We start from the raw sequence: 57,671 nt of genomic DNA on the forward strand, positions 1-57,671 counted from the left end.
ACATTGTGGACAAAATTACCGTGGATCCTGAAGTCCTTGAAGGCGATAATGACGCCGAACATCGGCAAAAAACAGAACAGAACGTACCAGATGGCGGTCGGGAGCGCGAGCAGCGTCAGCTCGGTATCGTGCTTGCGCCAGCGCGTTCGCTTTCCCTTGCGGTCGACCCTTGCGTCCATGAACATCATTCCCTTCCTGTTGTAAAGGCGGAGGAGCAGGTTCTGATGGCTTGCCTTGTAACGGTTCGATTCTAAAGCGCTTTCATTTCCTGATAGTTGTAATTCTAAAAAAATCGCTGGACGCTTCCTAGACCAAAAACAACAGACCATAGTCAAAAAACGTTAGGTTCGTACTGCTTATTTTGCGAAAAACGCTCCCCTCGCCTATAAACCTTAAAAAAACGCCTGACGATATGAAGATTGGTTATAGTGAACGACGATCGGTCAATGTATAATATTGCCATCATCAACATTAGATGGCGCCGATACCGACACTTGTCGAATCGAATCCCATCCTAGATTCGTCCGGCGCGACGGCTTTTGCGAAAGGTGTGGAGCGTTCCTTGCAGCCAACAGAAGCAAGCATTGTAAGCGTTTCCGGTCTAAAACGCGCCTTCAACAGCGGTCAGGGGACCGTCGAGGTATTGAAGGGAATCGATCTCGCGGTCCCGGCCGGCAAGCTTGTCGTGCTCAAAGGCCGTTCGGGCTCGGGCAAGACGACGCTGATCAACCTGCTGGGCGCGCTCGACCGGCCGACCGAGGGCAAGATCGAATTCGCCGGCCGGGATGTCACGGGGATGAGCGACGGCGAGCGGGACGCGCTGCGGCGCCAAGAGATCGGACTCATTTTCCAATCGTTCGCGTTGTTCCCGCTCATGTCCGCCTACGAGAACGTAGAGTTCGTGCTCCGGATTAGCGCGAGCGCCAAGGAGAACCGGAAGGAAGCGGCGATCCAGGCGCTCGAACAGGTAGGCTTGAAGCCGAGAATGCATCACCGGCCCTTCGAGCTCTCCGGCGGGGAGCAGCAGCGTACGGCGATCGCGAGGGCGATCGCGCACAAGCCGCGATTGCTGCTGGCGGACGAGCCGACGGCCGAGCTGGATTCGAAGACCGGCCTCCATATCATCAAGCTGTTCAGGGATCTCGTCGAGCAGCACGGCCTGTCGATCGTGATGACGACGCACGACCCGGCCATCATGGAGATCGTCGACCACATTTACGAACTGGAGGATGGTCAAATTGTCTCACAGGTATAGACGAATGGCCGCAGCGGGCATGGCCTTGGTGCTCGGCGGCGCGCTGGCGGGCTGCTCGCTGCTCCCCCGCGAAGAGGAGGCGCTCGCCCCGCCGCTGGTCAAGCCGGCCGCCGAGAACTACCAAACGGTCAAAGCGGTCAAGGGACCGATCGAAAACGCGCTTCAACTGGGCGGAACGTTCGAATCCCTCATCTCCGACGTCGCCCAATTTACCGGTACGGGCGGACGCATCTCCAAAATCGACGTCACGTCCGGGCAAATGGTCAAAAAGGGCGACCTGCTCGCCGAGCTCGTGCTGGACGACCTCGATCTGCGCGTGAAGGAGCAGGAAATCGCGCTCTTGCGGGCAAAAGCGGAACTGAAGTCCGCCGACAAGCAATACGGGGACAAAAAGGACGAGGACGGCCAGTCCGCGCTTCGCGTGGCGACGCTGCAGCGGGATATCGAGCAGATGAAGTACGACCGCCTGCGCGAGCAATACGAGAACAAGCTTCTTTATTCGAAGATCGACGGCCAGGTCGTCTTCGTGGAGGATCTGCAGCCCGGCGATTACGTAGACGCCTACCAGACCATCGTGAGGGTCGCGAATTTGACGAAAATGCAGCTCGTGACGACGGGCGCCACCGCCGAGCAAGCCGGCAAAGCCGAGATCGGCCTCAAAGCCGAAGTCACTTATAACGGCGCGGACAACAAAGAGATCAAGTTCGAAGCGAAGGTGTCGCAAACGCCCGGGAACGCGCCGCAGACGCAGAACAAGCAGCTGGCCGAGAAATACGCGACGACCTTGTATTTCAGCGTCCCCCAACTGCCCGAAGGCGTCGAGCTCGGTCAAAGCGTCAACATCCGAATCATCCTTCAGCACAAAGACGGCGTCGTCAAGATTCCCCGCAGCGGGCTTCGCGCCAGCATGGGCCGGAACTACGTGCGCGTGCTGCAAGACGGCAAGCTTCGGGAGGTCGACGTCGAACCCGGCATCTCCGCTCCGACGGAAGTCGAGATCGTCACCGGTCTGTCCGAAGGCGACAGCGTCGTATTGCAGTAGAAATCGGGCACCGGGAGGATCGCACCATGGCTTTGTTGGTCATGATATTGCGCAAGATGGCACAGAACATATGGCTGGTGATCAGCCTTTTCCTCGGCATTCTCATCTCCGTGGCGCTGGTCAGCAGCATGCCGATTTACAAGGAAGCGACGCTCTCGCGGATGTTGGTCAAGGACCTGCAGACTGCGCAGCAGAAGTCCCGCGTCTATTCGGGATCCGTCTGGTCGCGCGTATCGTTCGACGCGCAGACGACCGCGCAGCGCGGCCAGATCATATCGGATCTCGACGCTTTCGTTAAAAAGGAAGGCGCCCCCGCGTTCGGCCTGCCGATCGTCGATATCGTCAGGGAGTCGAATACGGAAAGATTTAATGTCTTCCGCCAGGGATTGCCCGAAAAAGAGCGAAAAAACGCAGCCAGAAGCGGCCGGTTTACGAGCCTGGAAGGGCTGCAGCAGCATATTCGCCTGAAGGACGGCGTCCTGCCCTCGACGGAGGCGAAGGATGGAATCTACGAAGCGCTCGTAACCGAAGCGGCGCTGAACAATTTTAGAACCGTGCTCGGCGTCGTGCTCGAGGTCGACGACGCCAAGCTGAACCGCAAAATCCTGATCAAGCCCGTCGGCATCATCGAGCCGCTGCGCGAGGACGATCCGTACTATCGCGATCCTTCGTTCGAATCGCTCTCCCAGTCCTTCATCGTCGACGAGCGGCTGTTCGATCGCGAATTCGTGAAGGCGGGCGTCGTCCCGGTGTTTACGGCCGGTTGGTATATCGTGCTCGACTACGCCAAGCTGGAGGTGTCGGGCATCGGCCGGTTCGAAGCGGCCGCCAAGCAGATTCAGGCGACGGCGAACGGCAGGGTCGCGCTATTCCGCAACGAATTCAGCTTCCCCGCGGAGAAGACGATCGAGCGTTACCAGGAACGCGCGAAGCAGGTTCAGAAGCTCGTGTGGTCGCTTAATATGCCGGTCTTGATCATGCTCGGTTTCTATATGTTCATGGTGTCGAATCTGATCGCCGGACGGCAGAAAAACGAGATCGCGGTGCTCCGCAGCCGAGGCGCGTCCCGCTTACAGATCCTGCTCTCCTTCGCCGTCGAAAGCCTGCTGCTGAGCGGGCTGGCACTCGCCGCGGGACCGCCGATCGGCCTGCTCCTCACGAAGGTCCTCGGCGCCTCCAGCGGATTCCTTTCCTTCGTGCAGCGCGCCGGCCTGCCGGTCCGCTTGACGGCAGAAGCCTACCGGTACGGCGCGTGCGCGGCCGCCGTCTCCTTCCTCATGCTGATGGCGTCCGTCGGGCTGGCGACGCGAGCGAATATCGTGGGCCACAAGCAGCAGTTGGCCCGCCAAGGCAAGACGCCGCTCTGGCACAAGCTGTACCTGGACTTGATCGCGCTTGCGCTCGCCCTATACGGACTATATACCTTCCGTTCGAGGCTGCAGGACATTCAGCGTCTCGGGCTGGGCACGGACGATCTGCGCATCGATCCGCTCCAATTCATCGTGCCGGCCTTGTTCATCCTCGGCGGGGGTCTCCTGCTGCTCAGGCTGTATCCGTATCTGTTGAGACTCATCTACGCGGCCGGCCGCAAGTGGTGGAGTCCTTCCGTCTACTACACGCTCATCCAGGTCGGCCGCTCGAACAGCCAATATCAATTCCTGATGGTATTCCTTATCCTGACGATCGCCACGGGCTTGTTCGGCGCGAGCGCCGCCCGTACGATCAATGAGAATACGGCCGATCGCATTCGCTATTCGGCCGGATCGGACATCGTCGTGACGGCCGAGTGGCCGAACGACAAGCCCCCGCCCCCTGCGCCAGGGGCCCCGGCTTCCGAGCAAGCGCCGGCGACGGGGTCCCGCGTCATCCACTATGTGGAGCCGTCCTTCGATCCCTACACGAAGCTGCCCGGCGTGGAGCAAGCGGCCAAAGTGTTCCGGAAATCGGTCGGCTTCAGCGCGGCCGGCGACGGCGAGACGGCGAGCAGTTCTGGCAAGGCGACGCTGATCGGCGTCGACACCGACGACTTCGGCCGCGCGGCCTGGTTCAAGAACAGCCTGCTCCCGCATCCGTTTTACGAATATCTGAATCTGATCGCCGGCGACTCCAAGGCGGTGCTCGTCTCGGCCTCGCTCGCCCGGCAGATGAAGGTGAAGCCTGGCGATACGATATGGATCGGATGGGACAACGTCCAGCAGCGGCCGTTTACCGTTTACGGCACGATCGATTACTTCCCGACGTTCAACCCGCTCCCGCCGACCGGAACCGTCACCGCCGGCGACGCGGACGCGCAGGCGAACGCGCCGATGCTCATCGTCGGCCATTTGTCCCGCATCCAGTTCCAGCTCGGGCTCGAGCCTTACGAGGTGTGGCTGAAGATGAAGCCCGGCTTTAAGTCCGCCGAATTGTATCAAGCGCTGGAGGACAGCCCGATCGCGATCACCTCCGTGCGCAACGCGCAGACGGACCTCATCGAAGCGAAAAACGATCCGTTCCTGCTCGCGCTTAACGGCATCCTGACGCTGGGCTTCATTTTATCGATCCTCGTCAGCTTCGTCGGCTTCATGCTGTACTGGGTGCTGTCGCTCCGCAGCCGCGCGCTTCAGAACGGGGTCATGCGCGCGCTCGGCCTGTCCGTCCGGCAGATGGCCGGCATGCTCGCCGTGGAGCAGCTGCTGACGTCGGGCGTCGCCGTCGTGATCGGCGTCGTCGTCGGCAATCTGACGGCGCGTCTCTACGTGCCTCATTTCCAGATTGCGTTCAACCCTAGCACGCTGGTCCCGCCCTTCGAAGTCATCTTCGCGCGCTTGGATTATATCAGGCTCTATTCGACGGTGTTCTTCATGCTGGCGGTCGGGCTCGGCATACTCGGATTCATGCTCACGCGCATCCGCATTCATCAAGCGCTGAAGCTGGGGGAGGATTAATCGATGATTCAATGCGACGGCCTGGTGAAAATCTACAAAGCGTCGAATCTCGAGGTATTCGCCCTTCAAGGGCTGGACCTGGCGGTCGAAAGCGGAGAGCTGATGGCGATCATCGGCAACAGCGGCAGCGGCAAGTCCACCCTTCTCAATATGCTGGGCGGGCTGGATCGCCCCACGGCAGGCTCGCTCACGGTCGACGGAAAAGACATGCTAAAAATGAAAGAGTCGGAGCTCGTCCGTTATAAACGCGAAAGCGTAGGGTTCGTCTGGCAGAACAACGCCCGCAACCTCATCCCGTATCTGACGGCGCTGGAAAACGTAGAGCTCCCGATCCTGCTGTCCGGCCGGCGCAAGCGGCTGCGCGCGCTGGAGCTGCTGGAGGCGGTCGGGCTCGGCCACCGGGCGCATAACAAGCTGCATCAGCTGTCCGGCGGCGAGCAGCAGCGCGTCGCCATCGCCATCGCGCTCGCCAACCAGCCCCGATTGCTGCTGGCCGACGAGCCGACCGGATCGGTCGACTCCCGCATGGCCGAGCAGATCCTCGATCTGTTCCGCGACCTCAACCGGCAGCTGAACCTGACCATCGTCATCGTCACGCACGACCCGCTGCTCGCGAAGAAGGTCGACCGCGTCGTCGCGATCCGGGACGGCAAGATCAGCTCGGAGATGCTGCGGCGCAAGTCGTACGACGAGGAACTGAGAGAGCTCGAGGCAGGCCACGCGCAGGAAGAGTCGCATGTCGAGTACGCGATCCTGGACAAGGCGGGACGGCTGCAGGTGCCCTCGGACTATCTGCAGGCGATCGGCATTAAAGACACCAATAAGGTTAAGCTGGAGCTTAGCGACGGGCAAATCATTTTAACCCCGCCGGAGAAGGGCGCCTGATCGATGTTCATGACAAGCGGAGCGGCCTCGCCCAGTCAAAGACTGGCGGGACCGCTCCGTTTATTGATTTTATGTTTTTGCAGCCGGCAGTGCGGGGGATGCCTGCTTCTTTTTCCCCGCTAAGTACACGCCGCAAAGAATAACGATCAGCCCCGCGAGCGTATTCCAGCCGACGTGCTCGCCGAGCAGCGTATACGCCCAGACCAGCGCCGTGCAGGGCACGAGGTAAGTGACCATCGTGGCGAATTCGGCGCTCGCCGCCAGAATGATGTAGTAGAACAGGATATAGCCGACGCCCGAGCCGAAGACGCCGAGTCCCAGCAGCATCAGCAGGTTCGTGCCGTCCGCGAGCGGCTCGATCGGGAAAGGCTCGGCGACGAGCGCCATGACGCCGCTCGCGACCGTGCTGCATAACAGCGTGCCGAAGGTCAGCTGGTACATAGAATAGCCGGTCAGCACACGTTTGGACAGCTGCGAGCCCAGCCCGTAGCACAGCGCGGCGGCCATCATGAGCAGCAGGCCGGTTGCGTCGATCGACGAGACGGCGGACGGCGTGATGCCGAGCAGCAGCGCAACGCCCGCGAAGGCGATCGCGATGCCCAGCCACTGGTAACGGTTCGAGGACGCGCGAAACGCAGCCACGCCGATCATGATCGTCCAGAGCGGCGTCGTCGCGTTCAGGATCGAAGCGACGCTGCTGTCGAGCCGCGTCTCGCTGCGCGCGATGAGGAACCAGGGCAGGGCGGTGTTCACGATCGCGACGAAGGCCATCGCGGGCCAACGGATGCCGCGGAGTCCGAACGGCTTGCGCATTGCGAGCATGATCGCCGTCACCGCGACAAGACCGAATGCCGACCGCAGGAAGGAGACGCCCCACGCTCCGAAGTCGTCCACCACCATTTTAATAAAGTAGAACGAGCCGCCCCAAATGAGACTGAGTACGATAAGCGCGACATAGACGATCTTGGGCATAAGGCCGGTTTACCTCCACCATTCCGCAGTCGCCCCGGTCTTCGTGCCGTCGATCTCGACGGTCTCCCCGATGCGCGGCGAGATGATCCGCACGCCTTTGCGGGCCGCTTCGGCGGACGCCCTGCGGATCGGATCGTTCCAGTCGTGCAGCGCCAGCGTGAACGCGCCCCAGTGAATCGGCAGCAGCGTTCCTCCATTTACGTCGATATGGGCCTGGACGGTTTCCTCCGGCGACATATGAATGGCCGCCCAGCGCGGGTCGTACTGTCCGCATTCCATGAGCGCGAGATCGAACGGACCGAATCGCTCGCCGATCTCCGCGAAGTGCGGACCGTAGCCGCTGTCGCCGCTGAAATACACCTTTTGCCCCCCGCCTTCGATCGCCCAGGAGCACCACAGGGTCGCGTCCCGCCCGGTCAGCCCTCTGCCCGAGAAATGCCGGGCCGGCAAGCACGACAGCCGCAGCCCTTCCCATTCGAACGTCTCGTGCCAGTCATGCTCCTCGATGCGGCTCTCGTCGACGCCCCACCTGCGTAAATGCGCGCCTACGCCTAGCGGCACGAAGAAGCGGCCGACCTTGGCATGCAGCCGGCGTATGGTGCCGTAGTCGAGGTGGTCATAGTGGTCGTGCGAAAAGACGACCGCGTCGATCGGCGGCAGCTCCTCGATCTCGAAGGGCATCGTATCGGCGTAGCGCTTGCCGCCGAAGCGGGGGAACGGCGAAGGGGCGTGGCCCAGCATCGGATCAAGGAGAATCGTGCGGCCGCCGATCTCGAGCAGCGACGCGGAATGCCCGAACCAGGTGACGCGGAGCGGCCCGGGACGGCCGATCGCGGCCGTATCGAGCTTCACGACGGGGAGACGGCCGGGCGCGGGCCGCGCGTCCGGCCGCCCCTTCGCGAAGTCGCGCAGCATGGACAGCTTGTCCGCCGTCGAAGTCGCCATCGAAGTCGGCAGCGGGTAGCGGAACTTGCCGTCTCTGAATTGCGGAGAATTGTGAAGGCGATGTCCGCGATCCCGGTAAGCCTGCGCGCCGAAGACCGGATCCAAGGCGAGCACGGCGTAGACGGCCGCTGCCAGCAGCAGTACGACGGCGAGCAGGACGATGAGCGTTATCATATGAAAATAGACCTTCTCTCTGGCTGTTGGCCGAACGATTGGCCCGAGGGCCGGTACTCCGATGATATCATCACCGGCCCCCGTCCGCCACGGACCGGCTATTCGGCCGCCGCAGGCACGGGCGCCATCCAGCCATGCGCATCCGGCAGCTCGCCGCGTTGAATCCCCGACAGCGTCTCGTACAGCCGCTTCGACAGCTCGCCGGGCTCCCCGTCGCCGACGGTCAACCGCTCCCCGCGCCAATGCAGGCTTCCGATCGGGGAGACGACCGCGGCGGTGCCCGTGCCGAACGCCTCGCGCAGCGTGCCGTCCCGCAAGCCCGCCGCCACCTCGCCGATCGCGATCGGACGCTCGCGGACAGATACCCCCCAGTCCCGGAGCAACCTTATGACCGAATCCCGGGTGACCCCGGCCAAGATGCTGCCGCCGAGCGGCGGCGTGACGACCTCGTCGCCGAAGCGGAAAAACGCGTTCATGCTCCCTACTTCCTCCACGTATTCTCGTTCGACGCCGTCCAGCCATAGCACCTGGGCGCAGCCCATCCGCGCAGCCGCCTCCTGCGCCTTGAGCCCCGCCGCATAGTTCCCCGCCGTCTTGGCGTCTCCCACGCCGCCGGCAACCGCGCGCACATGCTCCGTTTCCACGTAGATCGGGACCGGACGCACGCCCTCGGCGTAATAAGCCCCCACAGGCGAGCAGATGACGACGAATTGATAGGACCGGGAAGGCGCCACGCCGAGCTGCGTCTCGGTCGCGACGACGAACGGACGGATATAGAGCGAGGTACCGGGCGCTTCGGGAATCCAATCCGCATCCTGAGCCACCAGCCGCCGTAGCGCGCCCAGCACCCGCTCTTCGTCCAACGCCGGCACGCACATGCGCGCGCAGGAACGGTTCAGCCGGCGAATATGATCGAGCGGCCTGAACAGTCTCGCCCCGCCGTCCTTCCACTTGAACGCCTTCATGCCCTCGAACACCGTCTGTCCGTAATGGAGCACCTTCGACGCCGGGTCCAGCAGCAGCGGCCCGTAGGGCACGATCCGCGGCTCGCCCCAGCCGGTGCCTTCCTCGTAATCCATGAGCAGCATGCGATCGGTAAAATAACGTCCGAAGCCGAGCCCGCCCGGGCCCTCCAGCAGCTCGCGGACCTTGCGTGCGGCTGGCGAAGGGGCGGGCGGAGGCGAGTCTGCGTTCGCGTTCGCTGCGGGGATGACAGCGGCGTTCGCTGCGGGGGTGACAGCGGCGTTCGCTGCGGGGGTGACAGCGGCGTTCGCTGCGGGAGTAACGGCGGCGTTCGCGGCAGCGTTGTCCATCGTACTCGCGTCAAACGCCCCGCTTCCACGCTCTCCGTTCCGCGCCGGCTTCGGCCCCTTGCGCTTTTTTCTGACCGGCGGCCACTGGCTCTGCAGCCCCCGGATTCCGTTCAACGACATGCCGTCCTGCGTTCTCCGTTCCATCTGCGTTCCCTCCTGCAAAGTGTTGCTTGTAGAATAACGCGAACTGAAATATATTTAAAATATCTGATTTGTACGAATACCATACCTTTAAAGTATGACGCAGGCAGGTCGAGCGAGGTGCGGGAACGATGGATGTCAGGCAGCTGCGTTACTTTTTGGCGGTGGCCGAGGAAGGCCAGATCACGTCCGCGGCCAAAAAGCTTCACATGGAGCAGCCGCCGCTAAGCCGGCAGATGCGGCTGATCGAGGAGGAGCTCGGCGTCGCGCTCTTCGACCGCTCGGGCAAGCGGCTGCGGTTGACGCCTGCCGGCGAGCGTCTGCGCGAGCGCTCGGCCGGACTGCTCCGCCAGCTGGAGGAGACGGTGACCGAGGTGCGTGAGCTTGACGAGGGCGTGAGCGGGGTACTGTCGGTCGGCGCCGTCGTGTCCTGCACGTCGCTGCTGCCCGGCCCGCTCGGCCGATTCAGGGAGCGGTATCCGAACGTCAGCTTCAAGCTGAGCGAAGGCGACCACCATCTGCTCGGCGAGCGGTTGGACCGCCGCGAGATCGAGATCGCAGTCGCGCGGCTGCCGTTCGAAGCCCCCGGCGGAGCGGCGCGCTACGAGGTCCGGCCGCTCCCTTCGGACCCGATCGTCGCGCTGCTGCCGACGGGCGCATGGACAGCTGCGGACGGCGTGGCGCAGGCGCAAGGGGGACCGGCGCATGACGGACTGCAGCATGGCGATCCGGCGCATGGCGGATCGGGGCTTGACGGACCGGGGCATGGCGGATCGGTGCATGGCGGACCGGCGCATGACGGACCGGGGCATGGCGGACCTGGGTATGGCGAACCGGCGCATGACGGATCGGGGCGTGACGGACCGAGGCGTGACGGACCGGGGCATGGCGGACCTGCGATCAGCGCCGGCACGGAGCCGCTGTCCCTCGCCGAGCTCGCGGCTTATCCGCTCGTCTCGCTGAAGACGGACCGCACGGTCGTCATGCACGAGACGATCATGCGCGCCTTCGCGGACGCGGAGCTCCGCCCCCGGGTCCTGTGCGAATGCGCGAGCGTGGCGATCGCGCTCACGCTGGTCGCCCACGGCTTCGGCGCCGCGCTGCTGCCGAAGTCCGTCATGTCGACGTTTCCGCTGGCGGGCATCGAATGCCGCGGGATCCGCGACGCCGACCTGCTGTCCGAGGTGGGGCTCGTCTGGCTCAAGGACCGTTACCTCTCCCGCGCGGCGCGGCGCTTCATCGCCTTGTTCGACGCTTCCGATGGACAAAGCGGCGACGGGGGTCTATCATGAGAAGGAAATCGAATAGCCGAATGACGGCAAGGCGCCCCGACGCGAAGCGCGGACGGGCTTAATAGGGAAGCCGGTGCGAGTCCGGCGCGGTCCCGCCACTGTAATTGCGGAGCGAAGCGGCTTGTTGCCACTGTCCGAACGGACGGGAAGGCGCCGCGTCAGCGATGAGGCAAGAGCCAGGAGACCTGCCTTGAACGTCGGTTTCTCTTTCTTCGGGGGCTAAAGGAAGGGAAAGAAAAGGCGCCGCGGCGCGGCTTGAATTCGGCATGGCTTTTCTATGCGTCAGCCCTTGTTTGCAGCAGGGGCTTTTTTCGTTTTGTCCGCTTATCTGCGGCTGCAGCCGGCCTCTCTCTTGCGCAGCGTCTTCGTGCCGCTAACGGACACAGGAGCTCTTATTTTCTTTGTAAGCCGCGTTTTCGCATCTTTGCGGACCGTGAGTCCGTTATCGCACGATATCGCATCCGTTTACGCCGTCAGGCGCGCCGATAACGGATCTGTAGTCCGCTTATGCGTTCTAATCGCCCGTTCCCGGCCATATAGCGGATCTGTAGTCCGGTCGGCCATGCCGCCTGCCGCTATCTCCCCGTGCTTCAGCTATTCTATTGGAAACGAGGTCAGACCCATGCCGAACGGCCGATCGTTATTTCGCCGCACCTTATCCCCTTCGCTCAGAAAATATCGCGCATGGCCGCTGACGCTTCTATTGATCGTAGCGATGGTCCCCTGCCTGGCAGCGCCTGCCACGGCTGCGGAAACCGGCAACAACGGCGCATCGACGGGCACCGTCACGCTCTCCGTCATCGGGGATGCCAAGCGCGGCACGCTGCTCCCGGCGACGCAGATGAGTTTACAGGATGGAGACACGGCCTACTCCGCGCTCGAGCGGACGCTCTCGGGCAAGGTCATGTCCTCCGGATCCGGAGAAACGCTGTACGTGAGCAGCATCGACGGGCTGTCGGAGCTCGATCTCGGGCCGAAAAGCGGCTGGATGTACGAAGTGAACGGCGCTTATCCCCCCGGGAGCGCCAGCATATACCGGCTGAAGCCGGGCGATGCGGTCGTCTGGCGCTACACGCTCGATCTGGGCGCGGACGTCGGCGCGCCGGATCCGGGCGCCGGCGGGAATGCACCCGGCGGAGCAAGTGGCGGGACCGACGCAAGCGGGAATGGCAGTGCCGGCGATGGCGGGAATGCAGGCAACGGCGGCGGACACGGCGCGGGCGAGGGGGCGAGCGCGGCATATGACGCCGACATCGCGGCGCTCCGCAAGCTCCTGCTCGCCAAGCCGGCGGCCGAGCTGTCCGAGTGGGAAGCCTTCGCGCTCGGCCGCTCGGGCGGCGGCGTGCCGGACGCCTACTTGACGGAGCTGGCCGCGCAGGTGAAGGCGGCCGGCGGCGCGTATCGCAAGGCGACGGACCTGGAGCGCATCGTCCTCGCCGTGCGGGCGGCCGGCGCCGATCCCCGCGCGTTCGCGGGATACGATCTCGTGGCGGCGGTGTACAACCATGACAAGCTGACGCTCCAAGGCGCCAACGGACCGATTTTCGCGCTGCTCGCGCTCGACAGCGGCGGATACGTCGTCCCGGCTAGCGCCATATGGACGCGCGCCAAGCTCGTCGATTGGCTGCTCGCGCTGCAGAACGCCGACGGCAGCTTCCCGCTGGCCGCAGGCGAAGCCGGCAACGCGGACATCACCGCGATGGCGCTGGCAGCGCTCGCGCCTTACGCGAATGCCGCCGAAGACGCGGACGCCGGGGCTGGCGCTGCGGGAACTGGCGGCGCTAGCTCTGCCGCGGCAGCATCGGCGGCCATCGACCGCGCAGTCGCGTATGTCTCCGCCGTCCAGCTGCCGAACGGCGGCTTCAAGCTCGAGCGCGACGAGAACAGCGAGACCGCTGCGCAGGTCGTCATCGGCTTGACCGCCGCCGGTCGCGATCCCGCCGGCGCCGCCTTCGTCAAGACCGGCGGAAGCCTGCTCGACGCGCTGATCGCGTATCGGACGGCCGATGGCCGCTTCGCGCACACGCCAGGCGGCGCAGCCGATCCGATCGCGACGGAGCAAGCCATGCTGGCGCTGATCGCGTACGACCGCTTTGCTACCGGAGCTCCCGGGCTGTACCGGATCGCCGCCGAGCGGTTCGCGGACGAACGGCAGATCGCAGGCTGGGCCTCGGAGGCCGTGCATCAAGCTTATGCGGCCAAGCTGCTCTCCGGCACGAGCGCCTTCCCGCTCCGCTTCGAACCGAAGCGCGCCATCACGCGCGCCGAGTTCGCCGCCCTGCTCGTCAGGCTGGCCGGCGATCGGCTGAACGCCGTTCCATCCCCCGGCGCTGCCGCCGAAGTTGCGTTCGCCGACGTCCAGCCGTCCGCCTGGTACTACGCGGCCGTCATGCGAGCCGCCCGGGCCGACATCGTGAACGGCGTATCGGCCACGTCCTTCAAGCCCGGCGATCCGATCACGCGCGAGCAGATGGCCGTCATGATCGGCCGCGCCTTCGGCCTCTCCGAATCCCAGAGCGGCACCGCTTGGCGGGATGCCTCCAGCATCCGCGCGGCAGCCCTGCCTTACGTGAACGCGGTTGCGGACAAGGGTATCCTGCTCGGCGCCGCGGGCGCCTTCGAGCCGTCGGGCACCGTGACACGGGAGATGGCCGCCGTGACCGCCGTCCGACTGAAGCATTTAGATTTGGTCTCATAAAATAGACTAGCAAGCGCAGACGCAAGGAGGGAAATGAAGTGAAGCATATACGCAAGGGAAGGCTGGCCGCGTTGTTCGTCCTGTTGGCCGCGCTGCTCGTGACAGCCGCCGGCTGCGGCGGATCCGGCGCGGACCGCGAGGCGGCACCAGGCCAAGCGAGCCTCTCTGCCCCGGCATCGTCCGCGGGACAGACGCAGCCGGGGGACGCCGCAGCCTCGGCAAGCGCGCAATCAAGCCAGCAAGCGAGCGCAACGGCGACGGCGCCGAGCGGCGAACCCAAAGGCGCGAGCGCAACGGCTAAGCCTGGCACGGCGTCCAACGACGGCGCCGCCAAGCCGTCCGGCGGCAAAGTGCCGACGGCGACCGCCGATGCCGGCTCGGCTCCGACCAAGCCGGAGGCGTCGGCCACCGGCGAAACGCCAACCTCGACGCCTACCGCGACGTCAAGCGCGACGCCAGCCGCTACGCCAGCGACGCCGAGCGCAACCGCCGGCGGCAAGCCCTCCGCCCCTCCGCAGTCCGGCCAAGCGACGCCTAGTCCCTCCCCTGCGGCGACGCAGGCGCCGCAAAAAGCCGAGATCACGCTGTCGATCGTCGGCGACAGCGATACGGGCACGATCCTGTCGCCTGCCGCGGTCGAACTCAAGTCCGGCGACAGCGTGCTCGACGTGCTGAAGCGCGCGACCCGCAGCCGCAAGATGCAGATGGAGTATCAGGGCAGCGGCGCAGCCGTTTATGTAGAAGGCATCGATAATTTATACGAATTCGACAAGGGCGCGAAAAGCGGCTGGCTGTTCCGCGTGAACGGGGATTTTCCGGGCAAGAGCGCGGGCGCCTATAAGCTGAAGGCCGGCGACGTCGTGGAATGGCTTTACACGCTCGACATGGGCAAGGACGTCGGAAAAGGCGGGGACGGCGAGGAGAGCGGGTCGTGAGCGCAAGCGGCTTCGGCGGGCTTCATCCGCTCGTTTGCTTCACCTACTACGCCGGCGCGATCCTGCTGGGCCTCATGCTGGCGCATCCCGTCTATCAACTGGCGTCGCTCGCCCTGCTGACGGCGCTGCTGCTCCTGCAGCGGCAGGGCCGGACGCTGGCGCGCTCGCTCCCCTACTACTTGCTCGTCGGCGGGCTGTTCGCGATCGTCAACCCGCTGCTGTCCCACCGCGGACGACATATTATTTTTTATCTGATGGATCAACCGATCACGCTCGAGGCCGTCCTCTACGGCGCCATGATGATGATGACCATCCTCGCCGTGCTGCTGATGTTCGTCTCCTACCGCGTCGTGATGACGACGGACAAGTTCATGTATTTGTTCTCCGCCGTCCTGCCCCAGACCGCCCTGCATACGTGGATGACGCTGCGGTTTATCCCGCTGTTCGCCCGCAGGTTCAAGCAGATCGAGCTCATCCAGCGCTCGCGCGGCATCGACATGCGCACCGGCGGGCCGATCCGCAGACTGAAGAACGGCGCGCTGCTGCTTCGCATCCTCATGACCTGGTCGCTCGAGGACGCGATGCGGACCGGCGATTCGATGAAGGCGCGCGGCTATGGCACGGCGAAGCGGACCGCCTATTATCCGTACCGGATGGACCGGCGGGACCGGGCGACGCTCGCGATGCTCGGCTTGCTCCTGCTGCTCTCGCTCGCGGGCTGGCGGGAAGGGTGGGGGCTGCTCACGCTGTTCCCGCGCATGGAGCCGATCCGGCTCGGGAGCTTCGAGTGGATTCACTTCGCCGTCACCGCGCTGTTCGTAGGCATGCCGATCGTATTCGAAACGAGGGAGAGATACCGATGGAGATCGTCGCGGCGCAGCGCCTGACCTTCCGCTATCCGGACGCGGCGCAGCCTGCGCTCACGGAAGTGGACTTGTCCGTGCGCAAAGGCGAGTTCGTCGTGCTGTGCGGCGCTTCCGGCTCGGGCAAAACGACGCTGCTCCGCCACTTCAAGCGCGAGCTCGCGCCCGTCGGCGAACGGTCGGGCAGCGTGCGGTACGACGGCGGTCCGCTCGGGGAGCTGCCGGACGGACGCGCGGCCGAGGAGATCGGCTTCGTCTTTCAGCATCCCGAGAGCCAGATCGTGATGGACACCGTCTGGCACGAGCTGGCGTTCGCGATGGAAAACCGGGGCTATCCGCAGGTCGTCATGCGCCAGCGACTGGCCGAGCTGTCCAGCTTCTTCGGGCTGGAGCCGCTCCTGCAGCGCTCCGTGCACGAGCTGTCCGGCGGACAGACCCAGCTCGTGAACCTGGCTTCCGTGCTCTTGCTCCAGCCGCGGCTGCTCCTGCTCGACGAGCCGACGTCCCAGCTCGATCCCGTCGCCGCCCGCGAATTCGTGCATCTGCTGCGCCGGCTGAACGAAGAGTTCGGCGTGACGGTCATCGCGAGCGAGCATCGGCTGGACGACATTTTACCGCTCGCGGATCGTCTCGTCGTCATGGCGGACGGCCGCGTCCGGTACGACGGCACGCCCGGCGAAGTCTGCAGGCGGATCTGGGCGACCGGAGACGCGCGCGAGCGGCTGTACGTGCCGTCCGTCGCCAGGCTGCTGGCCGCGCTTGACGTTGCGGACGCGACCGGGCCGTCCGGATCGGCGGCCGCCCCGGACGCGCCGCTGCCGCTTACCGTACGCGAGGCGGTCGCCGCGATCGACCGGCTGGCCGCGGACCGCGCGTCGGCTCCGGACGAACCGTCGGACGAAGCCGCTAAGGCCGGCGGCCCGCGCGGCCAGGCGGTCGCCGATACCGCTGAGGCCCCCAGGGCGCCAGCTTCGAGCGGTGCCTCCCAGCTGCGAAGCCTGCTTCGCCTGGCAACCCGCCGTCAAGCAGAAGGCCCGGCCGAAGCGCTCTCCTGCCGCGAGCTCGCCTATCGCTTCGAGCGCGACCAGCCCGATGTCCTGCGCAGGCTGAGCCTCCAAGTACGCGAGGGCGAGCTGCTCGCCGTCCTCGGCGGCAACGGCGCCGGCAAGTCCACGCTACTTCAGCTTATGGCAGGCTTGCGCAAGCCGCAGCGCGGCAAGATCGCGATCGCCCCCGGGCGCAGGATCGGGTACCTCGCGCAAAATCCGATGCTCTACTTCAGCAGCGACACGGTGCGCGAAGAGTTCGCGCGGGCAGCCGGGCACGCCGGGTACAAAGGCGGCGCAGCCGAGGCGGAGATCGCCCATTGGTCGGACGCATTCGGTCTCGGCGAGCTCGCGGACCGGCATCCGCACGATCTCAGCGGCGGCCAGCAGCAGAAGCTGGCGCTCGCCCTCGCCCTGCTCCCGCGGCCGGACATCCTCTGCATCGACGAGCCGACTAAAGGGCTCGATCCCGATGCCAAAGAAGCCTTCGCGGCGCTGCTGCTGCAGCTGCGCGAGGAAGGCATGACGATCGTGATGGTGACGCACGACGCGGAGTTCGCCGCCCGCCACGCCGACCGGTGCGCGCTGCTCTACGACGGGGAGATCGCCGCCGCAGCGGAGCCGCCGCTCTTTTTCGGCGGCAACTACTTCTACACGACGGCCGTCAACCGGGCGGTCAGGCACCGCTATCCGGACGCCGTCACGGCGGAGGAGGTCATGCGCAGATGGACAACCGAAGCCGCGCGATCCTGATCGCCGTAGCAATCCTCGCGGCCGGCCTGGCCGTCGCTTCCGCGATTTGGGACGGCCACTACCTGCTCCTGTCCGCCGTCGCGATGACGCTGGCGATGGCGCCGCTGTTCGTCCGCTTCGAACGTCGCCGGCTTGAGCCCCGCGAGATCGCGATGCTGGCCGCCCTGGCGGCCGTCGCGGCGCTGGGACGGATCGCGTTCGCGCCGCTGCCGAGCTTCAAGCCGACGTCCTTCGTCGTCATCGTCGCGGCGCTCGCCTTCGGCAGCGAAGCCGGCTTCATCGTAGGCGCGGTCGCCGCGCTCGCCTCGAACCTGTTTCTCGGCCAAGGCCCTTGGACGCCCTGGCAGATGTTCGCCTGGGGCATGGTCGGCGCCTCGGCGGGATGGCTGCGCCATACGCGCTTCATGAAGTCGCGAATCGGCCTGTGCGCTTTCGGCCTCGTCTGGGGCTTCCTTTTCGGCTGGATCATGAACGTATGGTCGCTGCTCAGCCTCCCCGATGCCTTCGGCTGGGAGCTCGTCCTGATCACTTACGCCCAGAGCTTCTACTTCGACCTCGCGCACGCGGCGGCGAACGTTCTGTTCCTCGGTTTCTTCGGCCTCAGCTGGGTACGGCTGCTCGATCGCATCCGCAAAAAATACGGGCTCCTCGAGAGCCGAAGCGTCCGCCGCTGATCCTGTCGACGTTCAGTTATCCACGCGCAGCAGCGCGGACTCGTAGCGGGCGAGCCGCTTCATCAGAAGCCCGCGGCTTTTGCAGCCCGTCTTGCGAAGCAGGCTCGAGACGTGCTTCTTGACGGTGATCTCGGTGACGAACATCCGAGCCGCGATCTCCGGATTGGACAGTCCCGACAGCAGCAGGCCGGCCGCCTCGCGCTCGCGCGCCGTAAACGCGTACGGCGGCTCCTCGGGTGCGGCCCCCCCGCCCGATCGTCTCTCGATCAGCTTGCGCATGTATGCTTGTCTGCCGGAGCCGCGGAGATCCGCGGCAAACGTCTGCGCCCTGTGACCGGGTCCATAATCGTCGTGCTCCGCCCCTTCAACCGGCTCCATCCCGATAGACAGCAGCAGTTCACGGTAAAAAGGATGCGGCGTCGAACAAAGCACCAATCCTCCCGAGGCCAGATAACCGATCGCTTCCTGTATCAGCTCCGATCTGGCGCGACCGTCAGACGGGTCCTCCGCATCGATCATGCGGATGTACCAGCCCGCCGGAGACGACGGCGGCGCCGCCAGCGCGAGACGTTCCGAAACGGAAAGGCCGCGAAAATAAGCCCGGGTCACGGGCCGCCTCGCGAGCAGGTCCAGGGAATGCCGATGGATCGGAATGGCTGCGAACAGCCCGATCATCCGGCCCTCGGCGCTCCGCAGCAGCTTTACCGAATCGAGCCTGAGCGCGAGCCAGTCCGCCGCTTTCGCAAGGCGACCCCGCGCCGCATCCTGCTCGGCGGCCATATCCAGCGTGTAGGCGGCTTCGCTTTCATAATCGATAAAGGCATGCGCTTTGCGGCGCGGCTGCATCCTCCTGCGTGCCAGGTAATCCTCGACCTCCGGGTAGTTGTGGGCGTCGAGCGTCTCTAACGTATATCCCGAACGGCCGACCGGCATGGTCAGCACGGCCCGCAGCCGCGAATCCGCGAGCTGAAAGATCAGCTCCTGCATGAGCCAAATCGCCCGCTGCGGGTCGCGTTCGCTGCCGAGTCGCCGTTCGTAAACGGCGATGCATCGTTCGCGGGCCTCCCGCCAGGCATCGGGACGCAGGGCGCGGAATTCTGCCTGCAGAGACTCCCGCGCGAGCTGGTGCAGATGCCAGCCGCTTCCGCCCCGCGCCATGCATGGCAAACGAAGCAGCTCCGCGAACGCGGTCTCGTCCGGCGGCTCTTCGCCGCTAGCGGCTGCGAGCGTCTCGTAATCGAAGACGCGCAGCAGCGACGCATGCCAGGCCGCGAGCCGAAGCTGGGGGCTGCGGCTGCCGCCCAGCCAGTCTTCGGCCAGAAGGGCCAGATCCGGGAATGCATCGGCGTCCGCCGGCCGCGCGGCGATCCGGCTCAGCAGCAACGGCAGGCCTGCCGACCATGCGGCGGCACGGCGGCGGAAGTCCTCGTCCGCGATACCCAGCCGATCGAAATAACAGTCCATCTCTTCGTGGGTCAGCGCTGCTAGCTCCATCTCGACGCCGAGGCCGCGCCAAGCCGGCGAGTCGCGCCATGGGCCGTCGGGCGGATAGCGCCCTGCCAGCACAACGAGCACCCGCCTGCCGAGCGTCGGCAACAGCTCTCCGCGCAGCCAGCCGCCCAGCGAGATGCCGCGCTCTGCCGCATCAATCGCCAGCACGGCGCCACGCTCGCCTGCGAGCGCATTCAGAGCCTCCAGCGCGGACGTGCGTGCTCCCCGGCCCACCGCTTCCGGCAGCGCTTCGCCAAGCGCAGCGGCCACGCCAGCGGGCGTAGGCGAAACGAGCTGTAGATCTAAATCGATCCATGGGATGCCCTTCGCCTCCGCCAGCTGTCTGAGTCTGCCGAGCAGCCAGGTTTTCCCGATTCCCGCCGGACCGAAAAGATGTACGATCGAAGCGCGTCGAGCAGGATCCTCAAGCAGCGCCGCAAAATCCAGCCGTTCCCGCTCTCTTCCGACGAACAGCGCCGACTCGGCTCGCAGCAGCTCTTCGCCGATCCGGCCGTACGGTCCCGCCCCGTTTTCCCCCATTCGCTCTCACCTCTCACTGCCTGGCATTCGACGATCTCACCTACGCCGTGGCGCTTTTATACTATCGTATACTAGAACGCGGGCTGGTTCGATGATATCTTTTCGTTATCGCAGATTCGAGGAGGAAAATCGATGATTGTCAGCGCATGGGAAGGTCATTACCGTATGACGGCCAATGACGAACACGGCCGGCTGGCCGGGCGGCTCGCCGGAGCGTTCAGACCCGCCTTGCTGCCCGAGGGAGAGCGTCGGGAGGAGGTGCTGTATGCCGTGGCAGAACACGACCGGGGATGGATCGGACTCGACGAGGTGCCCCTATGGAACGATGAGGCGAACCGTCCTTTTTCCGTGACGGATTATCCGCTCGGCCTTCGGCTCCCCTTTTACGGGCGCGGCATATCAGAGGTGGAGGGGCAGAGCCCTTACGCTGCGCTGCTGTGCAGCATGCATTATACGAGTTTGCCGCCAGCTTTCCTGAAGCATATCGTCGGCGGTGCACCCGCAAGCCTGCCTTCCGCGCTCGCAGAGGAAAAGGAGCGTCAACGCCGGATACGCGCCGACCTCGGTCTCGGCTCCGCCGCTGCGGAGGATACGATCGGCACGCATCTCGCGCTGCTCCAACTCGCGGACGCGCTATCGCTGCATTTTTGCGCATCGATCGGCACCGAACAAGGAGATATGGCGGCACCGTTTGCCGAAATGTGCTTGCGGGCGGGCGCCGTGGCGACGGGCAGTCCGATCTCCCTCGCGCGGCCTGCAGCCGGCGAAGCGCTGCTCTCCGCCTCCATACTCGACGCTCCCGTAGAGACGTCTTACTTAACCCGCGACGTACCGGCGCGCTTGATCGCGGACAAGGGCATTGCCGCCGCTTATGCGGAGACGCCGCTCGCGGAGATCCGTATCGCCGTCCGTCCGATCGCACCATAACGGCACGACAAACAGAACACCCGGTTAACAGCTGATAACCGGGTGTTCTACTGTTCTGGTTTACTATTCAATTGTCTCAAGCGCTCCCATCTTAAGTTTCCGAAGATTCATCCAGATTCGCTTACGCATGATCGTAATCTTCTTAGACTTCATTTTAAATGTGACCTCCAAAGGTCGTACGCGCATTCGTGCGGTTAAAGGGTCTTGCCGGCGCCCTTGGCGCTCGTTTGCCGCGACACCTCTCGCTTCGCCAATCTTTGATTTTTTGATTTCATGACCTGCTTTGATTTTTTGATTTTATGACCTGCTTTCTTTTCCTGCTTTCTTTTCCTGCTTTCATGTCCGTGTTCCGAAGAGTCGTCCCTTGCTCGTATACGTTGGATTCCCGCATATCCGGACCGCCACGTTACGTCAATTGCCGGGCGGTTGCGCTTGCTTCATTTCCGTTCGCTGCGGATATGCTTCGCTTACCTGGCCCAATGGACTATCCCCTCTCGTTTAAGTTGCCTTCATTATAAGACAGCGGATTCAATTATTCAAATTTTCTGATTATTGATAAAACAGCCCTAGCGCCCAGTAGCCCGCCCCTGCCTCGAACATGCTCCCGAATACATTAAATTACTCGCTTTTTCGTTTCTTTTTACACAAATCGCAGCGAAAATTTACATAAGCGGCCTTTTGCGCACAGAGAGCGGGGGGATAGGAAGAGGCGGGAGAGACCGCACATTAACGTGCGGTTCCGGGCGGCCACGCTGCGCATGCGCTTGCGGACTCGGCGGTGAACCGACGCAGGACGCAAATGCGGGAGAACCGCACATTTACTGTGCGGTTCCGGGCGGCGACGCTGCGCATGCGCTCGCGGATTCGGCGGCGAACCGACGCAGGACACAGACACGGGAGAACCGCACATTTACTGTGCGGTTCCGAGCGGCAACGCCGCGCATGCGCTTGCGGATTCGGCGCACGCAGGCGACCGCACCTCCCTAAAGGAAGCTATTCCGGCGAGGCGGTGGTCTCCTGCGCTTCGTTCGCCGGCTCTGGCGCGCGGCGCACGTTGACTCGCTTGATCTGGCGGTTTTCCATCTCCGCGACGACGAAGGTATAGGCGTCAGCGGACACTTGGGCGCCCGGGGCCGCTTCCTCCAGCTCGGACATGAGCCAACCGCCCAGCGTGTACACGCCTTCGTCGTCCTCGATCTCCGTCTTCAGAAGGCGGTTGGTCTCCTCGATCATAAGCGTGCCGCTAAGCTCGTACTGGCCGCCGGGAAGCTGCTGGATCAGCGGGCGGCCGTCCTCGTCGCGCTGCTGCCTACGCTCGCCGACGATGCGCGCGATAATGTCGCGAATCGTGACGATGCCCGAAGTCCCGCCGTACTCGTCGAGCAGCACCGCCATATGGATGTCCTTTTTTTGCATCAACAACAAGATCTCCTGCACCGACACGGTGTCCAGCAGCTGCAGCACCGGCTCGATATAAGGCTTGACCGGCATGTCCGGCTCTCCCGGATGGCGAATGTACGCCGTGAGCAGCTCCTTGTAATCGATCAGTCCCACGATCGTGTCCTTGTCGCCGCCCGCCGTGACCGGGTACAGATCATAGGCATCCAACGAGGTACGGGCCACGATCTCCTGCACCGTCTCGCTCTCGTCGATGAACGCCACGTCCCGCCGCGGGACCATGATCCCTTTGGCCACCATGTCGTCCAGCTCGAATATATTCGTCACATAGCGGAATTCGGACGAATTGATGATCCCGCTCTTGTAGCCTTCGGACAGGATGAGGCGCAGCTCGGCCTCGGTGCGGGTGTTGTCCTGCTCGGAGAGCGGCTTCATCCCGAACAACCCGGTGAGCAGCCTCGCCGAACGGTTCAGCAGCCAGCTGAACGGATAGGTGAGTTTGAAAAAGATCATCAAAGGCTTCGCCAGCGCGAGCGCGAGCGATTCGGCCTTCTGGATCGCCACGATTTTGGGCAGCAGCTCTCCGACTACGACCTCGAGGAAGGTGAGGATGAGGAACGCGATCACGAACGACACGACCGTCTCCACCGACTCCGGCAGCGAGAAAAGGCCGAAGACGGGACTCAGCAAATGCTCCACCGTCGATTCGCCCAACCAGCCGAGCGCCAGGTTGGTCAGCGTATTGCCCAGCTGGCAGGCGGACAGGTACTCGTCCAACCTCGCGACGATCTGCTTGACCGCCGACGCCTTCTTGTTGCCTTCGGCGACCAGCTGCTCGATCCGGCTCATCCTCGCCCGAATGACCGCATACTCCGCGGCCACGAAGAACGCCGTGCACCCGATGAGCGCCAGCACGATTATCGTATTGATCATTCGCTCGTCTCTCCCCTTCCGTCCGTCGTCCCGACGTTTCCGTTGGTATACTGTACCCGGAACGAAGCGAATCGAAAGAAAAGGAAGCCTTCGAGCGTTTGATTCGGCTTGGAAATAAACGGCAGCCGACGTTTCGACCGTCGGCCTAGCCCCGATGCCCGGCCAGCTTCGTCAGCGTGCCAAGGAGCTCCTTCGTCCCCGTCCCCAAGACGGCAAAGAAGGCGCGGTCGGCGGCTTCGACCGCCTGAACGGCGCGGTTCGCCAGCTCGCTGCCTGCCGGCGTCGGCGCGATCGCGTGCGCGCGCGTGTCGGCGGGATGAGGCCCCCGGCGTACGTACCCCTGCTGCTCGAGCTTGCGCAGCACCTGCGACGTCACGTTAACGTCCATGCGGACGTTTTGCGCGAGCTGCACCTGCGTCAGCCGGCCCGCCCACTCCGCTTGCTCGTTCATAAAGTGGCAGGAGAACAGCAGCACGAACTGCGGATGCGTAAGCCCGAAGGGCTCCAGCGCCTTTCGGATCTCCCGCTGCCACATGTTCGTCGTCTGCCACATCAAAAATCCCGGGCTGTCTCCCGCGTCTTCAAATTCCGTGCTCATCGATGTCCTTTGCCTCCATGGCGCCCGCGATCGTCAGGAAGTCCTCTCGTCCGATCTCGAAGTGTCCCGTCCGGAAGAGATATCCCCAATGGCGATTGCCACGCGTGAAGCTAAGACGCTCCAGCAGCCCGCCGATCTCGGTTGATTTGCATTCAGTATAGCGAATGTTCCTCCGAAACGGTACAAAGGTCTCGCTCATCGCAAAAGGGTACGTATCGTCGTCAACCACGCGCCCGATCGCGGTAAACGAACGCAAGGGCGCGCCGCCGTTCATGTCGGTGCGCGGCGAGTAATAGATCAGCCAGTCTCCCGCCTTCATCCGGCGCAGCGGTCCCGCCTTGCCGTGGCAAACCTGGGCAAAGCCGCCCTGTACGCCGCGCTTCACGTGCGAAGCGGACACGACCCCGATCCAGTAGCGCCGCCCCGGGCTCGGCGACCGCAATCGTTCGGCGCGGGCAACAACGGGATCGACATCGTCGGACGCGCCTGCGGAGAAGAGCGCAAGCTGCTCAGGCGCGGCCCTCATGGACGCTCCGTTCGAAGCGCGAGAGCCGCGAGCGACGCGACCGTCTGCGGGATCCCCTCCGCCATGTCCGCTCCGATCGCTGGCCCGAGTTCGCCGGCGTTCGGTCCGTCGATCGTTACGCGATGGGTGATTCGCGTTCCTTCATTGACGGTCTCCAGCGTATGCTCGAAGCGAATCTCGATCCCCGCTTCCGGCAATCTCGTCAGATCCGAAAACGTCCGCAGCGGCACGACCTCCATCAGCTCGAACGCCAACCGTTCCTGCCCTTCGGGCTGGAGCCAACCGGTGGAGCCGGCCTGGAACGGCCCGTGCAGCTCCGCGCCTTCGATGCCCGCATCCCATGCCGTCCACGTGCGCATGTCGCCGTACAAAGCCCAGATCGCTTCCTTCTTCGCTTGCGTAACCAAGCTGTGTTCGAATGTCCACATATGAAAACCTCCAATTTATTATATGTGTACATATTATATTTCCACATATTATCTGTCAACAGCCCTCTCGCCGCTCCTTCGGCTATTCGTCCCGGTCCGCTTTGCGAATAAATCCGTGCCGTTTGTATAGCCTACTCTTCACGAAGACTGCCGAAGGGACGCGAACAAATGCACAATGAAGATAGACTTCCCTCCGACGTGCACGGCGTGCGGACGCTGATCGCGAACGTCGTGATGATCGGCGAGCCGGGCGACCGCGAATGGACGCTGGTCGATGCCGGTATCGTCGGCTGCGCCGATGACATCGCTCAAGCGGCTGCCGCACGATTCGGAGATGCGCCTCCTGGCGCGATCGTGCTGACGCACGGCCACTTCGATCACGTCGGTTCGCTGCGCCCGCTGCTGGCCCGTTGGCGCGTGCCCGTATACGCGCATGCGATGGAGCTGCCATACCTGACCGGCCAAGCCGACTACCCCGAAGCGGACCCGGATGTCGGAGGCGGACTTATGGCCCGCATCTCCCCGCTGTACCCGCACAAAGGGATCGACATCTCGGGCGTCGTGCGCCCGCTCCCGGAAGACGGCACGGTGCCGACCTTGCCGGAATGGCGCTGGGTCCATACGCCCGGCCATACCGAGGGACATATCTCGCTCTTCCGCGAGCGCGACCGGACGGTGGTGGCGGGGGACGCCTTTATCACGGTGAAGCAGACGTCCGCGTTCGCGGTGCTCACGCAGGAGGAGGAGATTCACGGTCCCCCGCCGTACTTCACCTTCGATTGGCGCCATGCCGCCGAGTCCGTCCGCAAGCTCGAGGCGTTGAAGCCTGCGGCGGCAATCACAGGCCATGGCCAACCGATGGCCGGCGAAGCGCTGACGGAGGGACTGGCGGAGCTCGCGCGATCGTTCGAGGAGCGGGCGGTGCCGCATCTCTGAGCGGGTGGGGCGTGGCGCGGACCGCGGTGCATCTAAGAATAGCGCAATTTTGCGCTGTTCTTAGGCATGCAGGATGTGGCGGCAAAGATAGGCGCGAGCCTCAAATTTCGCATAGCAGCCTTTCGCGCAACCGGACATTTCTTTCCCGCCATCCTCCCGGCCGCCCCGCCACCATGGATCAATCCGCGCCATGCCGGGTTTCCTCCGCCCTTCCTCCTTTCGCAGCGCGCAGACATCAATTGCATAGACGCAGGACCGGCTGCCGCAGCCGGTCCTCTTCAATTTATGTCCGTATTCCGCTGATCGCCGCGCGCCTACAATGGAGGCAGATCCAGATTAGGTCCGCCATCGGACGGAAACGAGGTGCTTCGGATCATGGAAAAGGCGTTAGCCGCATTACCGGTCCGAAAGGAAAAAGGCTATTGGTCCCGGCTCGGCGCGCGGATCGTCAAGCATCGGGCAATGTATTTGCTCGCGCTGCCGGGCGTGTTGTTTTTTATTTTGTTCAAGCTCACCCCGCTGTGGGGCCTGCTGCTCGCGTTCAAGGACTACAGCCCGTACTCGGGCTTCGCCGGCAGCGAGTGGGTGGGCTTCAAGCATTTTGCCGACCTTTTCGCCGACCGCAACTTCTATATCATGCTCCGCAACACGTTCGCCATCAACGTCTTCGGGCTCGTGTTCATGTTCCCGCTGCCCATCCTGCTCGCCCTCATGCTGAACGAGGTGCGACACGGTGCCTTCAAGCGCTTCAATCAATCCATCGTCTACCTGCCGCATTTCTTGTCCTGGGTCGTCGTAGCGAGCATGACCTTCTTCGTCTTGTCCACCGACGTCGGCATCGTCAACAAGCTGATCGGCGAAGCGGGACACGAGCCGATCAGCTTCCTGTCCGAATCGAAGTACTTCTGGGGACTCATCACGGCGCAAACGATGTGGAAGGAAGCGGGCTGGGGCACGATCATCTTCCTCGCCGCCATGGCGGGGGTCGATCCGCAGCGGTACGAAGCGGCGGTCGTCGACGGCGCAAGCCGTTTTCGCCAAATCTGGCACATCACGCTGCCTGCCATCCGCCCCACGATTCTCATTCTGCTCATCCTGCGCCTCGGCCAGATGGCGGACGTCGGCTTCGAGCAGATGCTCCTGATGATGAACCCGCTGGTCATGCAGGTGGCCGAGGTGTTCGACACGTACGCCTACACGCAGGGCATCCTGCGCGGACAGATCAGCACAGGCGTGACGGTCGGCATGTTCAAGGGCGTCGTCGGCTTCGTCCTGGTAATGGCATCGAATTATATCGTCAAAAAATCCGGCCAGGAAGGCATCTACTGATCCGCCGGGAGGAGGCATACCGCCATGAGCTTCGTTTCACGCAAAAAAATGACGGCGTTCGATTGGATCAACTACACGCTGCTCGCCGTTATATCTCTCGTCTGCGTATTCCCGTTCTTGTACGTGTTCAGCGTTTCTTTTACGGACCCTGACGTGTACGTGCCGCTTCGTTTTTATTTGTTCCCGGAAAAATGGTCCCTGGCCGCCTATTCTTACATTTTATCGACGGACAGCTTTTTGAACGCGCTCAAGAGCACCGTCTTCATCACCGTCGTCGGCACGATTCTGAATCTGGTCGTCACCTTCTCCCTCGCCTACGTGCTGACCAAGAAGGATGTGCCCGGCCGTGGTCCCATGATGGGCTTCGTCATTTTCACGCTCGTCTTCAGCGCGGGCATCGTGCCGAACTATTTGCTGGTGCAAAACCTCGGGCTGCTGAACTCTTACTGGTCGCTCATCTGGCCGGTCCTGACCAACGCTTGGAGCCTCATCATCATCAAGAGCTTCCTGGAGTCGCTGCCTTCGGAGCTGGAGGACGCCGCGCGCATCGACGGCTGCTCGGACATCGGCGTTTTCCTGCGCGTCGTCCTGCCCTTGTCCATGCCGGCGGTCGCGGCGTTCACGCTGTTCTTCGCCGTTTCCCACTGGAACACGTACTTCAACGCCCTTATCTATCTCTCGGACGCCAAGAAGTGGACGCTGCAGGTCCTGGTCAAGACGCTCGTCATCGACTCGGACAACGCAGGAATGGCCGGCGCGGGAGGCGACGAACGCTCGGTCCCGCAGGAGACGATCCGCATGGCCTCCATCATGCTGGCGATGGCGCCGATCCTGCTCGTCTATCCGTTTCTGCAAAAACACTTCGCGAAGGGCGTCATGCTCGGCTCGGTCAAAGGATAATCGCGACGAACACTGGAGGTTAACCCCTTGGAAAATAACGAACGCGGCTGGTGGCACAAGCCCCAGCGCATCATTCAGACGAATCTGCAGGTGAAAGACACGCATCTGATCGAACCCCGCCGCCTGGCGCGGCAGATGAAGGAGCTTGGGGCGACCGCACTCGTGTTCAATGTCGGCGGCATCTACGCCTGGTACCTTTCCGACGTCGAAGGCCATCATGTCAACGAATACTTGCCGCAGGACTTCGATCTGCTGAAGGGCGTCGTAGACGCCTGCCACGACGAGGGCATCCGCTTCATCGCCCGGCTCGACTTCAGCAAGACGGACGATATCGTCTACCTGAAGCGGCCCCAGTGGTTCGTGCGCAAGCAGGACGGACAGCCGGAGATCATCGGCGCGCATCGGCCCGGCGCATGGTCGCTCCTCATGAGCACCTGCCTGAACGCGGGCTACCGCAACGAAGACGTCGCCGTCCCGGTGCTGGACGAGGTGTTGTCGCGGTACGACGTGGACGCCGTCTTTTTTAACGCGCCGCACTTCCTGCCTTGCTGGTGCGGCATTTGCAAGCGCAAGTACGAGCGGCTGTACGGCGTCCCGCTGCCGGCGGACCCGGCCGAATTCGCGGCGGATTGGCCGTCGACGTGCATCCGGGACAACATGGACAAGATGTACAGCTTCATCAAGGACAAGCGGCCGGAGGTTCAGATGATCCTGTACTACAACCTGTACAAGGACAATTTGTACCACCGGCTGGAGACGACGGACCTGCTCTGCACGGAGCCGCAGGACGTACTGTCCGAGGGCCACCGCCGGATTCCGGAGTTCTGGAAGCCCGCGCTCAGCATCAAGCTCGGCCGCTCCGCGCCAGGCGTCCCCGCGCCGCTCGGCATCGTCCACTCCAGCCCCGGCATGGAGTGGCGTCACACCGGCCTGCCGCCGGCCGAGTACCGCTTCTGGCTGTCGCAGATTCCCGCGCATGGGGGCAGCATCTGGCACTCGCTCACCGGCATCCCCGAGACGATCGGCGACAAGCGGATCCTCGAGACGGTAGCGGCGCTCAACCGCGACGTCGCCAAAGTGGAGCCGTACATGGACGGCGCCGAGACGCTGGCGCAGGTCGCGCTGCTGTGGACGGCGAACGCGGCCGCCGAAGGCTGGGCGGACGGGCTGATCAACCGCCAGATTCCGTTCGACGTGCTGCTCGAAGAGCAGGCGACGCCGGAGCGGCTGGCGCGCTACAAGGCGCTGATCGCGCCGGAGGGGCTGGCGCTGAGCGAAGGCATGGCTGCCACGCTGGCCGGCTATGCCGCTGCAGGCGGTCACGTCATCGCTGAAGGCGATGCCGCCGACAAGCCCGAGTGGCGGGATCTGCTCGGGGTCCGCGACCAAGGCGCAGCCGGCGAACTGCTGTCGGCCGCCTATCTGCGATTCGAGGGCGGGGACAACTCGCTCCAGGTCGGCCTAGAACAGACGGAGCTGATCGCGCTGCGAGGCGCCGTCTACTATGCGCAGCCGACGGCGGAAACCCAGGTGCTGGCGACGCTCGTCCCGCCGTTCGCCCCGCTCGAGTGCGTGGGCGCGCCGCCCGAACGCGCCTCGCTGCCCGTGATCCGCACCGACCTGCCGTTGGCGCTGCATCGCCGGAGCGGGTCCGGCGGCTTCCTGTACTTCCCGTTCTCGCTCAGCGGCATGCTCAATGAATTCAAGCTGGGCGAGCACTACCAGTTGCTCGCGAACGCAATCGATCTGGCGCTAGGCGCGGATAAGCTTGTAGAAGTCACCAATTATCAGGGGCTGCAGCTCACGCTGTTCGAGCGGGACGACTACGTCTTGGTCCACCTGGTCAACGGAGCCGGCAGAAGGCCGCTCGCCACGAATCTTCCGCTGCACGACATCACGCTCAAGCTGCGGCTCCCCGGCCGGCGCGTCGCCGGCGTGCGCAGATTGATCGCGGAGGACGCGCTGCCGTACAGTCAGAAAGAGGATGAGGCGGTCATCGATATTCCGAAGCTTGAGGTGTGGGAGTGCCTGCTTGTCCGAACGGAGGCTAGCGATAGCGTTTAGGGGAGCGGGGGGCGTCGGAGTTACACCGTTTTTCCGGGTAACTCGCCCCCGTACGGAGGTTCGTTACCGAGTTACGCGGTTTTTCCGGGTAACTGGCCCTCCAATGGAGGTGGGTTACGGAGTTACGCGGTTTTTCAGTGTAACTCGCCCCTGTGCGGAGACTTGCCGCCGAGTTACGCGGCTTTTCCGGGTAGCTGGCCCCCGAACGAAGGTTAGTTGCAGAGTTACACGGTTTTTCCGGGCAACTCCACCTCTACCTACCTTCCCCGCCGCCAACGGCAAAGAAGCCCGCCCTCATCGGGCAGGCTTCTCCTCGTTCGCGCTCAGCGCAGCGACATGCGGTACTGCTTCGGCGACATCGACAGATGCCGCTGGAATGCGCGGTTCAGGTTGCGCTCGGAATACCCGATCAGCTCGGCGATCTCCGCCACGCTGTGATTCGTCTCCTCCAGCAGCTTTTTGGCCCGATCGACCTTGTACTTCATCAGGTACTCGATAAACGTCATGCCCGCCTCCTGCTTGAACAGCCGGCTCAGGTACGACGGGCTCATGCTCACGTATTCGGCGCATTCGATCAGCGAAGGCATGCCCTGATGCGTCTCGATATAGGCGCACACCCGCTGCACGGCGATCCGCGTCGCGTTCGCCCTGCTCTCTTCCGTGATCTGCCGGTGCATCGGGAACAGAAACTCCACGAACCACTCCTGCACCTCGCGATACGTCTGCCTCGCCTTGAGCTGCTCGAACAGATTGTCCCCGAGATTGTCCAGCACGCCGTAGCCCATCTCCTCAAGCGACTGTATGATGGACGACAGCAGAATATGGTAGCAATGCATGGCCGTATTGTACGATTCGGACTGCCGGATTCGCTCATAGAAGCGGTCCAGGGACGCCTCGGCCAGACCAAGTTCCCCTTGAAGCAGATGCTCCGTAATCTCCAGCTCCAGCTCCTTCGGATAGTTGAACGTCGCCAGCTTGCCCGAAGGCGCCGGCAGCGCGTCGTAGCGGAAGACCCGGCGGTTCTCGTCGAAGAGGCGCTGTTGCAGCGCGGCCTCGGCCTCCCGATACGACTCGGACAGCAGATGAAGGCCCTGGCGCACGCCGCCGATGCCGACCGATACCGTAAACGACAGATGCGTCTTCAGCGCTTCGCATACGCGGCCGGCATAAACGTCCAGCATGCCGGCGGCCTCTTCCTCGCGAACGGGCGCGTCCCAGCGCAGCACGGCGACGGCCTCCTTGTCCTCCTTCCCCAGCACGTAACCGCTCGAAAAAGGGCCGCCCTCCAGCAGCTCCTGCATGACGTTTTTCACCGCAAAAACGATGATCGGTCCCTCGCTAGGCAAAAAACGCTTCTCCTTGAACAAATTCTCGGGCCGCACGACCAGCACCGCGAATCCTCCCGCCGCGGGCATCCCGTAAGCCTGCGCTTCCGTCTCGACCGCCTGCGGCTTGAGCGGCGCGGAAGCGGTTATCAGCTTCAGCACGAGCCGGTCGCGCAGATCCGGCTGAATCCGCTCGATATACGCGCGCAGCGACTCTGCCTGGTCGTTCAGATAGGCGAGGCTCGATCGGATATAACCGATCTCGTTGCCCCTGCCCGTCGCGCCAGGGCCGTGCCGCAGCTGTCTGCCGTACAGGATGAGCTTGTCGATCGGACTGTAAGCGAACTTGGACGAAGCGACGGTCAGCACGATGCCAAACACCAAAATGACGAGCACCGAGCCAAGGACGAACAGCCGCATCCAGTTCAGCTGGCCGGCGATCGCGCTCTCCGGCAGCATCGAGATATAAGTCCGCCCCAGCGCCGTCTTGTACGTCGCCGTCAGCACCTTGCCGCCGTCCGCTTCCCCCATGACGAACTGTCCCTCGCCGCCGCTGCCGGACAGCACGCTCCGGAACAGCTCGACCGAATCCGCCCGCTGGCCCAGGAGAGCCGCATCGGAGGAATGCAGCAGGATCGTGCCGTCCGCGTCCACGACGGCATACGACTCCTCGCCCGCCGCCACGCCCGACTGGAACAGCTGTCTGCCGAGATCCGCCGCCTTGAGCTCGTAGATCAGCGCGCCCATCGGCCGGCCGGTCCGCATGACCGGCAGCTGGCGAACGTACGAGATATAGCCGTTGCTCGCGTACGCCGGCAGGTAGGTCCAGCCCTCGCTGCGCGCCCCCTTCAGGACCGTCGCTATATTCTCGTGCTCGGGCGAGTCCGCAAGCGTCGTTTTCCCGTAGGCGTTGGACAGCACCGTATCCGACGCGCTGGCGTAATAGACGATATCCTGCACGAGGCTGCTGGCGTTTTTTTGCACGTTCATGAGGTCGAGGACGTTCAATTGGATCACGTACTGCTCGGCGAAGCCGGGCCGGCCCAGCCAGGAGCGGATCGTAGGATTGGCTGCAAGCTGCATCGATTGGTATTCGATGTCCGTCATCAGGTTCTCCGTGCGCTCCTGAAGAATCGTCAGGGAGGTCCGGCTGTCCGCCTGGAACTGCTCCTCGATCTTGTTCACGGAGTACCGGTAATACGCCAGGCCCAGGATCAGGATGGGGACCGTCACGGAGACGCAGCCCAGCCAGACGAGCCTTCTAAAATAATTCGATCGCGGAAACGCCCGGTAGGCGGCTTGTTGGACTTTTCTCAGCAGCGGCTTCATGATGACCTCCCTCGGAACGGCGGTTGGGGCGCGATAGACAAGGAAGGCAACCGGCTCCCGGCCGGTCACCTTCCGCTTTTCCGCGAGTCTTGTTTTGCCGCGTTTACGGGTTCATCGCTTTGTAGTTCTCGGCGAATTCCTTATAGGCTTTTTTGGCTTCCGGCAAATTGTTGATCTTGTCGACGAACTGCTTGTATTGGTCCATCGTGATCTGACCGACGATCGCCTGCGTCACCGTGGACTTCCATTCGTTCTGATACTTCGCCCAGACGTCGTTCCAGGTGTCGGAGATCAGATATGCGAACGGGTCGACGCTCCCGATCTCGCCGAAGTTCTGCACCTCGGCGATCTTGGCGTCGTTGTAGGCTTTGTCGCCTGACGCGCTGATGACCTTGCCCCACTTCTGGGTGGCCAGGACGCCCGCGTTTTTGCTGGTCGTGTTGACTTCCTTCACGCCCTGCGCGGTCAGCACCTTTTGGCCGCCCTCGACCGTATGGTGCACGCCCTCAATGCCGTAGTAGGCGAGATCGCTCATCTCCGTCGAAGCCGTCTTCTCGAAGTAATCGAGCAGCTTCCACACCTTTTCCTCCGGTACCTTCTTGGAAATGAGGAAGCTGCCGGTACCGCCGAGCGTCAGGTTGACGGCGTACGCCTTCGGTCCCTTAAGCGTCAGATTGAGGATTTTCGCGTCCGGCTGGCCGTTTTTCTTGATCAGATCCTCCCATTCTTTGTCCCACCAGATACTGCGGGTATAGGAGGCGGCGCGGCCGGTCGTGAACAGGTCCTGGGCCTGCGTGCGCTTCATGACGGAAAACTCTTTGGACAGCGCGCCCATCTCGTACATTTTGCGGAAGTAGGCGATGGCGTCCGTGTAGCCCGGGTTCAGATTCGTATAAATGAGCCCGCCCTCTTCGTTGTACGTCGGCACCATCGCGCCGAACGCCGACGCGAAGGACGCGTCCCCGTCGCTGATGATGACGCCGCCGCCGATCAGGCCGAGCGTGTCCGCGCGCCCGTTGCCGTCCGGATCGCCCTTCGTGATCTTGACCAGCGCGTCAGCGTACTCGTCGAGCGTCGTCGGCACCGGAATGTTCAGCTTATCCAGCCAGTCCTTGCGGATCTTGATGCCCGGGTCGATCTGCGACCGGGAACCGGGCAGCGAATAAATCTTGCCGTCGATCGTCCGGTATTTATAGGCATTCTCCGGCACGTTGTTCTTCAGGTTCGGATACTTGCTGAAGTCCCCGAGGAACGGCGTCAGGTCCCAGAAGGCGCCGCCCTTGATCGCATTGATCAGCGTCGGCCGCTTGAAGTCGGGCGCCGCCAGCACCTCCGGCAACTGCGCCGAGGCCAGCAGCAGGTCCAGCTTCGTGTCGAGGTCGCCGGACGGCACCCACTCGACGTTCAACTTGGTGTTGGTCCGCTTCTGCCACTCCGTCCAGTAGGCGTCGTTCATGTCGGGCACTTCATTGTACAGTCCGGCGAACATCTGAATGGAGAGCGGCTCGCCGCTGTCCCCCGTCTTGTCCGTCCCTTCGGCGCTTGCCTGCGTCGGGCTGCTCTTGTCCGTCGGGGCCGCGTTGTTTTCCCCGTTGCCTCCGCACGCCGCTGTACCTGTAATCGCTGCCAAAAGTACGGTTGCCAGCCATGCATTCTTTATCGTCGGCTTCATCCTGCCATGTCCTCCCCGCATTGATTATGATCGGCGCAGGCTCGCTGCCGCCTTGGCCTGTCGCTGCAATCCCATCGTACGTCCGCCGTCCGAGGCAGAATAGGGACATTACTTGAATCGGGGCGCGGAAAAGAAATGTCCGGCGAAAATCCAGGCAGGGCAAGGCTTTGCGGAGTTTCGACGCGGCGTCCGGTTAAGAAAAGTCCGGTCGGGAAGCAGGCCGCTAGCCGTCCTCGCGGCCGCTCATGCGGGTGACGAATTCCTTCGGCGAGCACCGGTTGAAGCGCTTGAACAGCTTGTAAAACTGGGCGATGCTCGGCACGCCGGCTTCGAGCGCGGCCTCCGCGATGCTGATGTCGCGCGTCAGCAGCAGACGCTCCGCGGCCTTGATCCGCTTGCGGTTGACATAATCGACGAACGAACAGCCCATCGCCGAACGGAAGTAACGGATAAAGTAGTGATAGCTGAAATTAAGCAGCCGGCTGACCTCTTCGACGGTAATGCGATCCTGCAGATGCCGGTCGACATAGTCCAGCGCCGGCCTCAGGCGCAGCAGGTCCCGTTCCGCCGCGGCGGGCAGCAGCCCTTCGTCGTCGTGCCGGACGAACAGCCAGAGCAGCCGCTGGATCGCCGAACCGAGCGCCAGCTCGTAGCCGCGCGCGCGGCCTCGATACTCTTCGTACATATGCCCGATTAAATCGAACGTCTCGCGCCGGACCTCGGGCTTGTCGCGGAACAGGCCGTTCATGCGCTCGAGCGGCGCGGCGCCGTCAGCGAAGCCGTACACGTAAGGCAGCGCGGCGCTCTCCATATGCCGGCCAAGGTCGACCTGCAGGACGATGAATCGGACGGGATCGGCGCCCGCGCGATGCGTGCGATGCAGCTGCGATGCGCCCAGCAGCGCGACGTCGCCCGGTTCGAGGCGCATGTAGCCGTCTTGCGTCTGCATGCCCATCTCGCCTTCGATCAACGCCAACAGCTCGATTTCTTTGTGATGATGCCACGGTCCGTACGCCTCTCGGGCAGGCGCCGGAGGGCTCAAGCCGATCTCCCATATTTTCATGTGCAGGAGCGGATGGCCGTAGACCACGACTTCCTCGCGGACCGGTTCGCGAAGATCGTCCGCCAACGTTGTCATCGTTTATACCTCGCTTGGGGCGCAGAGAGTTTTTGGAGCCCCCAGTATAGCACACATGTCATTTTTGGAGAACAATCGGTCAGCTTTGAAGCTATTCTTGCCGGAACGGCGAGGCCTATAATGTGGGGGTCACGGCTGATCTCAAACGAGGAGGATGGCGGCATGAAGGACGAATTGCGCGTGCTGATCTGGAACGAATTCCGTCACGAGAAAAATAACGAGAAGGTGAAGGCCGTCTACCCGGACGGCATCCACCGCGCAATCGGAGAAGGACTCGGGAGCGATCTGGCGATCGGATACGCGACGCTCGACGAAGAAGAGCACGGCCTCTCGGAACAGCGGCTGGAAGACACGGACGTCCTCGTATGGTGGGGCCACAAGGCTCATCGCGAAGTATCGGACGAGATCGTCGAACGCGTGCATAAGCGCGTCCTCGCGGGCATGGGGCTCATCGTGCTCCACTCCGGCCATTTCTCTAAAATTTTTAAAAAGCTGATGGGCACGACCTGCAACCTCAAGTGGCGGGAAGCCGACGAGAAGGAGCGGCTGTGGGTCGTGTCGCCCGGCCACCCGATCGCCGAAGGCATCGGCGAATATATCGAGTTGGAGCAAGAGGAGATGTACGGCGAGAGCTTCGAGATCCCGGCCCCCGACGAGCTCGTTTTCGTAAGCTGGTTCGAAGGCGGCGAAGTGTTCCGCAGCGGCTGCACCTACACCCGCGGACAGGGCAAGATCTTCTACTTCCGCCCCGGGCACGAGACTTATCCGACCTATTACAACGAAGAGATCCGCAGAGTCATCCGCAACGCCGTGCACTGGGCGGCGCCGACGGGCCGGCCCGCCCCGCTGTTCGGCAACCGCCAGCCGCTGGAGCCGCTGAAGTCGCGGCAGGAGGCGTAACGGCATGACAGCGAGCAGGACGACCGACTTGCAAAATGAGACAGATAAAACCGATACCGCTGACATGACGAATACGACGGGCAAAGCCGAGGCGACTGCCATGACCGATACAACCGACAAGATCGCCCGTAAGTTCCGCCTCGTCCAGGTCGGCTGCGGCAATATGGCCCGGCGCTGGGTCAAATACGCGGCGGGCCGGCCGGACATCGAGCTCGCCGCCCTCGTCGACATTCATCTGCCGGCCGCCGAAGCGCTGGCCCGGGAATTCGGTCTCGACTGCCCCTGCTATACCGACCTCGGGACGGCAATCCGCGAGACCGGCGCCGACCTCGTGTTCGACGTCACCGTCCCGCAGGTCCACAAGACCGTCGTGACGACGGCCGTCGAGCTCGGCTGCGACGTCATCGGCGAGAAGCCGTTGGCCGTCACGATGGCGGACGCCTACGAGATCGAAGACATCGTTCGGCGGCACGGACGCCGCTATGCCGTCATGCAGAACCGCCGCTTCGCCCGGCAGATCCGGGAGGCGCGCGGCCTCATCGCGCAGGGAACGATCGGCAAGCCGGCGCATGCGACGGCCAACTTTTTCCTTGGCCCCCACTTCGGCGGCTTCCGGGAGACGATGGACCATCCGCTGCTGCTGGACATGGCGATCCATACGTTCGATCAGGCCCGCTATCTGCTGCAGGCCGATCCCGTGTCGGTATACTGCCATGAATTTAACCCTACCCATTCCTGGTATGCGGGCAACGCTTCGGCCGTCTGCATTTTCGAGATGAGCGACGGCTCGGTGTTCACGTACAACGGCTCTTGGTGCGCGGAAGGCGAGCCTACGTCCTGGCAGGGCGATTGGCGCGTCGTCGGGTCCGAAGGCACCTTGTTCTGGGACGGAACGAACGATTGCTACTGCAGCGTGGCGGAAGGCAATCTGGGGCCGGGCGCACGGATGCATACGTACAGACGGGTCGAACCGGCCTCGCCCTGGACCGGGCACGAGGGACACGACGGCTGCTTCGACGAGATGCTGGCCGCGCTCGCCGAAGACCGGCCGGCCGAGACAGACTGCTCGGACAACCTGAAGAGCATGGCGATGGTATTCGCCGCGATCGAGAGCGCGCGAGCCGGGGAAAAGGTACGCATCGGTCCCGGACAGGCGTATGATAGGAGTTAGCATCTCATATTAGCTGTCGATTGGGAGGAGAACCCGCCATGCGCTTCGTCATTGCCCCGGATTCATACAAAGGCAGCCTGTCCTCGCGGGAGGTCGGCGCCGTCATGGCGGCGGCCATCCGCCGCGAAATCCCGCACGCCGAGTTCGACGTCGTCCCGATGGCGGACGGCGGCGAAGGCACCGTCGAGGCGCTCGTCGGCGCCTGCGGCGGCCGCTGCGAGGAAGTCGCCGTGCACGGCCCGCTGGAGCCCGGCGCCTCGGCGCTCATCGGCCTGATCGAGCTAGACGGCGAGCCGGTCTACGTCATCGAGACGGCGAATATATGCGGTCTGCCGATGATCCCGGCGGATCGCCGCGATCCGTACGCCGCGACCTCGCGCGGACTTGGGGAAGCGATCGCGCATGCGCTGGACCGCGGCGCCCGGCGCCTGATCGTCGGGCTCGGCGGCAGCGCCGTGAACGACGGGGGCATGGGCATGCTCGCGGCGCTCGGCGTGCGATTTATGGATAGAGACGGTCGGACGCTGGAAGGCCGGGGCGGCGATCTGCTGCGCGTGGCCGAGGTCGACTGGAGCGGCCTGGATCCGCGGCTCGCGGCGTGCGCGATCACGGCGGCCAGCGATGTGACAAGCCCGCTGACGGGACCGGAGGGCGCGTCGCTCGTATTCGGGCCGCAGAAGGGCGCATCGCCGGCGCAAGCCGCGGAGCTGGACGAGGCGATGCGCGCGTATGCGGCGCTGCTGGAGCGGCCGGGCGGGCCGGGTGTGGGCGGAGCCAAGGCGGTCGAGCCGAGCCCGGCTGACGAGGCTGACGAGAACGGGCTGAGCGGTGCCGAGGCGGATAAAGCCGGCGCGAATGGGCCGCGCCTGTCGGAGCAGCCCGGCGCCGGCGCTGCCGGCGGGCTCGGCTTCGCGCTGCTGCGGCTCGGCGCCCGGATCGAATCCGGCGCCGAGGTGGCGGCCCGGGCGGCCGGACTGAAAGCGCGGATCGCGGGCGCCGACTGGGTGCTGACCGGCGAGGGACGCACCGACGCGCAGACGCTGAGCGGCAAGCTGCCCTTCCGCGTCGCGCAGTGGGCGGCGGCCGAAGGCGTACCCGCGATTCTCGTGTCCGGCGGTCTCGGCCCGGACATCGAACCTCTCTATGATGCGTTCGCCGCGGTCTTCCCGATCGTCGGCCGTCCCTCGACGCTGGACGAATGCCTGTCGGAAGCGGAGGACAATCTGGCCCGAACGGCACGCAATGTCGCAAGGTTGATCAAGACGAAGAGATAACGCCGAGGAGCGTGAACGACTTGAAGAAGATCGGATTCATCGGGTTGGGAAATATGGGCTTGCCGATGACGGAAAATCTCATTAAGGCAGGCTACGAGGTTTACGGCTTGAATCGCAGCAAAGCGGCCGAGGATCGCTTTGCCGCATTGGGCGGCCAGGTCGGCTTTGATCGCGCGCGGCTGGCGGCGGAGATGGATCTCATCGTCACCTGCCTGCCGATGCCCGCCGACGTGGAAGAGGTCTACCTTGGATCCGACGGACTCGTCTCCAGTGGAAGAGAAGGCCTCGTGCTGGTCGACTGCAGCACGGTCGGCCCTGCCTTGTCTCGTAAAATCGGCGCAGCCGCGGCCGAACGCGGCCTCCGGTTCCTCGACGCGCCGGTCAGCGGCGGGACGACGGGCGCGGTGGCGGGGACGCTCAGCATCATGGTCGGCGGCGACGAAGAGACGTTTCGTCTTGCGCAGCCGGTACTCGCCGCGATGGGCCAGCAGATCGACCTCGTCGGCCCCGTCGGCAGCGGCTCCGTCGTCAAGCTGGTCAACCAGCTCATGGTCGGCATCCACACGCAGGCCGTCAGCGAAGCGCTGGCGCTGGGCAGGAAAGCGGGGCTGGACGAGGCGCAGCTGGTGAACGTGCTCCTGGCCAGCTTCGCCAGCAGCCGCATCCTCGATCGGCATTATAAAAACCATATCGGACCGGGGCGCTTCGAAGCCGGCTTCGCCGTCAAGCTGCTAGCCAAGGATCTCACGCTCGCGGCCGAGCTCGCCGCGCAGTCCGGCGTCGGCCTGTCCGCGGGACGCCGGGTCAAAGGCCTGCTCGACGGCGCCGTTCGCGACGGCTTCGCCGAGCAGGACATGGCGGCGATGCTGAATTATCAGCTCCTGCGCGACGAACCGGGGGAGCCTATCAAGCACTTCGCCGTCTTCCTGCCGATGAAGGATCCCGAGCTCAGCGTGAAGCATCGCGAGGAGCACCTGCAATTCCTGGCGGAGCGCCGCGCCGAAGGAAAGCTTCATGCCAACGGCCGATTCGTCGACGGCGCCGGCGGCCTCGTCATCTACAAGGCGCGTTCCTTGGAGGAGGCGGAATCTTGGGTAAAGCAGGATCCATATGTCGTCCTGGGCGCCCGAGGCTACGAGATCCACGAGTGGGATATCGTGCTAGCGGAAGAGGCCTAGTGCCATCCTGCAGAAGTACATCATCCAAAGCCAATATGACGGTTTTTTGCGATCTATCGCGCAATAGTGCAGGGTAGCCCGTCTCTTTGAGCGAGATCCGGTGCGTTTCCGGTGAAAATCCTGCACTTGTGCACGATAGGCGGAACGACTGGAGCGTGCTGATCTCGGTCGTGTACTTTTGCACGATAGATCGTCTTGAATCAGACGATCGTCAAGCTATCTCGGTCGTGTACTTTTGCACGATAGATCGTCTTGAATCAGACGATCGTCAAGCTATGAGTTCTCCTTTTTGGCGGGTCGTACGCTTCCGCCTGAGGGGGACTCTTTTTATTAGCCTCCCCGCCGTACCCTTTTTCCGCCTACTTCAACCATTCGACCGACAAGCCTTCGATTCGGATCTCTCCGTACCCTCCTGCAAGCTTGACCGTATTGACCGCCCCCGGATCCAGACGCACGGTGAGCGAAGTTTGCCCGCCATCTGCCTGCAGCGCGTTCAACAGCGAGCAGTCGGCGCCGTTTACGAAAAGCCTCAGCTTGGCCAGCCTCTCGCCCGTCGTATAATGCACCGCGAGCGTAGCCCGGCCCCCGCTGCCGCCGTCGACCCCGCGGAACTCGCAGGAAGACGAAGTCCCTTCCATGCCGACGACGGCGTAGGCGCCCCCCTCCGCAAGGACGATGGCTGCATCCCCGCCCGTCTCGCAGCCGTCGACCGGATAAAAGGTTCGCTCATTTCCCCTGGCAGAAGAACCGGCTTGAACGGCCCGAACGCCTTCTTCCGTCTGCCGCACCGTGCGAATGGCTCCGTCTTCGTCAAACTGCAGCTCGTCGATGCATACGCTGCGCAAGTTGCCTTGCTCGGAGATCGCCTGATTGTGGTAAAACAAATACCATCGTCCCTTGTACTGGACAACCGATCCGTGCGTCGTCGAGCAGCCTGTCGGCTCCAGGAAAATGCCCCGATAGGTCCACGGGCCGAGCGGATGCTCGCTCGTCGCGTAGCGCATCCGGTTTTTGTCGTGCAGATTGTCCGCGTAGGTTAAATAGTAGACACCGTCGCGCTTGAACGTCCATGCCGCCTCGTGAAAATCCGCCAGACCGGCCATGTCGGCCATCTCGCCCTTGATGGACATCATGTCGTCGTTCAGCTCGCCGCCATGGCAGACGCCGCCTCCGCCGTAGTACATATACGCTCGCCCGTCGTCGTCCTGGAAAACGCACGGATCGATCATCGCGAAGCCGCCGAGTCCTTCGATATAACCGCGGTCGACGAACCCGGTTGCGGGCTTGTCGCTCGTCGCGACGCCGATCTTCCACGTATCGTTCCAGTCGGAGCCGCTGGGATGCGGATAATAGAAGTAATAGGTGCCGTTCCTGTAGGCGCAGTCGGGCGCCCACATGAAGCCGCCTTCGGGTCTTCCCCAAGACACGTCGTCCGAGCGCAGAATCTCCCCCTCGTCCACCCAATTCACCAGATCGTCCGACGAGAAAACGTGGTAGCGGTCCATCAGATCGCAGCCCCTCGGCGGGTCCATGTCGTGCGAGGCATAAATATAGATTCTGCCGTCTTCCCATACATGAGCCGACGGGTCGGCCGTGAAGATCGAGGTGATAATCGGATTTTTAGCGTTCATGCCGCACTCTCCTTAGCGCGCCTGCCGCGCGTTTTCTCCCTCATTGTAAAGCACGCATCCGGGCGCTCCCATAAGGCGATCGAAAACGAAGTCTGCCGATCTTGTCTTCTTTTTGCCGCCCGAATCGCAAAAAAGCGGCTGCGGAAGACGCGTCTCCCGAAAGCCGCCGCAAGTCTTATTGATGGGTGGTCGGATGCGAAGCCGTGACCGGAATCTGCCCCTTGAACATCCGGTTGATATCGCCCGCCAGACGCAGATAGAAATCCGAGGACAAGGCGACGCCGTCTGCGTCGAGCGTGAGGAAGTACTGGTTCGTCGGGATCATCGAGCTATTCTCGGCGATCTTGGCGATGGCCGTGCCTTCGTCGTACTCGTCGAACATGGCGATATAGCCTGTGTTGATGCCCCACTGCTTCATCCTGTAGGCCTGCTGCCACATGAAGTCGCCGTGCAGCCGCGGATTTTCGTTGCGCGGGCCGCCAGTCATGTTGGACCATGCCGAGCCGGGCCAGATGACGGGCTGATAGGCGATATTTCGCTGCTGCGTATAGGTAAAGTCAGGCCCGTATTGGTTCGCGCTGTAGCTGTCGACGTCGGCGAGCCCGTTGCGCCCGAAGCGCCCGACGAACCACGGCGAGAGCATGTCGAGCGATTCGTACACGCTCATGAAATCGGGCTTCGAATCGTTGTTGCCCGTCCGCCAGTAAGTCGGCACGCCCCCGATCACGTAAACGTTCTGCGCCTTGAACCAGTTGATCAGATTCTGGTGCTCGGCAGCGGTGCCCGGACGGTCGGTGAATCCGATACCCCAGATGCAGACGACAACTTTGCCGTTCTGCTTCGCATAGGCGTTCGATGTAGTCAGATGCATATTGTTCACGACGTTCGTCGTCCAATCGTGCTTGACCGCGTTCAGCCAGTTGCTCGCGTCCATGCCGGTAATGTCGTACATGACGTAAAACTTGCGGTTGTAAGTCTCGGCCGCGTTCTTTACTTTTACGGCCACGCTGTCGCGGTTCGTCTTCCAATTGTTCGGCGTATCGCTCTCGTCGGCCCCGAAGCGTTGAAGCGCCGCGCCGTCGATGTTGTACGTCTGCATCCATTCGAAGTGCTTGTTGACCGTCTCCTGGTCGTAGGAGGAGAAAAGCTTTGCCTGCGTACCGTTGCCGAAGTTCGCCAGATTCGTCTGATACAGCTTCGAATACTCGCGAATGTCCGGGTACAGCTCGAAGTTCACGTTCGAGCCGGCGGCCGGCGCGCTGCTGTTCTTGGACCAGTGGACCCACCCGCCGTTCGGCGAGGCGTCGCCTTGCGCATTGAACCAGCCTTGGTAGCCGGCGAACAGCTTGCCGACGACGTCCCCGCCGGACGTCGGGGCACCCGTGCCGAACTTGAACCAGTTGAGGTTAAAAAGATTGCCCGCGCCGCCCGTAAATTTGACGTACAAATTGTGGATGCCCGTTGCCCCGGACGCCTGCCCGCTTGCCGTCGTCCAATTCTGCCAACCGCCCGTGCCGCTCGCCGAGACGGTCCCGATCAGCGTTCCCGTCAAGCTGTCCAGCCGGAATTCGATCGAACCGCCTCCGGCCGCGCTGGCTACGCGCGCCTGAACGCTAGAAGCTCCGCTGCCGAAGTCGACGCCCGCGAACAGGAGGTAGTCGCCATTGTCGATGAAGCCCACGTTCGAGCCGCCGCCGGCATCGGATGTCGGTTCCGTTTGAATGCCGGACTGGCTGCTGTAGGCTTCCGCCTCGATCTGGTTAAAGGCCGACAGTCCCGACGCAAACTTGAACCACAGCAGGTTGAACAAATTGCCGCTGCCGCCGGTAAACTTCAAATACAGCGTGTGAACGCCGCTCGCGCCCGACGCATTTGCCGTTACCGTCGTCCAGTTTTGCCATCCGCCGGTGCCCGGGACTTGCGCCGTGGCGATCAGGGTCCCGTTTACGCCGTCGAGCCTCGCTTCGATCGCGCCGCCGCTCGCGTTGCTGGCAACGCGCAACTGAAAGGTGCTCGCGCCGCTGCCGAAGTCGACGTTCGCGAAAGCGATATAGTCGCCGTTGTCGATAAAGGCGACGTTCTGTCCGCCTTCGGCCGAGGTCTCCAGTTGAATGCCGGACTGGCTGCTATACCCCGACGCCGCCGTCTGAACAAAAGCGGATGCGGCGGAGGCGATCGACGGAGACCAGCCCCATTGGCCGAGCAGCAATGCCGCCGCCAGCAGCGCCGCGCAGTAACGCGGCCATGTCATCCGGTAACGTTTGTTGACGTTCATCAAATGCATGCCTCCTCGTTCGTATGAAAATCGCCGGACATAGCCGGCCCTGTGCGCATCGCGTACGTATCGTGAAGCTCGCTTTGCCGTCGGGATGCCTTGTCTCCTTGGTGACTCGGCGCTTTGACGCCTTGCCATGCAGAACCTCTCGCGTCGCCCATTCCGCTTGCAACAACCCGTTTCGTCCCACCTCCCTCGCGATCGGCAGTTCGGCTGTGCGTAAAGGCTTTCAAGTTTGATGACGCCGACCTGTAAAAAGCTTACAACCGTTAGAGGTTGTTGGTAAGGAGGCGATATTTAACTTAAGCGGACGATCCAAGCCTTTCGATGTTGGGGCGCCTGTCAAAAAAGCCGGTTATCGTAGAGCGTGGGGCAATGGTGTTACGATGGCGGAAAAGCGGACTCAGGATCCCCTATTTCAGAGTAACCAGCTTCTGAGCGGGCGTTCCGGACTCAGGTTCCGTTATTCGCGCCAAAGTGGGGGGATCAGGGGCGTTAAAAGTAATTAGCGTACCTCCTGTCCGCAACAGGCCGGTTTTGGCAGCAAAATGCGAGATTAGCGGATTCTCTGTCCGCGGAGCGGCCACAAAAAAAGAAGCAGCCCCTGCCGAGGCTGCTTCTTCTGCTTCTTCGCGATTTGAGCGCTATTGTACCTTCCGCGTCCAATGCCGGTGCGCCGCGATCGCCTCGACGAAAGATTTGGCGAAGGCGGCGTCCGGCGCGCCCGCGACGACGACGCCGGGCTCGTTCCAGGCCGGCTGGTTCACCGAGCCCGTCGCCTTGGCGCCTGCCGGCGTCGGCGCGCCGACGCCCGCCGCGGTGAGCAGGTCCGCGCCTTCGCCGATCGCGGCGATCGGCTTGTAGTGGCGGTACGCCTGGCGGACGAAGTCCACCGCCAGCGGCTGCGCCAGCAGCGCGTCGACGCTCTCGCGGCCGCCCGCGACATAGACGGCGTCGAACAGGACGGAGTCCGCCGACTCCAGGTGGTGCATGACCTCGACCTGCCCGTCGGCGTCCGTCGGCAGGAAACCGAGCTTCGTGCTCACGAGCTCCGCCGTGACGCCCGCCACTGCGAGCGGCGCGAGCACCTCCTTCAGCTCGGCTTCCGCGAACGTTTTGGCCGTCAGCACGGCCACCTTGCGCGTCTTGGCTGACTTGGCCTTGTTCATGATGCTGAGCGCAGGCGACTTCATCGTCACTGCCGGCTGCGTCGTATCCGCCGGCGGCAGCGCCCCGATCGCGTCGGCGAGCTGCGTCGCGAGCCCCGGGTCGACCTGCGCGAACACGTCGACCGTCCGCTGGCGCACGTCCTTGTTCATCACCTTGCTCAGCTCGAACTGGAACGCCTTGACGATGTGCAGCTGCTCCACCTCCGACAGGCTCTGATAGAACATCGCCGCCTGGCCGAAGTGATCCTTGAAGCTGTCGCTGCGGGCGCGGACCTTGCGCCCCTCCACCTTTTCCTCGTAATGCTTGTAGCCGCCCTCCGACTCAGGCGCCGGCGCGGGCGTATTTCCCGCGATGCCGTTCTTATGGTAGGCGACCTGCCCCGGATTGATCGTCATCCGCGCCATGCCGTCGCGCTGGTTGTTGTGGACCGGCGCTACGGGACGGTTGATCGGCAGCTCGTGGAAGTTCGGTCCGCCAACGCGCTTGAGCTGCGTATCGGTATAGGAGAAGAGGCGCCCCTGCAGCAGCGGGTCGTTCGAGAAGTCGATACCCGGCACGACGTGGCCCGGGTGGAACGCAACCTGTTCCGTTTCCGCGAAAAAGTTGTCCGTATTGCGGTTCAGCGTCATTTTTCCGATCAGCCGCACCGGCACGAGCTCCTCCGGCCACAGCTTGGTCGGATCGAGGATATCGAAGTCGAAGTTAAATTCCTCGTCCTCTTCGATCAGCTGGACGCCGAGCTCCCATTCCGGGAAGTTGCCCTGCTCGATCGCGTCCCACAGGTCGCGGCGGTGGAAGTCCGGGTCCTTGCCCGCGATCTTCTGCGTCTCGTCCCAGACGGTCGAGTGCACGCCGAGCACCGGCTTCCAATGAAACTTCACGAAGCGCGCTACGCCATCCGCGTTGACGAGGCGGAACGTGTTGACGCCGAAGCCTTCCATCATGCGGTAGCTGCGCGGCAGGGCGCGATCGCTCATCGCCCACATGACCATATGCGCGGCCTCGGTGTTCGTCGTGACGAAATCCCAGAACGTGTCGTGCGCCGACTGCGCCTGGGGCACCTCATTATGCGGCTCCGGCTTCACCGCGTGGACGAAGTCGGGGAACTTGATCGCATCCTGGATGAAGAACACCGGGATGTTGTTGCCGACGAGATCGTAGTTGCCTTCCTCGGTATAAAATTTAACGGCGAAGCCCCGCACGTCCCGCACCGTGTCGGCCGACCCGCGGGAGCCGGCGACGGTGGAGAAGCGGACGAACACCGGCGTCTTGACCGACGGATCCTGCAAAAAGCCGGCCTTCGTGATGTCCGCCTGCGGCTCGTACACTTGAAAGTAGCCGTGCGCGCCGAAGCCTCTGGCATGCACGACCCGCTCCGGGATGCGCTCGTGGTCGAAGTGCGTCATTTTCTCGCGAAAATGAAAGTCCTCCAGCAGCGTCGGCCCTCGTTCGCCCGCCTTGAGGGAAAACTCGTCCTCGGCCATGCGCAGGCCCTGATTCGTGGTCAGCTTCTGCCCGGTAGCGTCCACCGTGTACTGCCCCAGCTGCTCGTCCTTGACTGTTTTCTCCGGCCTTCCGTCTTTCTTCTTCGCCATGCGCGCGCATCCTCCTCGGTAATGGTCGTATTCACCAGCGTTTCCTATGTAGCGACGGTTAACCGGAACTCTTTACCCGCGTTCGCGACGGATTAAGCAGGTACGCCTAGCAAGTCGGATCGAACGCCGGCAGCGCTTCGTTTTCGTACCACGCGGACTTTGCTATACTTAAGATCACCAATCCCAAGGAGGTGTCCCCATGGCCCAGGACGACAAGCTCGCGGTGCTGAAGGCGCTGTCCAACGAGACGCGTCTCAACATCCTGTGCTGGCTGCGGGAGCCCGAGAAGCAGTTCAATCCCCAGCCTGCCGAGGTGCAAACGGCGTTTCCCGGCGGCGTCTGCGTGGGCAGCATTCAGGAAAAGGCCGGGCTGACGCAGTCGGTCATTTCTTCCTACCTGGCCTCTATGCAAAAAGCCGGATTGCTCGAATCGCGCCGGTGCGGACAATGGACATACTATAGGCGGAACGAGCAAGGAATCGCGTCGTTTCTGAACGAATTGTCGGCGCAGATGCAGGCGAAGACGGACTCGCTGTAAATCTGTCGCTTGCGCTCGCCCGCGCTTATCTATATATTCATATTTATAGATATATAAAAATAAGGGCAACTGCCCCAAGGAGAGAAACGCATGAGCGCATCCCAAACCGCAACATCGTTGTTTGAACCGTTCGCCCAAGGAAAACTGAAGCTCGACAGCCGGATCGTCATGGCGCCGATGACCCGCGGCTTCTCGCCGAACGGCGTGCCCGGTCCTAACGTGGCCGGCTACTACCGCCGCAGGGCGGAAAACAACGTCGGCCTGATCATCACGGAAGGCACGGTGATCAATCACCCCGCCGCCGCTGCCGACCGCGACGTCCCTCACTTCTACGGCGAAGCGGCGCTTGAAGGCTGGGCGCGCGTCGTCCGCGAGGTCCACGAGGCAGGCGGCAAGATCGCCCCGCAGATCTGGCACGTGGGCACGGCGCGCCAGCGCGACAAGTTCCCCGAATCGGACGCCGCGCCGATCGGACCTTCCGGCCTTGGCCTGACGGGCGAGCAAGTGTCCGAACCGTTGACTAAGGAAGAGATCCGCGGTCTCGTCGCGGGATATGCGCAGGCGGCGGCCGACGCCAAGCGGATCGGCTTCGACGGCGTGGAGATCCACGGCGCGCACGGTTACTTGATCGATCAATTTTTCTGGGAAAACACGAACAAGCGGGACGACGAATACGGCGGCGATCTGGTCGGCCGCACGCGGTTCGCGGTCGAGGTCATCGAAGCGGTCCGCGCCGCCGTCGGTCCCGACTTCCCGATCATCTTCCGCTTCTCCCAGTGGAAGCCGGTGGACTACAACGCCAAGCTCGCGCCTACGCCGGAAGCGCTGGAGCGGTTCCTCGCTCCGCTGTCCGCGGCGGGCGTCGATATCTTCCACTGCTCCACGCGCCGCTTCTGGGAGCCTGAATTCGAGGGATCGGACCTGAACCTGGCGGGCTGGACGAAGAAACTGACCGGCAAGCCGACCATCACGGTCGGGTCCGTCGGCCTCGACTCCGAGTTCACGAGTCTCTTCGCCGAAGGCAAAGGCGCGGATAACGTGGGCCTGGATGCGCTCGTCGAGCGCCTGGAACGCGGAGAGTTCGATCTCGTCGCCGTCGGCCGCGCGCTGCTGAACGATCCGTCGTGGGCGAGCAAGATTCGCGAGGGCCGTGCCGAAGAGCTCCGGGCGTTCACGCGGGAAGCGCTCGGCTCGCTCAGCTAATACCGGCAACCGAAGGCGCGCGGAGCGATCCGCGCGCCTCTCGCATGCTTCCCGGGCAACCCGCGTGTTATAATTCGAAGACGCGCGGCCATTCCCGCGGAACATCCGATGAACAAAGGAGCCTAACCCCTTGACCCAAGTCCGCAAAGTCATCATCGACGCCGACACCGGCATCGACGATGCGCTCGCCATTTTATACGCGCTCAAGTCCCCCGCGCTCCGCGTCGAGGGCATCACGACCGTCTTCGGCAACGTGGACGTGCAGCAAGCGACGGAGAATACGCTGCGCATCATTAAGCTGGCCGGGCCCGCTTATGAAGTGCCCGTCGCGATCGGCGCCGACCGTCCGCTGAAGCGGCCGCCGACCGGCTTCTCCGCGCACGTGCACGGGCACAACGGCATCGGCGACGCCGAGCTTCCGCCCGCCGAGCAGCGGGCGCTCGCGGAGCGCGCCGAAGACTTCATCGTCCGCAAGGCCGACGAGCTGGACGGCGAGCTCGTCCTGATCACCCTCGGACGGCTGACGAACGTCGCGCTCGCCTTGGCCAAGGATCCCGGTCTGGCGCGCAAGATCAAGCAAGTCTACGTGATGGGCGGCGCCGTACAGGTCGCCGGCAACGTGACGCCGGTAGCGGAGGCGAACATCTGGGGCGACCCCGAGGCCGCCGATATCGTCTTCGCTTCCGGACTCGACATCGTGATGATCGGCCTCGACGTCACGATGAAGACGCACCTCGCGCAGGAGCACCTGGACTTCCTGCAGCGCCGGTGCCGGCCGGAAAATCGCGAGATCGTCGACTTCCTGCGGACCTCGATGGCCTACTACTTCGAGTTCTACCGGCAGGCCAACCACTTCGTCGACGCGGCGCCGATGCACGATCCGCTCACGGTGCTCGCCGCCGAAGAGCCCGGACTCGTCACCAACCGCACGATGCGCGTCACCGTCGAATGCGAGAGCGCGCTCTGCGCCGGCATGACGGTCGCGGACCTGCGGCCGAGCCCGAGCGTCGGCACGCCGATCCAGGTCAGCGTGGACGTCGACGCCAAGACGGCGGTCGGCAAGCTGCTGTCGGTCTTTATCTGAATAAGCTTGGAGCTCCAAGTCACCGCGTCTGTCAGGCTGTATGATGACAGATTCGGTGACTTGTCTCACTTCTGGGGGAATAACCATGACAATTAGAATGGAGGGGAGGATAACAAGCCGCAGAGGAGAGCGTTTTTATGAGCGACAATAAAAAAATCGCGCTGGTCACGGGCGGCAATCAGGGCATCGGGTTCGAAATCTGCCGCCAGCTCGGCCAAGCGGGCGTCCGCGTTCTCGTCGGCGCGCGAAACCCGGAGCGCGGAGCCGAAGCGGCCCGCCTGCTGAACGCGGAAGGCGGCGATGCCGCAAGCGTCCGGATGGACGTCACCGATGCAGAGCAAGTGACGGCCGCGGCAGAGGACGTCGCGCGAAGCTACGGAAGGCTGGACATCCTCGTCAACAACGCCGGCGTGCTCCTGCCCGAGTCGCGCCCGAGCGAATCCGGCGCGGAGCTTGTCCGGCAAGTCTACGAGACCAACGTGTTCGGGGTCGTCCGCGTTACGCAGGCCATGCTTCCCTTGCTCCGCAAGTCGGCCGGCGGACGGATCGTCAATATGTCGAGCTCGCTCGCCTCGCTCCGGCTGCACGGCGATCCGACGTTCGAGCTGGGGACATTCCTGATGCTCGGCTACAATTCGTCCAAGACGGCGCTCAACGCGTTGACCGTCATGTGGGCCAAGGACCTGGCCGAGGCCGGCATCAAGGTCAATGCGGCGGATCCCGGCTACTGCGCGACCGCCATGACGGGCTATGCCTCTCCCCGATTCGCTGCCGAAGGCGCGCGGACGCCGGTCCGCCTCTCGCTGCTGCCGGACGACGGGCCCAGCGGCGGATTGTTCGGGGACAACGGTCCGATCCCTTGGTGAACGCGACGCGCCCGGCTTTTATTTAGATGATGATCTCCTCGATGTTCAAATGCCGCTCCCGCTTGAGGTCGATGAAGCCGTCGCCGACCTTCACGAGCGGATGCATGTCCTCCTGCGGGTCGAGGTACACGACCTCTCCCCAGCGTCCGTCGCTCAGCTTGACCTGGCGACCCAGCAAGTGCCGGATGATCTGCTCGAGGAATATGCCGACGATATGCGGATCCAGCTCCCCGAACGAGCCGTTGCGCATCTCGCTGACGACTCTGTAGAAGGGCATCGGCTCGTGATAAGGACGCCTGGAAGACATCGCGTGGAAAATATCGGCGACCGCCACTACCCGGCTCATCGCGTCCATCTCGCTGTTGCGGATGCCGTACGGATAGCCGCGTCCGTCGTTGCGTTCGTGGTGCTGCAGCGCGACCAGCGCCACGCGCGGATTGATTTTCGGATTCGCTTTCAAAATCTCATAACCGTATACGGCATGCAGCTTCATCTCCGCGTACTCGTCCGCCGTCAGCCTGCCCGGCTTGAGCAGAATTCCATCCGGGATCCTGACCTTCCCCACGTCGTGCAGCGACGCGGCGAGCGACAGCAGGGAGACTTCGTCGTCCCCCCACCCCAGCCAGCGCCCGATCAGCGTGGAAAGCACGCTGACGCCGATGTTGTGCTGATGCGTATATTCATCCTTCGCTTTGACCGTATGGAACAGGCTGAACATATCCTTGTTCTCCGAGATCTGCATGACCATCGGCGTCAGCGTGTGCTCGATCTCGTCCGGATCGAGATGGCCGACCTCCCGGACCCGCTCGAACATCTCCTTCGTGAACTGCACGGCCTGCGACATCATCGCGGCGGACTCCGAGTCCTGCGCTCCGCTCTCCTGCTCGGCCATTCGAATCTCATCGGGATCCACCCGGTAGTTCTCCAGTAATTCGATATGCGCCTTCTCAAGGGCAACCCCTGCCGGCACGAGCACCAACCCGTTATGGACGATGTCGTGCTTGACCCTTTTGCCTAAGAGCTCCGCATGTCTCATCGGGCTTTCCTCCTGTCGCCCATTTGATTTTATGGACGCTCTTTCCAGTTTAATCTTTTCGGCGCCGTACTTAAAGAGAACAAAAATGATACCGTCTGCGACGAGCGCCCCAGGTTGATTGGCCGGAACGGACCGCGGGTAATGGAGGATATCAAGCGGCGCATGAGCCGGAAGGAGGGTGCAGAGATGTCGATGCCCGAGCGATATCTGGGTCAATCGGAGTTGCTGGAGGAGGACTACGAGCGTCCGCGCGACGGCGAGCCAGTCGCCGTCTCGTTCATCGAGTATTCCGCTTACTTCGCCATTCTGCTTGGTTTGTTTTATTTCCTCACCCAATACGTGCTCCCGAGTTTTTAATATTAGACTAGGAGGGTTCGACCATGTCCATCGAACAGCGCAACGTCGAGTACGAGCAACACAACGTAGAGAGAAAGTACGATTCCAGCCTCGTCGCCTCGACCTTCATCAAGTATACTGCTTACGTCCTCATCATCTTCGGCGTTCTGTATTTCCTGGCCCGCTATATTATCCCGAAGTTTTGAGTCAAGACCCGCAGCATGGCGCAGTAAAAAAGCAGGCAAGGCCGAACGCCCCTTCGCCGTCAGGGACGCTTGGCCTTGCCTGCTTGCCGTGCGAACGGTCTATTCGTCTTCCGGCAGGTGCGCCGCGCAAAAGGCGGCCAACTCGGCGAGCTCTTCCGGCTCCGCATCCAGCGGCAGATAGCGGTTCGTCGTCTTTTCCGTCCAATCGCACGTCAAGATGCCCGAGGTCTCGCCCTCGTCCTTGTAGACGACGCGCGCGTAAACGCCGTGCTCCGAATAGAGCTCGTCCTCTTCGTCCACCTCGACCTCCAGCTTGAATTCGTATCGCCGTCCGCTCAGGATGCCGAAGGGATCCTTTACTTGCTCGACCGTATATGCCGTGATGTTCATTTCCCGTCCTCCCTCGAATTGGCCGTGTTAACAGTATACAATGCCGGGACGCGAATACAACCGGCCGCATTGGCGTCTATTCCTGGCGGGATCGGTCCATACTGACCTTAAAAGGGAGGCTGAGCGGCGTCATGGGAGATGCGAATGATCAGCGGCAGGAAAACGAGCGGTTTTTCGAGGAAGTCAAACGCAAATACTTGGCCGACATGAAGACGCGGTTCGGCTTTACGGACCTGCAAGCGACGCAGGCCGAGAGCCTGGCGAACTGGGCGTTCGACAGCGGCTTCGGGAGCGGCGTCAGCTATGCGCGCTACGAAGAGGCGTTGTCTTTGCTGCGGCCCGGACGAAGGGCCTGAACGCGGCAGGAGAGTCTGACGGAGACCGTCAGACTCTTTTATTGACCGGGGAGCGGCCGGCGGGAAATGCCCGTTCGCCCGGACCCGCTTGCACGCGCTTCGCCTCGTCCAGCAGGCGCGCGACCCTGGCCTTATCCCGCATGATCCGCTCGATGTCGAACAGGACGGGAATCAACGCGGAAGTCGGCCCCTGCATGACCGGCCCTCGCTGCTCGATGCCGAGCCCGAAGACGATCCGTAGCATGCGGTACAGCCTGCGCTCGATGAGCGCGACATAATAGCGGGGAGCGAATCGCTCCGCATGATCGTGGAAAATCTCGAGGAAAGTACCGAAGCGTCCCTGTCGTTGGTAGGCTTCCGCGATGCACAGCTTGTCGATCTCCCAGATCCGGTACGGAGATTCGCGGATCTCCGGCTCCGACGAGAAGGGATGCTTGTTCGGCCCTTCGACCGTGCTGCGAGGATTGCCAGGACGATACGGGACGAACTCGATCGTCCCGATCGTTCGCCGGCGAATAAACGGCGAACGCCCTCCGCGCAACAGTACGTATCGAATCCCTTCGATCGCGCAGGGGGCGTTGGCCCATCCGTATTTGCTGCAGAAATACGCCCAGGTCCGGCGGAACGACCGGTCCTGGCGTTTGCTCCCGACTAGTGCGTACATTGCGACTCCCCCCTATGTCAGGCATGGCCGAACGCGGAGCCTGGCCGTCCCCGTTCCGATCTGCGAAGCTTTTTTCTGTCGTTCCTAAAACGAGTCTGTACTTGGCTTATTGATACATTATGTATCATCATAAGCAAATTCAGATTAGCACCGCTCTATGAGACTGTCAATAGAAAATACCGATTCTAGCGAACCGGTACTGGGCGCTTCTTTTTATATTTGCCGGATCCTTTATGCGATGATGTCATGCCCGCTTTTCCCTGCAGGATTACGTCGAATGGACCAGATGCTCCCGGGTCACGCTGTAAATGCGATGATGCTCCCAAACGCCGTTAATCTTCAAATAGTACTCGGCCAGCCCCTCGTATTTAAACCCGTTTTTCTCAATTACGCGAATCGATGCCAGATTGCGCGGCATGACCGCCGCCTGTACCCGATGCAGTCCCGCCTCGCCGAACGCGAAGCTCACCGCCTGCCCCAGCGCCTCCGTCATGCGTCCGCGTCCGTTCTCGTCCTGGTCCATGTAGTAGCCCACCGTGCAGCTCTCCCATGCGCCGCGCACGACATTGCTCAGATTTACGCGTCCGACCAGCCGGTCCGCGTCCCGGAGGAAAATGCCGAAGCTATATCCGCTTCCGCGCTCCCAATGCAGCTCATCCTGGTCGAGCATGTCGCGAATGCCGGCCTCCGTGAACTCCCGCTCGGCGCGAACCGGCTCGAACGGCTCGAAGAACGCGCGGTTGCGCCGTCGCAGATCCAGCAGCGCCGCCGCGTCTCCCTTCTTCAGCCTGCGTATGTATACGCCCGCCATCGCTTTTCCCATCCTCTCCCGTTATCCTGTCCCGACGACTGAAAATAAAAGCTTCGCCTCTCCGAAGAAAGGCGAAGCCGTTCGGGCATTCCGCCCGCCGCATTAATCCAAAGTCGCTTCGTCGGAGCCCAGCTCCCCGGTCGGCCACGTCTCTTGAAGGCCGTGCACGACGATATCCAGGCCGTCCGGGCCATGATCCCGCGCGGACATCCGGATGCCGTCCGGCAGCGACTCGCCGGTCAGCAGCCTGCAGGCCATCTCCGGATCGTTCAGCGCGAGCAGCTTGAAAGCCTCGTCCTCCGCCGCGCGCTCCTTGATTTTGTTCACGTAGGCGTATGCTTGCTCCAATGACCAGCTCATCGCCGTCACTCCTCGCTATCGGATTTCCGGTACTGCTCATTATTTATCCAGAAATCCGCCTCGCATACCACCTGCCGTACCGAAGCGTCCGCGAAAAGCACGAAAACCGGCGGCATTCGCGCCGGCAGCGCCCTTAAACCTTGATCTCCAGCAGCTCGTACTGGATCATGCCTACGGGCGCCTCGACGCTGACCGCGTCGCCTACGGACTTGCCCATCAGCGCCTTGCCGAGCGGGCTCTCGTAAGAGATCTTGGAGGCTAGGACATCGGCTTCCGCGGGCCCAACGATCCGGTATTCGATAATCTCGTCGAACTCCTTGTCCTTGAGCACGACGGTCGAGCCGATGGATACAGAATCCGCCCCCGCGCTCTTGACGACGCGCGCCTTCTTCAGCATGCGGTCGATCGTCAGGATCCGCGTCTCCATGAAGGCTTGCTCTTCCTTGGCGGAGTGGTACTCGCTGTTTTCTTTCAAGTCGCCGTAGCTGATCGCCGTCTTGATCCGGGACGCCAGCTCCCTGCGCTTCACCGTCTTCAGTTCCTCCAGCTCCTGCTCCAGCTGCGCTAATCCTTCCGCGGTCAAGATGACTTCATCGGATACCATCGGTCTGCCCCCATTAATCGTAAATTTTATTTGCTTAGCGTTGCCCTGATCGTCAAAAGCGGTCGGTTTTGTATGCGCGGTTACAGAAATGACCGGCCCGCATCGCCGATAATGGAAAGCGAAACCGTTCAAAGGAGAACCCTCTATGTACCGAACCCTCAAAAAAATGCTGCTCATCGGCCTCTTCGGCGCACTCGCGCTCGCCGGCACGTGGCACCTCGTCAACGAATCCTTCTGGGACAGCCCTGCCGTACGGCAGGTGTCTTCCTCCACGCTCAAAGGGAACCCCTAAGTCGTTCGAACAACTCATTATAGCATAGCCTAATCTTTGTTTCCGCCGCTCAAGCGGACGCCGTCGCATCCGACCGTTGACAAACGGACCGATGTGATTTATTTTTGTTGTACATACAAATGAATGGTGGGATACACGATGACGAACGCTTTGCCCGACGAAGGCTTTTTGCAGAGCTGCCTTTTCTTCACGGCGAACCGGCTCGGCCGCGCCATCACGCGGATCGCCGAGGAGGAGTTCGCGCCGACCGGCTTGACGCCCATGTACGGCTACGCCATCCGGATCGTCAACGGCAGGCCGGGCGTCACGCAGAAGGAGCTGGCGGAAAAGCTGAGCATCGCGCCGTCCACCCTGACGCGGTTCATCGACAAGCTCGAGACCAAGCAGCTCGTCCGCCGCAGCGTGCAGGGCAAGACGGTGCTGCTCTATCCGACGCCCAAAGGCGAGGCGCTGGAAGGCGAGATCCGGCTGGCTTCGAAGCGATTGAAGGCCAGATACAAGGAAATTCTGGGCGATGCGGCCGCCGATGCGCTGTCCGACGGCATCTTGACGGCCGGCACCCGGCTGGAGAAGGGGGTTGCCGCCGATGAACGCGACGCCTGACAAGAAGGATGCGGCTGTAGCGGAAGAAGGTATGGCGAGCGGCGCAGCATCCGCGCGTCTCCGGAGATTCCACTACGGCTGGATCGTGCTCGCCCTCACCTTCGCCACGTTGATCGTGTCCGCCGGCGTGCGCTCGATGCCCAGTATCTTCATGCTGCCTTTCGAGCAAGAGTACGGCTGGAGCCGCAGCGGCATCTCGAGCGTCATCTCCGTCGGCATCCTGCTGTACGGCCTGATGGGCCCGTTCTCCGCGGCGCTGCTCCTGCGCTTCGGCATCCGCCGCATGACCGCGCTCTCGCTGGCCGTGCTCGCAGCCGGCCTGCTGGCCACGCCGTACATGACGGCGCTGTGGCAGTTCGAGCTGCTGTGGGGCGTCGTGTCGGGACTCGCCACCGGCATGATGGCCAACGTGCTCGGCGTCACGGTCGCAGGCCAATGGTTCGCGGAGCGCCGCGGCCTCGTCGTCGGCATCCTGACGGCCAGCGCGGCGACCGGCCAGCTGCTGTTCCTGCCGCTGCTCGCCCGCATCACGGAGGAAGCCGGCTGGCGGAATGCCGTCTATGCCGCCGTCGGCGCGACGCTCGTCGTGCTCGCCGCCGTCGCGGTCTGGATGCGCAATCACCCCTACGACGTAGGCGCCGCGCCGTACGGCGAGACGCGGATCGCGAAGCCCGCGCCGTTTCGCGGCAACCTGTTCCTCGCGCCGCTCGCGGCGCTGCGGGAAGGCGCGCGCACGAAGACGTTCTGGCTGCTCAGCGGCACGTTTTTCTTTTGCGGCTTCTCGACGAACGGCCTGATCGGCGCCCATCTGATCCCCGCCTGCGGCGACTTCGGCATCCCCGAAGTGACGGCGGCGAGCATGCTCGCCCTGATGGGCCTGTTCGACCTCGTCGGCACGACGCTCTCCGGCTGGCTCTCCGACCGCTTCGACAGCCGCAAGCTGTTGTTCTGGTATTACGGCCTGCGCGGCTTGTCCTTGCTCTTCCTGCCCTACGCCCTGGGCGCGGGTCAGCCGCAGCTCACGCTGTTCACCGTGTTCTACGGGCTCGACTGGATCGCGACGGTCCCGCCGACCGTCAAGCTCTCGCAGGACGCCTTCGGCAAGGAGCGGGCAGGCATGATCTTCGGGTGGGTCGTCGTCACCCACCAGCTCGGCGCCTCCGTCGCCGCCTATGCGGCCGGCACCGTCCGTGAGTGGCTCGGCAGCTACCAGGTGCCGTTTTTCGCGGCGGGCTTCGTCTGCCTGATCGCGGCGCTGATGGCGCTTCGCATCGCGAAGCAGCGCGCGGCGGTGCGCGGGGCGGCGGCCTGACGAAGACCTGATACATGCAAAAAGGCCTTTGCGGTTCGCACGCCGGATTTTCCGGAAACTGCGAGCCGCAAAGGCCTTTTCCACTACGCCGTGACGCGCGTGGAATACCTGCAGATATGCATCCATTTATCGGGCTGCGCCCGTGGCTGTACCAATACCTGCATATGTGCAGGTATTCCTGAGGCGAGCCGGCTTTTGAAGACAATCCTGTTCAAAAAGCTGCATATTTGCATCTATATCGGGTAATTCGCCGTATCGCTCGGAATTTACCTGCAGATATGCAGCTATTCGCGCGATCCGGGCTTGACGCTAATCCTTCCGGATGCGTCTCCGAGCGCCCTGCCACCCCGATGCGTCTCCGAGCTCC

General features: G+C 63.1%; 49 protein-coding genes, 2 pseudogenes and 1 riboswitch (1 of these 52 cut by a window edge). Of the genes and pseudogenes, 30 read left to right on the forward strand and 21 right to left on the reverse strand.

Annotated features, from left to right (window positions below; all coding sequences use genetic code 11):
* Positions 1-179: the 5' end (the start) of an ABC transporter permease gene (locus BM235_RS26015; protein WP_090117320.1), read on the reverse strand. 766 nt of this gene lie to the left of the window's left edge; only the first 179 of its 945 coding nucleotides appear in the window; the start codon lies at positions 177-179; the stop codon falls past the left edge of the window.
* A gap of 371 nt (positions 180-550) precedes the next feature.
* Here BM235_RS26015 and BM235_RS26020 point away from each other — a divergent pair, with 371 nt between their 5' ends.
* From BM235_RS26020 to BM235_RS26035, 4 genes are read left to right on the forward strand one after another with little or no spacing between them, the layout of a single operon-like run.
* Complete coding sequence (locus BM235_RS26020; RefSeq protein ID WP_369803553.1) at positions 551-1,255, forward strand: ABC transporter ATP-binding protein; 705 nt, start codon at positions 551-553, stop codon at positions 1,253-1,255.
* Positions 1,239-2,297: an efflux RND transporter periplasmic adaptor subunit gene (locus BM235_RS26025; protein ID WP_158543785.1), complete on the forward strand. Its 1,059-nt coding sequence runs from the start codon at positions 1,239-1,241 to the stop codon at positions 2,295-2,297. Before BM235_RS26020 ends, BM235_RS26025 begins: the two co-directional genes overlap by 17 nt.
* A 26-nt stretch (positions 2,298-2,323) precedes the next feature.
* Entirely contained in the window at positions 2,324-5,224 is a 2,901-nt protein-coding gene (locus tag BM235_RS26030; protein WP_090117174.1) for an ABC transporter permease, read from the forward strand.
* A 3-nt stretch (positions 5,225-5,227) separates the two neighbouring features.
* On the forward strand, positions 5,228-6,109 hold the full coding sequence (locus BM235_RS26035; RefSeq protein ID WP_090117175.1) for an ABC transporter ATP-binding protein: 882 nt from the start codon (positions 5,228-5,230) through the stop codon (positions 6,107-6,109).
* Between the two features lie 69 nt (positions 6,110-6,178).
* Here the strand turns inward: BM235_RS26035 and BM235_RS26040 are convergent, their stop codons facing one another.
* The 3 genes from BM235_RS26040 to BM235_RS26050 form a co-directional block, all read right to left on the reverse strand.
* Positions 6,179-7,081 (reverse strand): DMT family transporter, encoded by a 903-nt coding sequence (locus BM235_RS26040; RefSeq protein WP_090117176.1) that lies wholly within the window; start codon positions 7,079-7,081, stop codon positions 6,179-6,181.
* Positions 7,082-7,090: 9 nt separating this feature from the next.
* Positions 7,091-8,200, reverse strand: coding sequence for an MBL fold metallo-hydrolase (locus tag BM235_RS26045; RefSeq protein WP_090117177.1), 1,110 nt, complete (start codon positions 8,198-8,200; stop codon positions 7,091-7,093).
* 98 nt (positions 8,201-8,298) lie between these two features.
* Positions 8,299-9,657, reverse strand: a complete 1,359-nt coding sequence (locus BM235_RS26050) for a branched-chain amino acid aminotransferase (protein ID WP_255374607.1) — start codon at positions 9,655-9,657, stop codon at positions 8,299-8,301.
* Between the two features lie 128 nt (positions 9,658-9,785).
* Between BM235_RS26050 and BM235_RS32750 the strand changes: the two are divergent.
* The 7 genes and pseudogenes from BM235_RS32750 to BM235_RS26080 all read left to right on the forward strand — a co-directional run.
* Positions 9,786-10,322: pseudogene (locus tag BM235_RS32750) on the forward strand (LysR family transcriptional regulator); the annotation flags it as partial.
* Between the two features lie 249 nt (positions 10,323-10,571).
* A pseudogene (locus tag BM235_RS32755) lies at positions 10,572-10,946 on the forward strand (LysR family transcriptional regulator substrate-binding protein); the annotation flags it as partial.
* 12 nt (positions 10,947-10,958) lie between these two features.
* Positions 10,959-11,154, forward strand: a riboswitch (cobalamin riboswitch).
* 414 nt (positions 11,155-11,568) lie between these two features.
* Complete coding sequence (locus BM235_RS26060) at positions 11,569-13,644, forward strand: S-layer homology domain-containing protein (protein ID WP_158543787.1); 2,076 nt, start codon at positions 11,569-11,571, stop codon at positions 13,642-13,644.
* A 38-nt stretch (positions 13,645-13,682) separates the two neighbouring features.
* A complete protein-coding gene (locus tag BM235_RS26065; protein ID WP_090117179.1) occupies positions 13,683-14,579 on the forward strand; it encodes a DUF4430 domain-containing protein in 897 nt (298 codons plus the stop codon).
* Positions 14,576-15,466: an energy-coupling factor transporter transmembrane component T gene (locus BM235_RS26070; protein WP_158543788.1), complete on the forward strand. Its 891-nt coding sequence runs from the start codon at positions 14,576-14,578 to the stop codon at positions 15,464-15,466. Before BM235_RS26065 ends, BM235_RS26070 begins: the two co-directional genes overlap by 4 nt.
* A complete protein-coding gene (locus tag BM235_RS32210; RefSeq protein ID WP_158543789.1) occupies positions 15,439-17,241 on the forward strand; it encodes an ABC transporter ATP-binding protein in 1,803 nt (600 codons plus the stop codon). The genes BM235_RS26070 and BM235_RS32210 overlap by 28 nt, the downstream gene beginning before the upstream one ends.
* Positions 17,214-17,915, forward strand: coding sequence for an ECF transporter S component (locus BM235_RS26080; RefSeq protein ID WP_090117181.1), 702 nt, complete (start codon positions 17,214-17,216; stop codon positions 17,913-17,915). Before BM235_RS32210 ends, BM235_RS26080 begins: the two co-directional genes overlap by 28 nt.
* A gap of 12 nt (positions 17,916-17,927) precedes the next feature.
* Here the strand turns inward: BM235_RS26080 and BM235_RS32760 are convergent, their stop codons facing one another.
* The gene (locus tag BM235_RS32760) at positions 17,928-19,946 is read right to left on the reverse strand and encodes a helix-turn-helix transcriptional regulator (RefSeq protein ID WP_199408937.1); all 2,019 of its coding nucleotides are present in this window, start codon (positions 19,944-19,946) and stop codon (positions 17,928-17,930) included.
* Between the two features lie 132 nt (positions 19,947-20,078).
* On the opposite strand from BM235_RS32760, the gene BM235_RS26090 reads away from it, so the two are divergent.
* The gene (locus BM235_RS26090; protein WP_090117182.1) at positions 20,079-20,873 is read left to right on the forward strand and encodes a DUF3891 family protein; all 795 of its coding nucleotides are present in this window, start codon (positions 20,079-20,081) and stop codon (positions 20,871-20,873) included.
* Positions 20,874-21,866: 993 nt separating this feature from the next.
* Here BM235_RS26090 and BM235_RS26095 read toward each other — a convergent pair.
* The 4 genes from BM235_RS26095 to BM235_RS26110 form a co-directional block, all read right to left on the reverse strand.
* Positions 21,867-23,204, reverse strand: coding sequence for a hemolysin family protein (locus BM235_RS26095; protein WP_090117183.1), 1,338 nt, complete (start codon positions 23,202-23,204; stop codon positions 21,867-21,869).
* A gap of 145 nt (positions 23,205-23,349) precedes the next feature.
* Positions 23,350-23,802, reverse strand: a complete 453-nt coding sequence (locus BM235_RS26100) for a MarR family winged helix-turn-helix transcriptional regulator (RefSeq protein WP_090117184.1) — start codon at positions 23,800-23,802, stop codon at positions 23,350-23,352.
* Positions 23,786-24,328, reverse strand: coding sequence for an EVE domain-containing protein (locus BM235_RS26105; RefSeq protein ID WP_090117185.1), 543 nt, complete (start codon positions 24,326-24,328; stop codon positions 23,786-23,788). Before BM235_RS26105 ends, BM235_RS26100 begins: the two co-directional genes overlap by 17 nt.
* Positions 24,325-24,756 (reverse strand): SRPBCC family protein, encoded by a 432-nt coding sequence (locus BM235_RS26110; protein WP_090117186.1) that lies wholly within the window; start codon positions 24,754-24,756, stop codon positions 24,325-24,327. The genes BM235_RS26105 and BM235_RS26110 overlap by 4 nt, the downstream gene beginning before the upstream one ends.
* 168 nt (positions 24,757-24,924) lie before the next feature.
* On the opposite strand from BM235_RS26110, the gene BM235_RS26115 reads away from it, so the two are divergent.
* From BM235_RS26115 to BM235_RS26130, 4 genes are all read left to right on the forward strand, one after another.
* Complete coding sequence (locus tag BM235_RS26115) at positions 24,925-25,692, forward strand: MBL fold metallo-hydrolase (RefSeq protein ID WP_090117187.1); 768 nt, start codon at positions 24,925-24,927, stop codon at positions 25,690-25,692.
* A 375-nt stretch (positions 25,693-26,067) separates the two neighbouring features.
* Positions 26,068-27,021: an ABC transporter permease gene (locus BM235_RS26120; protein ID WP_090117188.1), complete on the forward strand. Its 954-nt coding sequence runs from the start codon at positions 26,068-26,070 to the stop codon at positions 27,019-27,021.
* Positions 27,022-27,045: 24 nt separating this feature from the next.
* Complete coding sequence (locus tag BM235_RS26125; RefSeq protein WP_090117189.1) at positions 27,046-27,921, forward strand: carbohydrate ABC transporter permease; 876 nt, start codon at positions 27,046-27,048, stop codon at positions 27,919-27,921.
* A 27-nt stretch (positions 27,922-27,948) separates the two neighbouring features.
* On the forward strand, positions 27,949-29,985 hold the full coding sequence (locus BM235_RS26130; protein WP_090117190.1) for an alpha-amylase family protein: 2,037 nt from the start codon (positions 27,949-27,951) through the stop codon (positions 29,983-29,985).
* Between the two features lie 323 nt (positions 29,986-30,308).
* On the opposite strand, the gene BM235_RS26135 is transcribed toward BM235_RS26130, so the two are convergent.
* The 3 genes from BM235_RS26135 to BM235_RS26145 form a co-directional block, all read right to left on the reverse strand.
* Positions 30,309-32,639, reverse strand: a complete 2,331-nt coding sequence (locus BM235_RS26135; RefSeq protein ID WP_090117191.1) for a helix-turn-helix domain-containing protein — start codon at positions 32,637-32,639, stop codon at positions 30,309-30,311.
* 103 nt (positions 32,640-32,742) lie between these two features.
* Positions 32,743-34,311 (reverse strand): type 2 periplasmic-binding domain-containing protein, encoded by a 1,569-nt coding sequence (locus tag BM235_RS26140; RefSeq protein WP_090117192.1) that lies wholly within the window; start codon positions 34,309-34,311, stop codon positions 32,743-32,745.
* A gap of 223 nt (positions 34,312-34,534) precedes the next feature.
* Entirely contained in the window at positions 34,535-35,449 is a 915-nt protein-coding gene (locus BM235_RS26145; protein ID WP_090117193.1) for an AraC family transcriptional regulator, read from the reverse strand.
* A 162-nt stretch (positions 35,450-35,611) separates the two neighbouring features.
* Here BM235_RS26145 and BM235_RS26150 point away from each other — a divergent pair, with 162 nt between their 5' ends.
* From BM235_RS26150 to BM235_RS26165, 4 genes are read left to right on the forward strand one after another with little or no spacing between them, the layout of a single operon-like run.
* On the forward strand, positions 35,612-36,349 hold the full coding sequence (locus tag BM235_RS26150) for a ThuA domain-containing protein (protein WP_090117194.1): 738 nt from the start codon (positions 35,612-35,614) through the stop codon (positions 36,347-36,349).
* Between the two features lie 4 nt (positions 36,350-36,353).
* On the forward strand, positions 36,354-37,520 hold the full coding sequence (locus BM235_RS26155; protein ID WP_369803554.1) for a Gfo/Idh/MocA family protein: 1,167 nt from the start codon (positions 36,354-36,356) through the stop codon (positions 37,518-37,520).
* Positions 37,521-37,558: 38 nt separating this feature from the next.
* Entirely contained in the window at positions 37,559-38,794 is a 1,236-nt protein-coding gene (locus BM235_RS26160) for a glycerate kinase family protein (protein ID WP_090117195.1), read from the forward strand.
* 20 nt (positions 38,795-38,814) lie between these two features.
* The gene (locus BM235_RS26165; protein ID WP_255374608.1) at positions 38,815-39,972 is read left to right on the forward strand and encodes an NAD(P)-binding domain-containing protein; all 1,158 of its coding nucleotides are present in this window, start codon (positions 38,815-38,817) and stop codon (positions 39,970-39,972) included.
* Positions 39,973-40,331: 359 nt separating this feature from the next.
* Here BM235_RS26165 and BM235_RS26170 read toward each other — a convergent pair whose 3' ends face one another.
* From BM235_RS26170 to BM235_RS26180, 3 genes are all read right to left on the reverse strand, one after another.
* Positions 40,332-41,603 (reverse strand): family 43 glycosylhydrolase, encoded by a 1,272-nt coding sequence (locus BM235_RS26170; protein ID WP_090117196.1) that lies wholly within the window; start codon positions 41,601-41,603, stop codon positions 40,332-40,334.
* Positions 41,604-41,778: 175 nt separating this feature from the next.
* The gene (locus BM235_RS26175; RefSeq protein WP_090117197.1) at positions 41,779-43,878 is read right to left on the reverse strand and encodes a carbohydrate-binding protein; all 2,100 of its coding nucleotides are present in this window, start codon (positions 43,876-43,878) and stop codon (positions 41,779-41,781) included.
* A 644-nt stretch (positions 43,879-44,522) separates the two neighbouring features.
* Positions 44,523-46,643, reverse strand: coding sequence for a catalase (locus BM235_RS26180; RefSeq protein WP_090117198.1), 2,121 nt, complete (start codon positions 46,641-46,643; stop codon positions 44,523-44,525).
* Between the two features lie 199 nt (positions 46,644-46,842).
* Between BM235_RS26180 and BM235_RS26185 the strand changes: the two genes are divergently transcribed.
* The 4 genes from BM235_RS26185 (at position 46,843) to BM235_RS26200 (ending at position 50,334) form a co-directional block, all read left to right on the forward strand.
* Positions 46,843-47,181, forward strand: coding sequence for an ArsR/SmtB family transcription factor (locus BM235_RS26185; RefSeq protein WP_090117199.1), 339 nt, complete (start codon positions 46,843-46,845; stop codon positions 47,179-47,181).
* Between the two features lie 90 nt (positions 47,182-47,271).
* On the forward strand, positions 47,272-48,384 hold the full coding sequence (locus BM235_RS26190) for an NADH:flavin oxidoreductase (protein WP_090117200.1): 1,113 nt from the start codon (positions 47,272-47,274) through the stop codon (positions 48,382-48,384).
* Between the two features lie 130 nt (positions 48,385-48,514).
* On the forward strand, positions 48,515-49,468 hold the full coding sequence (locus BM235_RS26195) for a nucleoside hydrolase (protein WP_090117201.1): 954 nt from the start codon (positions 48,515-48,517) through the stop codon (positions 49,466-49,468).
* A 137-nt stretch (positions 49,469-49,605) separates the two neighbouring features.
* Positions 49,606-50,334 (forward strand): SDR family oxidoreductase, encoded by a 729-nt coding sequence (locus BM235_RS26200; protein WP_090117202.1) that lies wholly within the window; start codon positions 49,606-49,608, stop codon positions 50,332-50,334.
* A gap of 22 nt (positions 50,335-50,356) precedes the next feature.
* On the opposite strand, the gene BM235_RS26205 is transcribed toward BM235_RS26200, so the two are convergent.
* Entirely contained in the window at positions 50,357-51,370 is a 1,014-nt protein-coding gene (locus tag BM235_RS26205) for an HD-GYP domain-containing protein (RefSeq protein ID WP_090117203.1), read from the reverse strand.
* Between the two features lie 186 nt (positions 51,371-51,556).
* Here BM235_RS26205 and BM235_RS32215 point away from each other — a divergent pair, with 186 nt between their 5' ends.
* Complete coding sequence (locus BM235_RS32215; protein ID WP_158543790.1) at positions 51,557-51,727, forward strand: hypothetical protein; 171 nt, start codon at positions 51,557-51,559, stop codon at positions 51,725-51,727.
* Positions 51,728-51,750: 23 nt separating this feature from the next.
* On the forward strand, positions 51,751-51,912 hold the full coding sequence (locus BM235_RS32220) for a hypothetical protein (RefSeq protein WP_177244290.1): 162 nt from the start codon (positions 51,751-51,753) through the stop codon (positions 51,910-51,912).
* A gap of 99 nt (positions 51,913-52,011) precedes the next feature.
* Here the strand turns inward: BM235_RS32220 and BM235_RS26210 are convergent, their stop codons facing one another.
* On the reverse strand, positions 52,012-52,302 hold the full coding sequence (locus tag BM235_RS26210; protein ID WP_090117204.1) for a DUF6509 family protein: 291 nt from the start codon (positions 52,300-52,302) through the stop codon (positions 52,012-52,014).
* Between the two features lie 131 nt (positions 52,303-52,433).
* Between BM235_RS26210 and BM235_RS26215 the strand changes: the two genes are divergently transcribed.
* A complete protein-coding gene (locus tag BM235_RS26215) occupies positions 52,434-52,658 on the forward strand; it encodes a hypothetical protein (RefSeq protein WP_090117205.1) in 225 nt (74 codons plus the stop codon).
* Between the two features lie 28 nt (positions 52,659-52,686).
* Here the strand turns inward: BM235_RS26215 and BM235_RS26220 are convergent, their stop codons facing one another.
* The 4 genes from BM235_RS26220 to greA form a co-directional block, all read right to left on the reverse strand.
* A complete protein-coding gene (locus BM235_RS26220; protein ID WP_090117206.1) occupies positions 52,687-53,322 on the reverse strand; it encodes a hypothetical protein in 636 nt (211 codons plus the stop codon).
* Positions 53,323-53,590: 268 nt separating this feature from the next.
* Entirely contained in the window at positions 53,591-54,145 is a 555-nt protein-coding gene (locus BM235_RS26225) for a GNAT family N-acetyltransferase (protein WP_090117207.1), read from the reverse strand.
* 90 nt (positions 54,146-54,235) lie between these two features.
* On the reverse strand, positions 54,236-54,493 hold the full coding sequence (locus BM235_RS26230) for a hypothetical protein (RefSeq protein ID WP_090117208.1): 258 nt from the start codon (positions 54,491-54,493) through the stop codon (positions 54,236-54,238).
* A 133-nt stretch (positions 54,494-54,626) separates the two neighbouring features.
* Positions 54,627-55,097: a transcription elongation factor GreA gene (greA, locus tag BM235_RS26235; protein WP_090117209.1), complete on the reverse strand. Its 471-nt coding sequence runs from the start codon at positions 55,095-55,097 to the stop codon at positions 54,627-54,629.
* A gap of 145 nt (positions 55,098-55,242) precedes the next feature.
* On the opposite strand from greA, the gene BM235_RS32225 reads away from it, so the two are divergent.
* The 3 genes from BM235_RS32225 to BM235_RS26245 all read left to right on the forward strand — a co-directional run bounded on the left by BM235_RS32225 (position 55,243) and on the right by BM235_RS26245 (position 57,304).
* A complete protein-coding gene (locus BM235_RS32225) occupies positions 55,243-55,389 on the forward strand; it encodes a hypothetical protein (protein WP_158543791.1) in 147 nt (48 codons plus the stop codon).
* Positions 55,390-55,527: 138 nt separating this feature from the next.
* Positions 55,528-55,992: a MarR family winged helix-turn-helix transcriptional regulator gene (locus BM235_RS26240; protein ID WP_255374609.1), complete on the forward strand. Its 465-nt coding sequence runs from the start codon at positions 55,528-55,530 to the stop codon at positions 55,990-55,992.
* 31 nt (positions 55,993-56,023) lie between these two features.
* Positions 56,024-57,304: an MFS transporter gene (locus tag BM235_RS26245; protein WP_090117325.1), complete on the forward strand. Its 1,281-nt coding sequence runs from the start codon at positions 56,024-56,026 to the stop codon at positions 57,302-57,304.
* The last annotated feature ends 367 nt before the right edge of the window (positions 57,305-57,671 follow it).

It is taken from the genome of Cohnella sp. OV330, assembly GCF_900112065.1.
In the GTDB taxonomy this organism is placed as follows: Bacteria; Bacillota; Bacilli; order Paenibacillales; family Paenibacillaceae; genus Cohnella.

Excerpts from the sequence above, each read along its gene's own strand:
- BM235_RS26030 (WP_090117174.1), top strand. The coding sequence starts at position 2,324 with ATGGCTTTGTTGGTCATGATATTGCGCAAGATGGCACAGAACATATGG.
- BM235_RS26035 (WP_090117175.1), top strand. The coding sequence starts at position 5,228 with ATGATTCAATGCGACGGCCTGGTGAAAATCTACAAAGCGTCGAATCTC.
- BM235_RS26040 (WP_090117176.1), bottom strand. The coding sequence starts at position 7,081 with ATGCCCAAGATCGTCTATGTCGCGCTTATCGTACTCAGTCTCATTTGG.
- BM235_RS26045 (WP_090117177.1), bottom strand. The coding sequence starts at position 8,200 with ATGATAACGCTCATCGTCCTGCTCGCCGTCGTACTGCTGCTGGCAGCG.
- BM235_RS26050 (WP_255374607.1), bottom strand. The coding sequence starts at position 9,657 with ATGGAACGGAGAACGCAGGACGGCATGTCGTTGAACGGAATCCGGGGG.
- BM235_RS26060 (WP_158543787.1), top strand. The coding sequence starts at position 11,569 with ATGCCGAACGGCCGATCGTTATTTCGCCGCACCTTATCCCCTTCGCTC.
- BM235_RS32210 (WP_158543789.1), top strand. The coding sequence starts at position 15,439 with ATGGAGATCGTCGCGGCGCAGCGCCTGACCTTCCGCTATCCGGACGCG.
- BM235_RS26080 (WP_090117181.1), top strand. The coding sequence starts at position 17,214 with ATGGACAACCGAAGCCGCGCGATCCTGATCGCCGTAGCAATCCTCGCG.
- BM235_RS32760 (WP_199408937.1), bottom strand. The coding sequence starts at position 19,946 with ATGGGGGAAAACGGGGCGGGACCGTACGGCCGGATCGGCGAAGAGCTG.
- BM235_RS26090 (WP_090117182.1), top strand. The coding sequence starts at position 20,079 with ATGATTGTCAGCGCATGGGAAGGTCATTACCGTATGACGGCCAATGAC.
- BM235_RS26095 (WP_090117183.1), bottom strand. The coding sequence starts at position 23,204 with ATGATCAATACGATAATCGTGCTGGCGCTCATCGGGTGCACGGCGTTC.
- BM235_RS26100 (WP_090117184.1), bottom strand. The coding sequence starts at position 23,802 with ATGAGCACGGAATTTGAAGACGCGGGAGACAGCCCGGGATTTTTGATG.
- BM235_RS26105 (WP_090117185.1), bottom strand. The coding sequence starts at position 24,328 with ATGAGGGCCGCGCCTGAGCAGCTTGCGCTCTTCTCCGCAGGCGCGTCC.
- BM235_RS26110 (WP_090117186.1), bottom strand. The coding sequence starts at position 24,756 with ATGTGGACATTCGAACACAGCTTGGTTACGCAAGCGAAGAAGGAAGCG.
- BM235_RS26115 (WP_090117187.1), top strand. The coding sequence starts at position 24,925 with ATGCACAATGAAGATAGACTTCCCTCCGACGTGCACGGCGTGCGGACG.
- BM235_RS26120 (WP_090117188.1), top strand. The coding sequence starts at position 26,068 with ATGGAAAAGGCGTTAGCCGCATTACCGGTCCGAAAGGAAAAAGGCTAT.
- BM235_RS26125 (WP_090117189.1), top strand. The coding sequence starts at position 27,046 with ATGAGCTTCGTTTCACGCAAAAAAATGACGGCGTTCGATTGGATCAAC.
- BM235_RS26135 (WP_090117191.1), bottom strand. The coding sequence starts at position 32,639 with ATGAAGCCGCTGCTGAGAAAAGTCCAACAAGCCGCCTACCGGGCGTTT.
- BM235_RS26140 (WP_090117192.1), bottom strand. The coding sequence starts at position 34,311 with ATGAAGCCGACGATAAAGAATGCATGGCTGGCAACCGTACTTTTGGCA.
- BM235_RS26145 (WP_090117193.1), bottom strand. The coding sequence starts at position 35,449 with ATGACAACGTTGGCGGACGATCTTCGCGAACCGGTCCGCGAGGAAGTC.
- BM235_RS26150 (WP_090117194.1), top strand. The coding sequence starts at position 35,612 with ATGAAGGACGAATTGCGCGTGCTGATCTGGAACGAATTCCGTCACGAG.
- BM235_RS26155 (WP_369803554.1), top strand. The coding sequence starts at position 36,354 with ATGACAGCGAGCAGGACGACCGACTTGCAAAATGAGACAGATAAAACC.
- BM235_RS26160 (WP_090117195.1), top strand. The coding sequence starts at position 37,559 with ATGCGCTTCGTCATTGCCCCGGATTCATACAAAGGCAGCCTGTCCTCG.
- BM235_RS26170 (WP_090117196.1), bottom strand. The coding sequence starts at position 41,603 with ATGAACGCTAAAAATCCGATTATCACCTCGATCTTCACGGCCGACCCG.
- BM235_RS26175 (WP_090117197.1), bottom strand. The coding sequence starts at position 43,878 with ATGAACGTCAACAAACGTTACCGGATGACATGGCCGCGTTACTGCGCG.
- BM235_RS26180 (WP_090117198.1), bottom strand. The coding sequence starts at position 46,643 with ATGGCGAAGAAGAAAGACGGAAGGCCGGAGAAAACAGTCAAGGACGAG.
- BM235_RS26185 (WP_090117199.1), top strand. The coding sequence starts at position 46,843 with ATGGCCCAGGACGACAAGCTCGCGGTGCTGAAGGCGCTGTCCAACGAG.
- BM235_RS26190 (WP_090117200.1), top strand. The coding sequence starts at position 47,272 with ATGAGCGCATCCCAAACCGCAACATCGTTGTTTGAACCGTTCGCCCAA.
- BM235_RS26200 (WP_090117202.1), top strand. The coding sequence starts at position 49,606 with ATGAGCGACAATAAAAAAATCGCGCTGGTCACGGGCGGCAATCAGGGC.
- BM235_RS26205 (WP_090117203.1), bottom strand. The coding sequence starts at position 51,370 with ATGAGACATGCGGAGCTCTTAGGCAAAAGGGTCAAGCACGACATCGTC.
- BM235_RS32215 (WP_158543790.1), top strand. The coding sequence starts at position 51,557 with ATGTCGATGCCCGAGCGATATCTGGGTCAATCGGAGTTGCTGGAGGAG.
- BM235_RS32220 (WP_177244290.1), top strand. The coding sequence starts at position 51,751 with ATGTCCATCGAACAGCGCAACGTCGAGTACGAGCAACACAACGTAGAG.
- BM235_RS26210 (WP_090117204.1), bottom strand. The coding sequence starts at position 52,302 with ATGAACATCACGGCATATACGGTCGAGCAAGTAAAGGATCCCTTCGGC.
- BM235_RS26215 (WP_090117205.1), top strand. The coding sequence starts at position 52,434 with ATGGGAGATGCGAATGATCAGCGGCAGGAAAACGAGCGGTTTTTCGAG.
- BM235_RS26220 (WP_090117206.1), bottom strand. The coding sequence starts at position 53,322 with ATGTACGCACTAGTCGGGAGCAAACGCCAGGACCGGTCGTTCCGCCGG.
- BM235_RS26225 (WP_090117207.1), bottom strand. The coding sequence starts at position 54,145 with ATGGGAAAAGCGATGGCGGGCGTATACATACGCAGGCTGAAGAAGGGA.
- BM235_RS26230 (WP_090117208.1), bottom strand. The coding sequence starts at position 54,493 with ATGAGCTGGTCATTGGAGCAAGCATACGCCTACGTGAACAAAATCAAG.
- greA (WP_090117209.1), bottom strand. The coding sequence starts at position 55,097 with ATGGTATCCGATGAAGTCATCTTGACCGCGGAAGGATTAGCGCAGCTG.
- BM235_RS32225 (WP_158543791.1), top strand. The coding sequence starts at position 55,243 with ATGTACCGAACCCTCAAAAAAATGCTGCTCATCGGCCTCTTCGGCGCA.
- BM235_RS26240 (WP_255374609.1), top strand. The coding sequence starts at position 55,528 with ATGACGAACGCTTTGCCCGACGAAGGCTTTTTGCAGAGCTGCCTTTTC.
- BM235_RS26245 (WP_090117325.1), top strand. The coding sequence starts at position 56,024 with ATGGCGAGCGGCGCAGCATCCGCGCGTCTCCGGAGATTCCACTACGGC.